The organism is Bacillus sp. FJAT-42315 (assembly GCF_002797375.1).
Classification (GTDB): domain Bacteria; phylum Bacillota; class Bacilli; order Bacillales; family Domibacillaceae; genus Bacillus_CE.
In genome coordinates this window covers 1-48,802 of record NZ_KZ454941.1, presented here as the reverse complement: position 1 = coordinate 48,802, position 48,802 = coordinate 1, and the positions used below count along the sequence as shown (strand labels likewise).

The following is a 48,802-nucleotide window of genomic DNA, read 5'->3' as shown; positions in this document are numbered from 1 at the left end:
AGGAAATTTGAGAGGAGCTGTCCTTAGTACGAGAGGACCGGGATGGACGCACCGCTGGTGTACCAGTTGTCTTGCCAAAGGCATCGCTGGGTAGCTATGTGCGGACGGGATAAGTGCTGAAAGCATCTAAGCATGAAGCCCCCCTCAAGATGAGATTTCCCATAGCGCAAGCTAGTAAGATCCCTGAAAGATGATCAGGTAGATAGGTTCGAGGTGGAAGCGTGGCGACACGTGGAGCTGACGAATACTAATCGATCGAGGACTTAACCAATAAAGCAGAGGCAACTGTTCAGACATGACAAGCAAATGTTCTGGCGCTGCAAAGACGTTAGTCTTGTAAGCGACAGGTTATTTGACTCGAATGTCTAGGAGCCGGAGCTAGAAATAGATACACCAATAGGCGATTTGCAAGGTTACAATACTTATTATCCAGTTTTGAAAGAACAATTCTTTCAAACTTCATAGTCTGGTGGCGATAGCGAAGAGGTCACACCCGTTCCCATACCGAACACGGAAGTTAAGCTCTTCAGCGCCGATGGTAGTTGGGGGTTTCCCCCTGTGAGAGTAGGACGTTGCCAGGCACCAACAAAAAGAACAGCTCAGGCTGTTCTTTTTTTGTATGAGAAAATCATGCACTAGGAAGTCAATAGATTCGCATATTTTAAGAAAAAGTGGAAATACTACCAAGTAGGAGGTGGAGAATATGCCAAAAAAGATGGTGGATCATATTTGTATGGTCTGTGAACAAAGTAAGCAAGAAGGTATTTATATTTATCAAGCTTTTATATGTAAAGAATGCGAAAGAAAAGTGCTTCAAACGGAACCAGAAGAAGAGGCTTATGTTCACTTTGTAAGGAAATTGAGAAAAATTAGAATCTCCTCTGTTTTTTCGTAAGAATTGTATGGTAGGCTAGTAGAAAAGTATAGAAAAGGGTAGGATCTATAGTGAATCAAGAACGTATTCCGCTTATGGAAGCTCTGCAGCGACATATCGATCAGAAAACGCTATCTTTTCACGTTCCTGGACATAAAGGCGGACAAGTGTGGATGGATGGCGTTGCTGCGGATTTTTATAAATTTTTGGCGTATGATCAGACGGAAATCTCAGATTTGGATGATTTTCATTCTCCCGAAGGATGTATTGAAGAGGCTCAACGACTATTAATAGATTTGTATCAAACGAAGAAAAGTTATTTTTTAGTGAATGGCAGTACGGTTGGAAATTTGGCAATGGTTTTATCTGTTTGTGAAGAGGGTGACCTCATTTTTGTTCAGCGTAATTGTCATAAGTCAATTTTAAATGCATGTAAGCTAGCAAAGGTGACACCTGTATTTTTAGAGCCTGAGTATGATGCTTCCTTCAAGGTAGCGAGTGGTGTCAGTTTAGATACGGTTGAACAAGCATATAAACAATATGACTCAGTGAAGGCAATCGTGTTAACGTATCCCAACTATTATGGGATGGCTACAGACATTGAACAGGTGATCAAGGTTGCGCAGGAAAATGGCTCATTTGTATTAGTTGATGAAGCCCACGGACCACATTTTGTTTTAGGAGAGCCATTTCCTAATAGTTCATTACAATGGGGAGCGGATCTTGTTGTGCATTCGGCTCATAAAATGTTGCCGGCGATGACAATGGGGTCCTTTTTGCATATGAATTCGTCTAGAGTGTCGTTGGAGAAGCTGGAGTTTTATTTACAGGCATTGCAGTCTAGTAGTCCATCTTATCCTATTATGGCTTCTTTGGATGTAGCACGGGCGTTTCTAGCAGGGTTTTCTTATGAGGATGTAGCTTTTACGCTAGAAATGAAAACTATTTTGGCTGAGCGATTACAAGGAAAAGGACTGGAGGTTTTACTACCGGATGATCCTTTGAAATTACTGCTGCGAAAACAAGGATATACAGGATATGAGCTTCAAAGCCATTTAGAAGCGGCAGGGGTTTATTCAGAGCTCTCAGACGCTTCACAAGTGCTATGTACGTTACCTTTGTTGAAAGCAGGAAGTAGCGATTATATCGAGCTAGCCAAGCGGAAAATTGATGGGCTCACTTTATATGACAAACCGTCTGCTTGCGAAGTTATCGATTATACATCGTCTTTAAAAAAGACTTCGATGTTAATGATTTCTTATAAGGAGCAAGAAAAGCTTCCTCGAGTATGGATACCTTTGACTGAAGCAGTTGGTGAAATTGCGGCAGAGACGGTGATTCCTTATCCACCAGGAATACCTTTACTAATCGCAGGAGAACAAATAGCATTCGAGCAGATAGCTACTTTGACTAATTTGCTCGCACAGCATGTACATATTCAAGGAGGTCAACAATTAAATACAAAGCGGATTGCGGTGTATCGAACATCTCAAGCTTAAACATATTAATAAAGTTAGTTCATGTTTTGGAGGTTACAGGATGAGAAAAGGGTTATTTATTTCGATTGAGGGGCCTGAAGGAGCTGGAAAGTCGAGTATGATGTATAGGCTAATTAAGCAGCTTGAAGAAGAAGGGTTTCGTGTGACTGGGACGCGCGAACCTGGTGGCATCTCTATTTCTGAACAAATTCGTGAGGTTATTTTAAATAAAAACAATACGGAGATGGATGGACGGACAGAGGCGCTTTTATATGCGGCCGCAAGAAGGCAGCATCTTGTGGAAAAAGTCATGCCTGCACTATTAAGAGGAGACATCGTGCTTTGTGATCGTTTTATTGATAGCTCGCTTGCTTATCAAGGATATGCAAGAGGACTTGGGATGGAGGAAGTATTTGAAATCAATCGCTTCGCTGTAGACGATGTGATGCCAGATTTAACATTATTGTTTGATGTCCAGCCAGAAGTGGGGTTAGCCCGAATTAATGCTCATGAAGAAAGGGAAGTGAATCGACTGGATTTAGAATCGCTTCACTTTCATGAAAAGGTGAGAGAAGCATATTTGCTTTTAAGCGAAAGGTTTCCAGAGCGAATTGTCAAAATCAATGCAGAAGCATCTGTTGAAGAAGTGTTCCACGAAAGCATGACTTGTATTTTAGAGCGAATTAGATCTACCGAGCAATAGTTAAGATCATCTAAATTTTGTTTTCTTCTCTGCGGTTGCTTCATTTTCTTGGTATAATGAGAGAAGTAGAATCGGAAAGAGGAGGCGGAAATGATGAAATTAATCTTAGCGGTTGTGCAAGACCAAGATAGTCATCGCTTATCACAAGCCTTAATTGATCATAATTTTAGAGCGACGAAACTCGCTTCGACCGGTGGTTTTTTGAAAGCGGGGAATACGACGTTTATTATTGGAACGGATGACATTCGCCTTGATAAAGCTTTAGAAATCATTAAAGAAAATTGTCAATCAAGAGATCAAATGGTGGCACCTGTATCACCGATGGGGGGAAATGCGGATTCGTATGTCCCTTACCCGATTGAAGTACCTGTAGGTGGAGCCACCGTATTTGTCTTGCCAGTAGAACAATTTCATCAATTTTAATAGGGGATAGCTCATATGAAGATTGAAAAAGACATACATTTTAATATCGACAAGCTGCGAAAAGATCAAAAGCTTAGTTCAAATGGACAATCTAAATTTTCCACGATCGTTCAACAACAAGGAGAACAGTTAAAAACGGATCAAATCCAGCGGCTGTTAACGGATATTGAAGGAGCGGGAAAGCGACTAGCTCATTCCCGAACATTTCAAGATTTAGCGAAGTATAAAACGCTTGTCCGCCGATTTGTTCGAGAAACCGTTGAGTTTGGCATGAATTTGAAAAATTCTCATACATGGAATCAGTTTGGAGAAGGTCGAAAATTAAAGATCGTTGAGACGATTGATGAGAAATTAATTGAATTAACGGAAGATGTCTTAAACAAAGAGAAGAAATCGGTCGATCTACTCGGGCAAATAGGAGAAATTAAAGGATTAATTATTAATTTATATACGTAGGCAGGGATGTACATGTCTGAGGTATGGAAAGAATTGAGTGAATTACAGCCGGTGGTGCTCAGAATGTTAACGAATAGCCTAGAAAAAGAGCGGGTAGCCCATGCTTATATTTTTGAAGGTGACCAAGGAACAGGGAAGAAAAATGCGGCGCTGTTTTTTGCGAAAAGCTTGCTTTGTGAAGAAGATGGAATAATGGCTTGTGAAGCGTGCAACAGCTGTCGCCGAATTGAAAGTGGGAACCATCCGGATGTTCATTATCTTGAACCAGATGGCTTATCGATCAAAAAACAGCAAATTACTTTTTTGCAGCAGGAATTTAGTAAAACAGCGGTAGAAGCGAAGCAGAAAATTTATATCATTCAGCATGCGGATAAGATGACAGCCAGTGCTGCGAACAGCTTGCTGAAGTTTTTAGAGGAACCGAGCGCTGATACCGTTGCTTTATTATTGACTGAGCAAGTTCAGCGCTTACTGCCCACGATTATTTCTCGTTGTCAACTTCTTGTGTTCAAGCCGTTACCATCCGAACTTCTTCAAAGTAAGTTAATAGAAGAAGGGATTTCTGTACCCATGGCTTCTTTAGTGGCTAAGTTAACTAATAATTTTCAACAAGCACTCGAATTAAGTCATGAAGAGTGGTTTGCACAGTCACGTACAATAGTGTTAAAATTATATGAAGTCCTTCAAAAAAATCCACTAGAAGCAATGGTGAAATTACAAGAGGACTTTAATGGGCATTTTAAAGATAAACAACAAGTTAACCAAGCGCTTGATCTGCTATTGCTACTGTTCAAAGATTTGCTATCGTTGCAGACAGGAAAAGAAACGGGTCTTGCTTTCCCGGATCAGCTTGCATTACTTAAACACAGCGCTCTACAATCTTCTGCCAAAAGCATTACAGAGCAAATGACAGCCATTTTAGAGGCGAAGCGCAAGCTTGATGCCAATATGAATCCACAATTGTTGATGGAACAGCTTGTGTTGAATTTACAGGGGGGAGCATCCTTTGTATGATGTAGTAGGAGTCCGCTTTAAAAAAGCGGGAAAAATATATTATTTTGATCCAGTCGAGCTGAAAATTGAGAAAAACGAACATGTGATCGTTGAAACAGTTAGAGGCGTCGAACATGGACAAGTGGTTGTCGGAATGAAAAAAGTGGAGGAAGAGGATATTGTTCTTCCTTTGAAGAAAGTGATTCGCGTCGCTGACCAAAAAGATCGTCTCATCGTAGAAGAAAATAAATTAGCGGCGGAAGAAGCTTTTGAAGTATGTTGCGGAAAAATTATCGAACATAAGCTAGATATGAAGCTTGTAGATGTAGAATATACATTTGATCGCAATAAAGTAATTTTTTATTTCACAGCTGACGGACGAGTGGATTTTCGAGAACTAGTGAAAGATTTAGCTGCTATTTTTCGGACGAGAATCGAGCTTCGCCAAATTGGTGTTCGCGATGAAGCGAAAATGCTCGGAGGAATCGGTCCGTGTGGCAGAATGCTTTGCTGTTCAACATTTTTGGGTGATTTTGAACCAGTCTCCATCAAAATGGCAAAAGATCAAAACTTATCATTAAACCCCACGAAAATTTCAGGCTTATGTGGCAGGCTCATGTGTTGCTTGAAATATGAGAATGATGAATATGAAGCGGCGAAAGAAATCCTTCCAGATGTCGGTGAAAAAGTAAATACCCCTCATGGCTTTGGAAAAGTAGTGGGGTTAAATATTTTAGAACGAGTTCTTCAAGTTGAAGTATTCGAACAAGAGCGAGTGCTTGAATTTACGATGGAAGAAATTACGACAGAAGGTGCCATTTCAGCACAAGCCACAGAGTAATGGGGTGGAATGAGTGGATAAAAAAGAGTTCTTCGATTCAGTCAGCGATATGGAACTACAAATTGGTCAATTGTATAAACGGCTCGGTGATTTGAAAAAGAGTTTGGCAGAAATATTAGAAGAGAACAACTCATTAAAGCTTGAAAATGAAAACTTGCGACGTAGGTTAGAAGAGCTAGAATTTTCTCGAAGGCAAGTAGCTCAAGGGAAAAGTGGAGAAAATAACAACGCAAGTCCTTCAAAATTGATGGATATTGGAGAAGGTTACGACAATCTCGCTAGGCTGTATCAAGAAGGGTTTCACATTTGCAATGTTCATTTTGGTAGTCCACGTAAAGACGAAGATTGCTTGTTTTGTTTATCGTTTTTAAATAAAAAATAATGAATGTATCGAGGCTGTCCAAAAGGCCAGTGCCAAAACTTCTGCGCATGAGAAGATAAGGCCTGTCGAGGGGCAGTCTCTATTTTTATCCCGCATTAACGGGCTGTAAGACCCCCCACCTCAACATGGCAGAAAGAAGCACAGATGTGTAGGTGGGGATCAACAGCCCGTAAATGCCCGATTGGTTCAACTAACAATCAGTGGGGGATGAAGAAAACCCACACTGATTGAAGTTTCACTTTATACACTTGGCATAATGGAGGAAAAAGAATGGTCACATTGAAAGGCGATGAAAGGCTAGACTACTTGTTGGCAGAGAATTTGAGAATTATCCAAAGTCCAACTGTGTTTGCCTTTTCATTAGATGCGGTGCTTCTTGCTAGATTTGCTTCAATTCCATTAAAGAGAGGGTCGATTATTGATCTCTGTTCAGGAAACGGCGTTATTCCTTTACTGATGAGTGCTAAGACGAAAATGCCAATTACAGGAGTAGAAATACAAGAACGACTTTATGATATGGCGATTCGAAATATGGAATATAATAAATTAAAAGATCAGATTACGATGATTCATGGTGATTTGAAGGACGCGCCAAGTATGTTAGGGCGTGAAAAACATAGTCTCGTCACATGTAACCCTCCTTATTTTCTATCATCATCTCGTGAGATTATTAACCTGAATGAGCATTTGGCCATTGCTCGTCATGAAATATGCTGTACGCTTGAGGACTGCATTCGTTCAAGTAGTCAGTTATTAAAGCAAGGTGGAAAGGCAGCATTTGTTCATCGTCCTGGCCGACTACTCGATTTAGTAACGTTGATGCGAAAGTATCGTCTTGAGCCGAAGCGGCTTCGTTTTGTCTATCCAAGGCAAGGAAAAGAAGCGAATACAGTATTGATTGAAGGGTTGAAAGGCGGGGCAACTGATATTAAAATATTGCCACCTTTGTATATATACGATCAACAAGGTGAATATACGGAAGAAATTAGAGAGATGTTATATGGAAACGAGCAATAATCATTATTTTTATGTGTTAGAGTGTCGAGATGGTTCTTTTTATGGTGGGTATACAACGAATATAGAAAAGCGTGTAAACACACATAATGCTGGTAAAGGAGCGAAGTATACACGCGGAAGAGGGCCCGTGCACCTCATTCATTTTGAAACGTATCATACCGTTACTGAAGCGATGCGAGCGGAATATGCTTTCAAGCAATTAACGAGAAAGCAGAAAATGGACTACTTACAAAAGGGGGGACATCAAAATGATTAATAAACAAAAAAGCTTTGCGAATGAAGAAGCAGGGATGCTTTATTTAGTCCCTACTCCGATTGGTAATTTAGAAGATATGACCTTTCGAGCGATTCGCATGATGAAAGAAGCGGATGTGATCGCAGCAGAAGATACAAGAAATACGAAGAAGCTTTGTAACTATTTTGAGATCTCCACGCCAATTACGAGCTATCATGAGCATAATAAAGAAGTAAGTGGAAAAGCGCTGTTAGAAAGAGTCCTTCAAGGAGAAAAGATTGCTCTTGTCAGTGATGCTGGAATGCCTTCTATTTCTGATCCAGGCTTTGAACTTGTTGTCGCTGCGATTGAAAAAGGAATCACTGTGGTGCCGCTTCCTGGGGCGAACGCGGCGTTAACGGCATTGATTGCTTCTGGCTTAGCACCACAACCTTTTTACTTTTATGGCTTTTTAAGTCGAAACAAAAAAGAAAAGAAAGCAGAACTAGCTCAGCTGAATAAGAGCCATGATACATTTATTCTGTACGAATCGCCTCATCGACTGAAAGATACGCTTCAAGCGATGGCAGAAGTGCTTGGTGAACAGCGGAAAATTGTATTATGCCGCGAGCTGACAAAGAAGTTTGAAGAGTTTTTGCGCGGAACAATTACAGAAGCTATTCACTGGTCAAAAGAAGAGGATATTTTAGGAGAGTTTTGCTTAATTGTTGAAGGCAATGCTGAAGTGGAGGAAGAAGAAGGCGAACAGTGGTGGATGAGTTTATCGATCGTTGAGCATGTCGACCATTACATACATGAACAATCTTTGTCCTCTAAAGAAGCCATTAAACAAGTGGCAAAAGATCGCGACTTACCAAAAAGAGATGTGTATCAGTCGTATCATGTCGAATTGTAATATAAATAAAAGAAACGAGCCCGATAAAGGCTCGTTTCTTTTATGAATCAATTATTTGATCGTCTCAAATGAAGCAGCGATTTCTTGCATTAATTGCTCTGCACCTTCGCGGCTAAGAATTAATTTTCCGCCAGCAAGTTTCACGTTGTCGTCAGAAACTTCACCAGTAACTTGACAAGTCATGCTTGGCTTGTATTTCTTTAAGATGATTTTCTCATCATCTACATAAATTTCTAATGCATCTTTCTCAGCAATTCCTAATGTACGGCGAAGTTCGATTGGAATAACTACCCGTCCTAACTCATCTACTTTACGAACAATACCTGTTGATTTCATAATAAAATCACTTCTCCTCTCAAAAATATAAGTTTTGTAGTAAACTAGTCGTTTACTTATTATCGTCATTATTCGACATTTTTTTTATTTATGAATATATCATACCAACCTTTCCCATGATCGTCAACAAGAAAATGTAATTTTTCTATTAAATGTAATGTTGATAAATCCTTGATATATAAGGGTTTTGAAGGGTTGTGTAAAAAAAAGTAAAAACATTTAGAGAAAATTGTCGAATTGTCGTTAAGTAAACGATAGATTCCCGTCTTTTATCGACAAAAGTGAAGAGAATATGGTCTAAATTAGTGAGTTGTTTCTTTTTTGGAAAATTAAATAGAGAATCATAGATTAAATATTTACAATTACTCTTGAATAAGAGAAAATGAAGAGAGTGGGTTCTTTACCAACGGTGTATATTCATTTCATCAAAGAGGTAAAATGTTAGTAAAAATTAATAGTAAATGCCCGTATGGCAGTGTGTGTAAATGGAAGCTCTCGACCGCTGGTGAGGGCTTTTCTATATAATATCTATATGTCTATAGGAGGTTTTGGAAGTGAAGGATCAGTCTAATACATTTTATATTACAACACCTATTTATTATCCAAGTGGTAATCTTCATATCGGTCATGCTTACACGACAGTAGCTGGTGATGCGATGGCTCGCTATAAGCGACTGCGCGGTTTTGATGTGATGTACTTAACAGGAACAGATGAGCACGGTCAGAAAATTCAACGCAAAGCGGAAGAAACGAACGTGACTCCACAGCAATATGTCGATCATATTGTTGAAGGTGTACAAGAACTATGGAAAAAATTAGATATTTCCTATGATGATTTTATTCGCACAACGGAAGAACGTCATAAGAAAATTGTCGAAAAGATTTTCAAACAGTTGCTAGACCAAGGAGATATTTATTTAGACGAATATGAAGGCTGGTATTGTACGCCATGTGAATCATTCTTCACTGAACGACAACTTGAAAATGGTAACTGCCCTGATTGCGGTCGAGCAGTTGAGAAAGTAAAGGAAAAATCTTATTTCTTTAAAATGAGTAAGTATGCTGATCGATTATTAGCGTTTTATGAAGAGAACCCTGAATTTATTCAGCCAGAATCTCGTAAAAATGAAATGATCAACAACTTTATTAAGCCTGGTTTAGAGGATTTAGCCGTTTCACGTACGACGTTTGATTGGGGAGTTAAAGTGCCTGGGGACCCTGAACATGTGATTTATGTATGGATTGATGCTCTATCTAACTATATTACTGCTCTTGGCTATGGAACAGATGACGAGGAGAAGTATAAAAAATACTGGCCAGCTAATGTTCATCTTGTCGGAAAAGAAATTGTCCGTTTCCACACGATTTATTGGCCAATTATGTTAATGGCACTAGACTTGCCATTACCGAAAAAAGTATTTGCCCACGGCTGGTTATTAATGAAGGATGGAAAAATGTCGAAATCGAAAGGGAATGTCGTAGACCCTGTGACATTAATCGATCGTTACGGCTTAGACGCTCTTCGTTATTACTTGCTACGTGAAGTGCCGTTCGGTTCAGATGGCGTATTTACACCAGAGGGCTTTGTTGAACGTATTAACTTTGATTTAGCCAATGATTTAGGGAACCTATTAAATAGAACGGTAGCGATGATCAATAAATACTTCGATGGCGTTATTCCGACGTATAACGGATCAGAAGGTGAATTTGATCAGCAACTGTTACAAACAAATAAAGAAACGGTCGAAAAATACGAAGAGGCGATGGAGAAGATGGAGTTCTCTGTGGCGTTATCGGCTGTTTGGCAATTGATTAGCCGAACGAATAAATATATCGACGAAACACAGCCATGGGTGTTAGCGAAAGAAGGCGAAACAGAAAAGCTGGGCCATGTCATGGTTCACTTAGCTGAATCATTAAGACGATCAGCGGTGCTATTACAGCCATTCTTAACACAAACACCGAAAAAGATTTTTGAACAGCTTTCCATTGCAGAAGGAGAATTAACAGCATGGGGTAGCTTATCTCAATTTGGTGTGATTCCTGAGGGGACAGCTGTTGTCAAAAAAGGTCAACCAATTTTCCCACGACTTGATTTAGAAGAGGAAACAAACTTTATTAAAGAGAAAATGCAAGGAGCTCCAGTGAAGGAAGAGAAGAAAGAGGAAGAGCCTTATGTGGAGCTTGCGGATGAAATTGCAATTGATGACTTTATGAACATTGACTTGCGTGCAGCAACGGTACTTGCGGCAGAGCCAGTGAAAAAGGCAGATAAATTATTGAAATTGCAATTAGATCTCGGCTTTGAAAAACGACAAGTTGTTTCAGGAATTGCTGAATTTTATAAACCAGAAGAGCTAGTTGGACGTAAAGTAATCGTCGTTGCTAACTTAAAACCAGTGAAACTTCGCGGAGAGCTTTCTCAAGGAATGATCTTAGCTGGTAAAAAAGATGGTGTATTATCATTAGCTAGTGTCGATCAATTTTTGCCGAATGGTGCTCGGATTAAATAATTTTGTTTTTTGAAAGCATAGAATGTTTCACGTGGAACAAAAATTCGACGAGAACTTCTATGTTTTTCTTTTCAGAAAGGATGAAATGAATGCTTTTTGACACGCATGTACATTTAAATGCAGAACAATATAATGAAGATATCGAAGAAGTGATTCATCGCGCGAAAGAAGCCGGTGTCACGAATATGATTGTTGTCGGCTTTGATCGCCCAACGATTGAAAAAGCGATGGAACTTGTCGAACAACATGATTTTTTATACGCCAGTGTCGGCTGGCATCCGGTCGATGCGATTGATATGACAACGGAAGATCTTGGCTGGATAGAACAATTGGCGAAGCATCCGAAAGTGGTCGCCCTTGGAGAAATGGGGTTAGATTATCACTGGGATAAATCACCGAAAGACGTACAAAAAGAAGTGTTCCGCCAACAAATTCGCCTCGCGAAAAAGGTGAAGCTACCGATTATTATTCATAATCGTGAGGCGACACAAGATATTGTCGCTATTTTAAAAGAAGAAGAGGCCGGTGAAGTAGGAGGGATTATGCATTGCTTTAGTGGCAGTGTCGAAACAGCAAAGGAATGTGTCGAAATGAACTTTTATATTTCTCTCGGCGGACCAGTGACGTTTAAAAATGCGAAAAAGCCAAAAGAAGTTGCTGCAGAGATTCCGCTTGATAATTTGTTAATTGAAACCGATTGTCCATATTTAGCTCCTCACCCTTATCGCGGCAAGCGAAATGAACCGGCTTTCGTCAAGCTAGTAGCGGAACAAATTGCAGAATTAAAGGGCCTTTCCTATGAAGAAGTAGCGAAAGCAACTAATGAAAATGCATTGAAATTGTTCCACATCGAATCATAGGAGACATGAAATGAAAATTAAAGAAATTATTGTCGTAGAAGGCAAGGACGATACGGTTACGATCAAACGAGCCGTTGATGCGGATACGATTGAAACGAACGGCTCAGCAGTGAATATGGCCACCATTGAAAGAATCAAACTAGCACAAGAAGCTAGAGGGGTGATCGTGTTCACGGACCCTGATTTTCCAGGAGAGAAGATTAGGAAATTTATTTCTGAACATGTACCAAACTGCAAGCATGCCTTTTTACCGAAGCATCAAGCGTTGCATAAACGAGGTAAAGGTGTTGGTGTGGAGCATGCATCCATCGAAGCGATTCGCCAAGCATTAAAGGACGCACAATTGATGGAGCAAGAAGCGGCAGAACAAATTACGAAAGAGGATTTGGTAGATGCTGGATTAATCGGTGGAGCACAAGCGAAAGAACGAAGAGAAAAGCTTGGCGAAAAGCTGCGAATTGGCTATACTAACGGCAAACAGTTGCACAAGCGGTTGTTAATGTTTCAAATTACGAAAGAACAATTTGCTGAAGCGTTAACAGACGTGTTACAGGAGGAAAATGAATGAAAGACATTGCGACTCCTACGCGTACGAAGGAAATTCTACAGAAATATGGATTTTCTTTCAAAAAAAGCTTAGGACAAAACTTTTTAATCGACCCAAATATTTTACACCGAATTACAGCAACGGCAGAGTTAACGAAAGACACGGGAGCGATCGAAATTGGACCAGGGATCGGAGCCTTAACGGAACATTTAGCGCGGACATCCGGCAAAGTAGTGGCTTTTGAAATCGATCAACGGCTACTGCCGATTTTAGCTGATACACTTTCTCCTTATGACAATGTGAAAGTCGTTCATGAAGATGTGTTAAAAGCAGATGTAGCTCGTATTGTACAAGAAGAGTTCACCGATGTGAAAGATTTAATGGTCGTGGCAAACTTGCCATATTACGTGACTACGCCGATCATTATGAAGCTACTTGAAGAAAACATTCCGTTAAAAGGGATTGTTGTCATGTTGCAGAAGGAGGTAGCGGACCGTATATCGGCTCGTCCGGGTACAAAGTCGTATGGATCGTTATCAATTGCGATTCAATATTACATGGAGGCTGAAACGGCATTTATCGTGCCGAAAACGGTGTTTATGCCACAGCCAAACGTCGACTCGGCAGTGATCAAACTCATAAAAAGAGAGAAGCCAGCGGTAGAGGTAGAGAGTGAAAAATTCTTCTTTACTGTGACACGAGCTTCATTTGCTCAGCGCCGGAAGACGATTTTAAATAATTTAACGAATCAATTACCACAAGGAAAAGCGCATAAAGAGCAAATTATTGAAGCGTTGGAACAAGCGGGCATCGATCCTACTCGACGGGGAGAATCATTGTCGCTTGCTGAATTTGCTCGATTGTCTAATCAGCTATATCCTATTTTCCAATAAAAATAAATATGGTCTCATAAGAAGTCTGATGCTTAGTTAGCGTCAGGCTTTTTTGTTTTCACATCTTTAAGAGCCAAATTTCCTACTGTTGCATAGGATGAGGAAGAAGAGTAAAAATCAACGGGGATGATGAATGTGACGATTCAAGTGAACTCTATTGTTAGCCGTCCATCGTATGGAAACGATATTTTATTTAGAGTGACAGCGATTCAAGAAACGAGTAAAGGAAAACAAGCCATTTTATTTGGCGAGGATTATCGATTGATTGCAGATGCCCCGTTATCTGATTTAATTGAGGTGGATTCTGACGAACGCAAGCGAATCAGGGATGATACGAGGCGCTTAGAGGAGCAATCATTACATTTGTTTCGCCAAGAATTAGAGTTAATTAAAGAAAGACAGGAGTATCGGGCGACAAGCTGTTATCGTGAAGAAAATGACGTGTTTCAAATCCCTGGAAGAGTGTTGCATTTAGATGGGGACCCCAATTATTTAAAGAAGTGCTTAGCTGCTTATGAAGCGATCGGACTCCCTGTATATGGCGTTCATTGCTTAGAGCGGGAAATGCCAGAAAAAGTATCTGATTTAATGGATCAATATCGTCCGGATATATTAGTCATTACAGGGCATGATTCTTACTCTAAAGTGAAGGGGAGTAAGTCAGATCTTCAAGCGTATCGACATTCAAAATATTTTGTGCAAGCGGTCAGAAATGCTCGAAAGAAAGTACCTCATCTCGACCAGTTGGTGATTTTTGCTGGAGCTTGTCAATCTCATTTTGAATCCATGATCCGAGCAGGAGCTAATTTTGCTAGTTCGCCCTTTCGTGTCAACATTCACGCTCTAGATCCTGTGTATATATCGGCAAAGGTTGGATTTACTCCTTTTAACGAAATGATCAATGTTCGAGAAGTGTTAAGAAATACATTAACCGGAGACAAAGGGCTTGGTGGAATTGAAACGCGAGGACTATTACGATTAGGAATGCCTTTTCATCAGGTAAGTGAAGACTGAGGAGGCATAGTAAGGACCTCCGCGGATGGAAGTTTCACTTTATTTGTCATGAATAGATAAAAGTTGGGTAGGCTAAATGTATGGTGAAAAAAGCAGAGTTTTGTAAAATAAAAAACGTTGACAAGAAGGGGTGTTGATTGATAAAATTATTTATTTATTTGACTTGAACCTTTACATGTGTTATAATTCAACTAGTGAGGTGGAAGCGGATGCCAAAAACATTAGCCGACATTAAAAAATCCCTTGATTCTAATTTAGGCAAAAGACTGTTGCTAAAAGCGAATGGAGGACGCCGAAAAACAATTGAGCGTTCCGGTGTATTAGCTGAAACCTATCAGGCAGTTTTTGTCGTTGAGTTAGATCAAGCGGAAAATGCGTTCGAAAGAGTTTCTTATAGCTACGCAGATATTCTGACAGAGACAGTAGAATTAACATTTGAAGATGCAGCAGGAAGTGCAGTTTAAGTTGGCAGTGGACATTTTGTTTACTGCTTTTTATTTTTGTCTATTACTTTCCATCCTTTCCCGCTTATTTTCTGTTAGAGGCAGGAAAAGCTATAAACAGGCGGTAAAAGGAGGAGAACAATGGGTAGAAGACGAGGAGTCATGTCTGACCAATTGAAAGAAGAGCTTGCGAAAGAGTTAGGGTTTTATGATACTGTTCAACGAGAAGGCTGGGGAGGAATTACGACTCGAGATGCCGGAAACATGGTGAAACGTGCGATTGAACTTGCAGAAAACCAATTAGCTAACAAACGCTGATGCTTTTCATCACTTCTAAATTAAAACCGCCTGAGAACCGGAGAATTCCGGTTCTCTTTTTATATGACAGCTTTTCATCACAAAAAAGAAATGTTAAAATACCATAATCCAAAAATCTATACGGACTTTATGATAAAATAAGACAAACTGTAATGTGCACAAAAGTAGGTGGCCCATAGTGAAGATAATGATGAAAGCACCAGCGAAAATTAATTTGACACTCGACGTATTACATAAACGAGACGACGGGTATCATGAAGTAGAAATGATTATGACAACCGTTGATTTAGCTGATCGCATAGAGTTGGAACCTTTATCAGGAGATGAAATTCGCATTATTTCGCATAATCGTTTTGTCCCTGATGATAGTCGAAATCTTGCTTATCAGGCGGCTCAGCTTCTGAAGGATCGCTTTCACGTTCGTTCCGGTGTAACGATTGGAATTGAAAAAGTGATTCCAGTAGCAGCAGGACTTGCGGGGGGGAGCAGTGATGCAGCTGCTACATTGAAAGGATTAAATCAGTTATGGAATCTTGGGCTCAGCTTAGATGAATTAGCTGAAATAGGGGCTGAAATAGGCTCTGACGTCTCTTTTTGCGTATATGGGGGAACAGCCTTGGCAAAAGGGAGAGGAGAGAAAATCCAACACCTGCCTCCTCCGCCGAATTGTTGGGTAGTTCTTGCGAAGCCGACGATTGGTGTATCAACGGCTGAAGTGTATAAAAATTTAAAGCTAGAAGGATTGAAGCATCCCAATACAAAAGCGATGCTACAGGCAATTGATACACAGGACTATGCGAGTGTATGTACAAATGTAGGGAATGTGCTAGAGTCTGTCACATTAAAGCTTTACCCAGAAGTAGCTCTCATTAAGGAGCAAATGGAACGTTTCGGTGCCGATGCTGTATTAATGAGTGGCAGTGGTCCGACGGTATTTGGACTGATTCAGCACGATTCGAGAATGCACCGCGTGTATAACGGCTTAAGAGGATTCTGTGATCAAGTGTATGCTGTACGATTGTTAGGAGACGGAAATCCTGTTGATTAAAGCCGTATGTTAATATATATTTAATATTAAATATTCGGTTTTACTCCTTAGGAGGGCAGAAGTAAACATGAAGTTCCGTCGAAGTGAACGTTTAATTGATATGACGCATTATTTATTGGAACATCCGCAACAGCTAGTTCCTTTAACGTTTTTTGCTGAACGCTATGGTTCAGCTAAATCGTCGATTAGTGAAGATTTAGCGATTGTGAAAGAAACATTTGAACAGCGTGGGATCGGTACGTTACAAACGATTCCTGGCGCAGCAGGTGGCGTGAAATATTATTCTAAAGTAAGTGAAGCGGAGGCACGTGAGTTTATCGCTCGTATATGTGAACAAATAGAAAAGCCGGAGCGTTTGCTTCCGGGTGGCTATTTATACATGATGGATTTGCTTGGCCATCCTCAAGTGATTCATAAAGTAGGAAAGTTACTAGCCTCCGCTTATGCCGGGATGGAAATCGATGCGATCATGACCGTAGCAACGAAAGGGATTCCTATTGCTCATGCGATTGCTTCTCATCTTAATGTTCCGGTTGTTGTCGTTAGACGAGATAGTAAAGTAACAGAAGGACCTACTGTCAGCATCAATTACGTCTCAGGGTCGACAAAGAGAATTCAAACGATGGTGTTGGCGAAACGCAGCTTGAAAGAAGGAGCAAAAGTACTTCTGGTCGATGATTTTATGAAAGCAGGCGGCACGATTAACGGCATGATGAGCTTACTTGAGGAATTCAATGCAACCGTTGCAGGAATTGCTGTGCTAGTGGAAGCTGAGCATGATGATGAGCGACTAGTTGAGGATTATATTTCGCTCGTTAAATTACAAGATGTCAATGTGAAAGAACAAGCCATTTCGGTAGTTGAAGGTAATTATTTTTCAAGAAATATTGATTTTTCATAAGGGGAGATTAGGATGAGAACTGTATCGACTGAAAAAGCACCTGCAGCCATTGGACCATATTCACAAGGGGTATTAGTGAATAATTTGTTTTTTAGTTCGGGGCAAATTCCATTAACAGCTGAAGGCCAAATGGTAGAGGGAGATGTCACTGCTCAAACGCACCAAGTATTCGCCAACTTACAAGCGGTGCTACGAGAAGCAGGAGCCTCTTTACAAACGGTCATTAAAGCGACTGTATTTTTAGCTGATATGGAGGATTTCGCCGCTGTTAATGAGGTGTATGGTCACTATTTTGCCGATCATAAACCAGCGCGATCTTGTGTGGAAGTAGCTAGATTACCAAAAGATGCAAAAGTTGAAATCGAAGTAATTGCACTCGTGAAATAATCACGAGTGTATTTTTTTGGGAAATAACAAAAATATTTCAAACTTTTTCTTGAAAAAAGAAGGAATATTAAAAATATTATTGAATTATTAGTTTAAGCTTTTTATATAGGGGGAAAGGGTGGTGAAACAGAATGGAAGTCACTGATGTGAGATTAAGACGTGTAAATACGGATGGCCGAATGAGAGCGATTGCATCAATTACATTAGATAATGAATTTGTTATTCATGATATTCGTGTGATCGATGGCAATAACGGACTATTTGTTGCAATGCCGAGTAAACGTACGCCAGATGGCGAGTTTCGCGACATTGCTCATCCAATCAACTCCAACACACGCGGTAAAATCCAAGATGCTGTTTTAGCAGAATATCACCGGTTAGGGGAATTGGAAGAAGTAGAATTAGAAGAAGCAGGAGCTTCGTAAAAAAAATCAAACGCAACAAGAGCCGACTTCTAAGGTACGGCTCTTTTTTCATGTTAACGACTAAACCGTAAAAATCCCTCCTCCTTTCCTCTTCTTTCATCGAGGACAAAAAATTGTCACTTTTTCAGTATCTTGAAATGAAGCCCTTTTTGAGATATATTCAATATGGACAAAAAGGTTATAGGGGGACCCCAAATGACGAATATTTATGCTGTCATTCTTGCTGCAGGTAAAGGTACACGAATGAAGTCTAAGCTTTATAAAGTGTTGCATCCAGTTTGTGGTAAACCGATGGTAGAACATGTAATAGATCAAATTTCGAATTTACATACACAAAAGATTGTCACGATTGTCGGTCATGGAGCAGAAGAGGTTAAAGGCTATCTTGGCGACAAAAGTGAATTTGCTTTACAAGCAGAGCAGCTTGGTACTGCTCATGCGGTTAGGCAAGCAGAAGAGATTCTTGCAAAAGAAGATGGTTGTACCCTTGTCGTATGTGGGGATACTCCATTGATTAAATCGGAAACAATGGAAGCGCTTGTAAAATATCATCAAGAGCAAGAAGCGAAAGCAACCATTTTGACAGGCTACACAGAACATCCAGATGGCTATGGTAGAATTATTCGAAGCCAAGAAGGAACGGTGGAGCGGATTGTTGAGCATAAAGATGCCTCTGCTGATGAACGACAAGTGAAAGAAATTAACACAGGTACGTACTGCTTCGATAACCGAGCTTTATTTGAAACATTAAAGAAAGTATCAAATGATAACGTTCAAGGCGAGTATTATTTACCAGATGTCATCGAAATTTTGAAAGATGCTGGTGAAAAGGTAACCGCTTATCAGACGCAAGATTTCGATGAAACGCTTGGTGTGAATGATCGAGTGGCGTTAAGCCAGGCGGAGAAAATTATGCGTGAGCGTATCAATATTGACCATATGCGTAACGGAGTGACTTTAATCAGTCCTGAAAATACGTATATTGGTCCTGATGTAACGATTGGGTCAGACACAGTTATTCACCCAGGAACGGTTCTTTCAGGTCATACAGTGATTGGTGAAGACTGTCAGATCGGTCCGAATAGTGAAATTAACAACTGCCGAATTGGTGATCGTACAACGATTCGTCAATCGGTTGCTACAGATAGTGAAATCGGCTGTGACGTAGCTATCGGTCCATTTGCACATATCCGTCCGGCTTCAGAGATTCATGATGAAGTCAAGGTAGGAAACTTTGTGGAAATTAAGAAATCTGTCTTTGGTAAAGGTAGCAAAGCTTCTCACTTAAGCTACATTGGTGATGCTGAGGTAGGAAGCGATGTCAACATCGGATGCGGTTCGATTACAGTGAACTACGATGGGAAAAATAAATTTCTAACGAAAATAGAAGATCATGTATTCATCGGCTGTAACTCAAATCTTGTCGCTCCTGTCACGGTAGGAAAAGGTGCTTATGTAGCGGCAGGTTCAACGATTACAGCGGATGTTCCTGGGGAATCATTATCGATTGCTCGCGCACGTCAAGTCAATAAAGAAAATTACGTTCAAAAACTAAACTTAAACAAATAAGCGGAGGCCCACTATGGATAACCAGTATTTAGACCCAAACTTAAAATTATTTGCTCTTAACTCTAATCCAGCTCTAGCAAAAGAAATCGCTGATTCTATTGGAGTTGAATTAGGAAAATGTTCTGTTAAACGCTTCAGTGACGGAGAAATTCAAATCAACATCGAAGAAAGTATTCGTGGCTGTGACGTTTATGTCATTCAATCCACAAGCGGCCCTGTAAACGATAATTTAATGGAAACGTTAATCATGATTGATGCCTTAAAACGTGCGTCTGCTAAAACGATTAATATTGTTCTTCCATACTATGGATATGCGCGTCAAGACCGCAAAGCTCGTGCTCGTGAACCAATTACGGCTAAACTTGTTGCGAACTTACTTGAAACAGCAGGAGCAACTCGTGTTATTACTTTAGATTTACATGCGCCACAAATTCAAGGGTTCTTCGATATTCCAATCGATCACTTAATGGGTGTACCGATTTTATCTGATTACTTTAAAGGAAAGAACATTAGCAGTGAAGATATTGTCATCGTATCTCCGGACCACGGTGGTGTAACTCGTGCGAGAAAGATGGCTGATCGCTTAAAAGCACCGATTGCGATTATTGATAAGCGTCGCCCTCGTCCAAATGTAGCAGAAGTGATGAATATTGTTGGTAACATTGATGGAAAAGTTGCGATTCTAATCGATGATATCATTGATACAGCTGGAACAATCACTTTAGCTGCTAGCGCACTAGTAGAAAATGGAGCGAAGGAAGTATACGCTTGCTGTACGCATCCAGTTCTTTCAGGACCAGCGATTGAGCGTATTCAAAACTCTAACATTAAAGAGCTTGTTGTAACAAACTCGATTGCTTTACCAGAAGAGAAAAAGATCGATAAAGTTGTTGAATTATCAGTTGCTTCTTTAATCGGTGAAGCGATCGTACGCGTTCATGAAGAGCAATCAGTAAGCACATTATTTGATTAATACGTAAAAAAAGAGCCTGTTGAAGGGCTCTTTTTTTGGTTGAGTAAAGAGAAACACACTTATGATGTTTAAAGTCTTTTTAAAAGGGAATATTTAAAAAGGAAGCTAGTTAGTAAAAATAGAAAAATTAAACAGAAAGGTGAGTTTCTCTAATGAGTTCAGTACTTGAGGCAAAAAAACGAAATAGTTTTCAAAAATCGGGGTTAACGCAACTTCGCAATGAAGGTGGTTTTCCTGCGATCGTGTATGGTAAAGGAGTCGATAGCGAGTCTATTTACGTAGATGAAGGAGCCTTCTTTAAGGTGATTAAAGAAGTAGGACGTAACGGTGTTATTTCTTTAGCGATGGAAGGAAAAAAATATAATGTCGTATTGCAAGATTATGATCAAGATCCGATCAAGAATCATATCGTTCATGCTGATTTTCTAGCGGTAGATTTATCTTCTGAAATGACAGCCAATGTGCGAATTGATCCACAAGGTGAAGCTATTGGTACAAAAGAAGGCGGCGTACTTCAACAACCATTATTTGAGTTATCGGTGACAGCTAAAGTAAGTGAATTCCCTGAACATATCACGATAGATGTTTCAAATTTAGCGATCGGTGATGTGATTGCTGTTAAAGATATCCGTGATCACTATTCTTTTGAAATCAATCATGAAGATGATGAAACTATCCTATCTATTTTAGCTCCTCGTTCGGCAGAAGATGATGTGACGGAAGAACAGGAAGAAGTATCCAGCGAATAATATAGATAAATGATGATGTTTCTAATGGTCAGATCTACAAGGCTCCTATCTAAATTAGATAGGAGCCTTGTAGGGTAAGTAGTTCATTTTTTGTGGAGAAAAACAGAAATAATGTCATAAAGAGAGTGCTAAATCGAAAAAGCTGTAGTACTCTCTTTTTTGTTTTAACAAAGAAATATGGATAATTACAAAATGCTTGGCTTTGAACTGTATAATTTCTATCATTTGTGAGTTATACTTAAAATTACATAGCTTCAATTGGATAGTTAAGAAGGAATTTGAGGTGCAGATGATGAAATTAATAGTAGGCCTTGGGAATCCAGGCTCTAAATATGAAGGTACAAGGCATAATATTGGCTTTGATGTAATCGATGAATTAGCAGAACGCTTTCAAGCTCCGCTAACAGAAGCGAAGCACAAAGGCGTTTATGCGGTCGTTCGTAAAGGAATGGAGAAGGTGCTTCTTCTTAAACCGCTTACATATATGAATTTATCAGGTGAAAGCATCGGTGAAGTGATGCGATACTATAATATTGATGTTGAAGATCTACTCGTTATTTATGATGATTTAGATTTGCCCGTCGGTAAGATTCGTCTTCGCCAAAAAGGCAGTGCTGGAGGACATAACGGCATTAAGTCGACCATTGCTCATGTCGGTACGCAGGAATTTAATCGAATTCGCATTGGGATTGATCGCCCAACACCCCCAATGAAAGTACCTGATTATGTACTAGGACGGTTTACTGCCGAAGAGAAGGAAAACATGAAGAGTGTGATTACTACAAGCGCTGATGCAGTAGAAGCATGGCTTGATCATCCATTTCTTGAAGTGATGAACAAATTTAATCAATAAGTGAATAAATGTCGTCTGTCGTGCCTATACTAAATTTAATCATTGATGCAGTGGGCTGCGAGGAGGAAGACAGATGGCTATTCATTATTTTTGCCGTCATTGCAATACTTTAGTTGGTTCGCTTGATCAATCGGTGATCTCTACTAAACGGTTAGGCATTCACGCACTGACGGATCATGAAAGAACCGATATGATTCAATACGATCAAGACGGAACGATGAAGATTAAAATAATATGTGAAGATTGTCAGGAATCCCTTGAAAGGAATCCTGATTTCCACGAATATGATTATTTTATACAGTAAGTAGCTTTGGATGCTGATCCAAAGCATTTTTCTGTTTAAATTGTCGGAACAGTAGAAAGAACTCACTTTGCAATAGGGATTGAAGGGATTGGCAGTTAAAAGGGGAGGAACCGTGTGTGAATAGTTTACAAAATATATTTTTACAAAATCAAGATATCCAAGTGTTAGTTAGCGGGCTATCGGAGGGCTTAAAGGAGCAGTTAGCCGCCGGGCTGACGGGATCTTCAAGAGCATTACTGATTGCCTCAGCTTACCAACAGACCAATAAGCCGATTATGGTGATTACTTATAACTTGCTACAAGCTCAAAAGCTATATGATGATCTTCTGCAATTCACTGATGAGCAGGAGGTATATTTGTATGCCGCTAATGAGCTCATTGCGGCAGAAATTAGTGTAGCTAGCCCTGAACTTCGCGCTCAAAGAATTGAAGTGTTAAACCACATCGTCAAAGAGAAAAAGGGGATCTATATCGTTCCTATTTCTGGACTTCGTAAATTATTGCCGCCAAAGCACGAATGGAGGGCGTTACAAAAACAGCTGACGGTTGGACAAGACGTTGATTTAGATCAAATGATCAATGAGTTAATGCATATGGGTTATCAGAGAGTGGATATGGTCTATGGTCCAGGTGAATTTAGTTTGCGTGGTGGAATTATTGATATTTATCCGCTGACATTAGAAGACCCCGTGAGGATCGAATTTTTTGATACGGAAGTGGACTCTATTCGTACATTCTCCATTGAAAACCAGCGGTCATTAGAAAATAAACAATCTATTATGGTTAGCCCTGTAACGGAAACACCTTATCAGCCTGTTCATTTAGTCAGGCTTGCTCAGCGGCTTGAACAAGCATTAGAGGAATCTTTAAAGAAGGTCAAAAATGAAGAGACTCAAAAGCTATTAAAAGAAAATATAAACATGGAAATGGAGAAGTTAAAACAAGGACAAAGCATTGACGGCCTGTCGAAGTATATGGAGATTATGTATGAAGAGCCGATGAGCCTTGTTAACTACTTGCCGCAAGATGGTCTCGTGTTTTTCGACGAAGTGAGCCGTATTAAAGAGCTGAATGACTCGCTAGAACAAGAGGAAGCAGAGTGGTACACGTCTTTACTAGAGGAAGGAAAGATCGTCCACGACATGAAGCTTTCTTACTCGTTTGCTGAAGTGAAGGAAAAAATTAAGCAGCCGATCATTTATCTTTCGTTATTTATGCGTAAAGTTGCAGGCACAAGCCCGGAGAATGTCATTAAATTTTCTAGCCGTTCGATGCAAAACTTCCATGGACAAATGAATGTTCTCCATACAGAAGTGGAGCGCTGGAAAAAGCTTGGCATGACGGTAGTGTTTCTAGGTGAGACCGAGGAACGAATGAAAAAAATAGCAACAGTTCTCGCAGATTACGAGATTGAGGCAACGCTTTCTTCTGAAAAAAATATAGTGACGGAACAAGCGGTTCAAATCGGTTTAGGCTCACTAACAGCAGGCTTTGAATTCTCTGAGCAGAAATTAGCGATAATCACTGAGCAGGAGTTATTTAACAAGAAAACGAAACGAAATAAGAGCCGTCAAAAGCTCTCTAATGCTGAACGGATTAAAAGCTACTCTGAACTAAAGCCTGGTGATTATGTCGTTCATGTCAATCACGGGATCGGGAAATACTTAGGCATTGAAACACTGGAAATGAAAGGTGTTCATAAAGACTACTTAAATATTAAATATCAAGGAACGGATCAATTATATGTACCAGTGGAGCAAATCGAATTGGTCCAGAAATACGTCGGTTCAGAAGGGAAAGAACCGAAAGTATATAAGCTTGGCGGGAGTGAATGGAAGCGAGTCAAAAATAAAGTACAATCCTCCGTTCAAGACATTGCTGATGATTTAATCAAGCTGTATGCGGAAAGAGAAGCGGCGAAAGGATATGCATTTTCTCCAGATGGTGATATGCAACGCGAATTTGAAACCGCTTTTCCGTATGAGGAAACGGAAGATCAGCTTCGATCAATCCAAGAAATTAAACAGGATATGCAAAAGGAACGACCGATGGATCGCTTGTTATGTGGAGATGTTGGTTATGGAAAAACAGAGGTGGCGATTCGGGCTGCTTTTAAAGCGATAGCAGATGAGAAGCAGGTGGCGTTTCTTGTGCCGACCACGATTCTTGCTCAACAGCATTATGAGACGATGCTAGAGCGCTTTCGTGATTTTCCGATCAATGTCGGTTTATTAAGTCGTTTCCGATCGAAGAAGCAGCAAACAGAGACATTAAAAGGGCTAAAGAGCGGAACGGTTGATATTATCGTTGGTACTCACCGCTTGTTATCGAAAGATGTGCAATATCATGATCTCGGTTTACTCATTGTGGATGAAGAGCAGCGTTTTGGTGTCACACATAAAGAGAAAATCAAAAAATTAAAAACAAATGTCGATGTATTAACGTTAACGGCGACACCGATTCCAAGAACACTACATATGTCAATGCTAGGTGTTCGCGATTTATCGGTCATTGAAACACCACCGAAAAACCGTTTTCCGGTGCAAACATTTGTGGCTGAAAATAATCCCGCACTTATTAGAGAAGCGATTGAGCGAGAACTGGCACGGGATGGGCAAGTCTTTTATTTATATAATCGAGTAGAGGATATTGAAAGAAAAGCAGAAGAAATTTCGATGCTCGTTCCAGATGCGAAAGTAGCGTATGCTCATGGACAGATGACGGAAAGAGAGCTAGAAGCAGTCATTTTAAGCTTTTTAGAAGGCGAATCTGATGTGTTAGTGACGACAACGATTATCGAAACGGGTGTAGATATTCCGAATGTGAATACGTTAATTGTTCATGATGCCGATCGAATGGGGCTTTCCCAGCTGTATCAGATTAGAGGGCGTGTCGGACGCTCCAATCGCGTCGCTTATGCCTATTTCATGTATCGCAAAGATAAAGTGCTTTCAGAAACAGCGGAAAAGCGTTTAGAGGCGATTAAGGAATTTACCGAGCTAGGGTCGGGCTTCAAAATCGCGATGCGTGATTTATCCATTCGTGGTGCAGGTAATTTGCTAGGTGCTCAGCAGCATGGATTTATCGATTCTGTCGGTTTCGATTTATATTCTCAAATGCTGAAGGAAGCAGTAGAACAAAAACGAGGTGTCGACGAACAGAACAAGGCGCCAGTGTTTGAAATAGAAATATCGATTGATGCGTATATTCCAGACACTTATATTAAGGATAGTCAACAGAAAATCGAAATGTATAAACGCTTCCGAAGCGTTGATTCATTAGAAGAAGTAGAAGAGCTGAAGGAAGAAATGATCGATCGTTTCGGTGAATACCCTCGTGAAGTAAATGATTTATTTAGAGTGGCAGAAATGAAAGTATACGCAAGCTTTGTTCAACTCGAAAAAATTAAGCAAGAAAAAGAGCTAGTCACGATTTGGATGAGTGAAGTCGGTACACAGCAAATCAATGGCTCTAAAGTATTTGAAGTTTGTCATAAACACGGTCGTGCCGTAGGATTAGGTATGGAAAGTAATCAATTAAAAATCACGATTAATATTCAACAACTGACGGCTGAAGCATGGTTTGAAGTGGCCTATGATATCATTCAAAATCTTGAACATGCTAGAAAATAATCATCAAAATGCATAGAACTTCCCAGATGAAAGATAATAACATCAATGTGACAGGAATATCGATGAAAAATCGTTTATTCATTGTCCTAAAAAAATCATCTGATGAAAGTGAGGCAACAAGATGAAAGCAACTGGTATTGTTCGTCGAATTGATGATTTAGGGCGGGTTGTTATTCCAAAGGAAATCCGTCGCACGTTAAGGATACGAGAAGGAGACCCGCTAGAGATTTTCGTTGATCGTGATGGGGAAGTCATTTTAAAGAAATACTCCCCAATTAGTGAATTAGGTGATTTTGCTCAAGAATATGCTGAAGCATTACATGATAGTTTGGATAGCAGTGTACTGATTTGTGATCGCGATGCAATCATTGCGACCGCTGGTGTAGCGAAAAAAGAATATATGAATAAAAATGTAGGACCATTAATTGAGTCGGCGATCAGTGAGCGCCAGCCAACGTTAAATAACCCTAGTGGTTCGGTTGAAATTGTCGATGGACGTGAAGAAGAGGTGCAATCGTATACGGTTGCTCCGATCATTGCTAACGGAGATGCCATTGGGCTCGTCTTAATTTTTTCAACGGAGAGAACGATGAGTGAAGTGGAGAAGAAATCAGCTGAAACTGCCGCGAGCTTTTTAGCGAAACAAATGGAACAATAGCAAGGAAAGGGAGCAGTAAAAAACGAGCTGCTTCCTTTTTTTGTTGAGATCATTTAAATTTGTAATAGCTTGTTTAGAAGGGCTAGGTGTAATTCATTGCCAAATGGGGATCAAAAATCTTTTATGCGAGGCGCCATTATTTTAACGATAGCGGCAATTTTTGTAAAAATTTTAAGTGCGGTTTACCGTGTGCCTTACCAAAACATTGTGGGGGATGTCGGTTTTTATATTTATCAGCAAGTGTACCCGTTATACGGAATAGCGGTTGCTTTGTCTACTTATGGTTTTCCGATTATTATTTCTAAATTAGTAGCAGAAAGAGAAGGAAACCGTCTGCATGTAGAGACGATTGCTCGACTGTCATTCACTATTGTTAGTGTGTTAGGTGTAGTATTATTCGCTGTTATCTTTTTTTGTGCCGATACACTGGCGAAATATATGGGGGATATGGGTTTGACTCCGATGATTCGAATCGTTGCCTTTTCCTTTTTACTCATGCCATTTTTGACGGTATGGCGTGGCACTTTTCAAGGAGTAGGAGATATGGTCCCGACAGCGATCTCACAAGTGATAGAGCAGCTGATTCGCGTAGGAGGCATATTGCTATTTTCTTATATGATGATCGAAAAAGGGTATTCTCTATATATAGCGGGTGCTAGTGCAATGGTCGGTTCGTTAGCGGGTAGTTTAGCCGGAATGCTCGTGCTGTATGTTTTTATACGGAAGCGCCATTCTACTATTAAGCTTAGTTTGCTTAGAAAGAACGGATTTTATAAGAGGGAAATCCGTTTGTTAGTCGTTCAAGGTACTGCTATTTGTGTATCAGGTATGATGCTTGTGTTGCTCCAGCTAGTGGACTCATTTCAGTTATATAGTGGGCTTACTCAAGCAGGGCTTAGCGACTTAGAAGCGAAGATCGCAAAAGGAATTTACGATCGGGGTCAACCACTGCTCCAGCTTGGAACGGTAGCCGCGGTGTCACTATCGTTGACGCTCGTTCCGCTTGTGACAGCCGCTTTTCAAAAAAATCAGCAACAGCAAGTGAGGGAATATATGCGGCTCGCTGTAAAGGTCAGTGTCACTATTGGGCTAGCAGCTACTGTCGGTTTGATCAATATTATGGATGCTGTCAATGCAATGCTATTTGAAAACAGCGAAGGGTCTTTCGTGTTGTCGATTTTTTGTGTGTCCATTTTATTTAGCTCGGTGATCTTAACTTTTTCAGGAATTTTACAAAGTATAAATAAAGATATCATTCCTGCTTTAGCGGTAGTCATTGGGGTGTTTGTTAAGTATATTGGAAATATGCTGCTCGTTCCTTCGTATGGAACAGCGGGTGCTGCTATTTCTACCGTTCTTGCTCTAGGTGTTATTATGGTCACCCTTGCTTTATACATTCGTAGGCAACTGAAAATGCCATTTATACAGACAACCTTTTTATATAAAGCATTGTTTTCTATGCTGATCATGACGGTAGCTTTACAAATGTGGCGAGTGGTAACGGAACATTTCTTATTTTCATATGATATGGACCGCCTGCAAATGACAGTTCTGGCATTGAGTAGCGTAGCCATAGGTGCATTTGTATTTATTTATACAATGATGAAAGTGAACTTATTTACAGAAGAAGAATGGATACAAATTCCTTTTGGAGATAAGCTGAGAGAAATGAATCGTAAAAGGAAATAAATTTAAGGAAGAGAGTGATAAATATGACGTATTCGATTACGATTGTCGGTCTTGGAGCAGGTGAGCTTGATCAATTGCCGCTTGGTGTATACAAATTATTAAAACGAACGAACAAAGTGTATGCACGAACGATCGATCACCCAGTGATTGCTGAGCTTCAAGCAGAGGGCGTGTCATTTAAGAGCTTTGATGATGTATATGAAAAGCATGATCAATTTGAAGCGGTGTATGAAGAAATTGTAGCCGAGTTGACTTTGGCGGCAACAAAGGAAGAGGAAGTGGTATATGCCGTTCCTGGTCACCCAATCGTCGCAGAAAAAACGGTGCAATTGTTGTTGGAAAAAGGGAAGCTACCGGAATGGGATATCTCCATCGCAGGCGGACAAAGCTTTCTTGACGCTTTATTCACGTCCATTGAAGCAGACCCGATCGATGGTTTTCAATTTTTAGATGGGACAGCTTTACATAGGGATGATATCAATATTTTTCAGCATGTGGTCATTGCTCAAGTATATGATGCTTTTGTTGCCTCTGAAGTGAAGCTGACTTTGATGGAAAAGTACGCGGATGAATATGAAGTGTATATCGTGACAGCAGCAGGTAGCTCAGAACAAATCGTCAAGAAAATACCTTTATACGAGTTAGATCGTCAAGTAGAGCTAAATAATTTAACTTCACTGTACGTTCCACCAGTGAAAGAAGCGGAGCAAACGTATCGAGAGTTTGCCGTATTGCGACAAATTATTGCTAAGCTTCGTGCACCGGATGGTTGTCCATGGGACCGAGAGCAGACGCATGAGTCGTTGAAAAAATATTTAATCGAAGAAGCGTATGAACTTCTTGAGGCGATCGACCGTCAAGATGATGATCATATCATTGAAGAACTTGGCGATGTCCTTTTACAAGTATTGCTTCATGCTCAAATTGGCGAAGGTGAAGGGATGTTTTCGATTGAAGATGTCATTGAAACTCTCGCTCAAAAAATGATTCGCCGCCACCCTCATGTATTTGGAGAAAAAGTGGTGGAAGGTGCTGAGCAAGTCGTTGCGAATTGGCAGGAGATTAAACAACAGGAAAAAGGGACAAAGGAAACCGCTTTGCTTGATGAAGTAGAGAAAGGATTACCGGCTTTGCTTCGTGCCTATGAACTGCAGAAGAAAGCAGCAAAAGTAGGGTTTGATTGGGAGGATGCTCAAGGAGCACTAGATAAAGTAGAGGAAGAGTGGAAAGAGTTTCTTGATGAAGTGAAGAGTGGTGACGAAGGTCGATTGCTTGAAGAGTTTGGTGATCTCTTGTTTACTCTTGTCAATGTATCTCGCTTTTATGCGATTCATCCAGAGGAAGCGTTAATTGCTGTAAATGAAAAATTTTATCGTCGTTTTACTCACGTGGAAAAACGGGTAAAAGAGAGTGAACGAACATTTAATGAATATACGTTGGAAGAATTAGACGCCTTTTGGAATGAGGCGAAACAGCTTGGTTTATAAGGAAAAGGAGAACAGATCATGAGACTAGATAAATTTTTAAAAGTATCACGAATTATTAAAAGAAGAACGTTAGCGAAAGAAGTAGCGGATCAAGGAAGAATAATGATTAATGGCATCGAGGGAAAAGCAAGCTCTAATGTAAAGCTTGGCGACGAATTGACGATTCGTTTAGGTCAGCGTCTGCTCACCGTTCAAGTAGAAAAACTTCAAGAAACGACGAAAAAAGAGGAAGCAGCAGGGATGTATAAGTTGCTAAAAGAAGAAAGATTAAACGAGCAGTAAAGCTTCGTATCTTTATTACATAGTTTCGCTTTCTCCTGCATACATTTAGTGGCAAAGCTTGTACTTTCCACAATGAGGGGGAGAAGGATGAATCAATCATATGATTTTCATGATAAAGGGACGGCGGAACATGATGTAGTAATGCGAGGGAGGAAACTATTAGAAATCACTGGAGTGAAGCAGGTTGAAAGCTTTGATAGTGAAGAGTTTCTTTTGACCACTGTCATGGGCGATCTATCGATTAAGGGTCAAAATTTGCAGATGAAGAATTTAGATGTAGACAAAGGGATAGTTGCTATTAAAGGGACGATCTTTAGTTTCGTGTATTCAGCGCATTCAGCGGGCGAAAAATCAAAAGGCTTGTTTAGTAAGTTATTCAAATGAATCTTACTATTCAATTTGAAACGATGATGACGATGATCATTATGGGATTCATTTTTGGTGCGTTACTAGATACGTATCAGCGTTTTTTACAAAGGCCAACTCGCCCTCGCTGGCTGACCTTTATTAGCGATATGATTTTCTGGTGCCTTTATGCTGGTTTATTGTTTTACAGTCTATACAGGATTAACTATGGGGAAATCCGTGTCTATGTTTTTTTAGCTGTGCTATGTGGTTTTGCTGGTTATCAGGCATTATTCAAATCCATTTATTTGAAGATTTTAGAGTGGATCATCGTATTTTTTTCAAAGGTATTTATGTTAATTAAGAACACAATTTACTATTTAATCATTTTACCTGTGATCACCCTTGGCCAATGGATGATTAAATTGCTATGTTTGCTAGGGAAAGGACTGATGACCCTTGCCAAAATGTGTCTTCACCTATTATTATTTATAGGAAAGGTCATATTTTTTCCTGTTCGCCTTATTTTTAAGCTAGTACCGTTACGTATTCGAAACAAACTAGCCGGTATAAATAAAAAAATAGCAGGAGTTTTTCTATACACCAAGAATCAATTAATAAATATAGCAAAACGTTGGAAGAAATGAGCCGGGAGGAAGAGAAATGAGCGGATTAAATAAACAAAAAGTGATCGCTTTGAAAAACGCTTTTGTTTCCAACTGGGCGAAAAGAGAACTATTTGTGGCAAGGCATAAGAAGAAGTTATACAGAAGGCTTGCTGCTTTCTCTATTTTAGCACTCATTATTATTGCGGGTCTTGGGTCTACACTTATTTCCCAATCTGCTCATTTGGAAGAGAAGCAGAAACTAAAAGAAGAAGCGCAAGCATCGCTAGTTGAATTAAAAAAGCAACAAAAGCAATATGAAGAAGAGCTCGAACGATTGAATGATGATGAATATATTGCAGAGCTTGCGAGAAAGAAGTACTTTTTATCAGATGAGAATGAAATCATTTTTAACATTCCTGAGGCTGACGAAAAAGGCGAAAAGACGGGAGAATAAGAAGAGGTTATATTGACACCTTTTTTTTACGTAATATAATATAATGTAAAGTTCGATCATTTCTAAGGAGGAAAAATTTTTTTATGTCAATCGAAGTAGGCAGCAAGTTACAAGGTAAAGTGACAGGCATCACTAAATTCGGAGCGTTTGTTGAACTGCCAGGAGGCTCGACTGGATTAGTGCACATTAGTGAAGTAGCGGACAATTATGTGAAAGATATTAACGATCACTTAAAAGTTGGCGATGAAGTAGAAGTGAAGGTTATTAATGTAGAGAGTGATGGAAAGATCGGTTTGTCCATCCGAAAAGCGAAAGACCAGCCACAGCAGCAACAACAGCAGTCCTATCGCCCCCGTCCCAAAAATAATGATTACCGTTCTAAAGGGCCAAGAGGAAGCTATGCGCCTCCAAAAGAAAATTTTGAACAGAAAATGGCTCGTTTCTTAAAGGATAGTGAAGAACGTCTGTCAACTTTGAAGCGCCAAACGGAATCACGACGTGGAGGAAGAGGCGCGAAACGCGGTTAATTGCTGCTTATTCAAACTTTCGTGTAATAGATTTTTCTAAAGGCATTTCATTCACAAAAAAGCTGTTTCAAAAGCTCGGACGTTTAAGCTTTTGAAACAGCTTTTTATTTTTGTTATTGCAATCAATGTCAATAAAAAACCAGATGCGTTTGAACCGCTTGGATTCAAAAACATCTGGTTTTTTGTGCCGATGACCCGTACGGGATTCGAACCCGTGTTACCGCCGTGAAAGGGCGGTGTCTTAACCGCTTGACCAACGGGCCTTATTACTTTTGCTATTTTGGTAGCGGCGGAGGGGATCGAACCCACGACCTCACGGGTATGAACCGTACGCTCTAGCCAGCTGAGCTACGCCGCTATAACAAAGATTATTTGAAGCACAATGAATATAATACTTTACGACATAATCAATTGTCAATCATTTTTGATGTGCATATTGTCGAACACTTTTTTTAGGCAGGTCTCTCATTTTGACAAAGTTTTGTCTTGTCCTTCTTTATAATATTCAACAAACGAAAAACGAATAGAGGTGCTAACTATGGAGAGAGTAGAAAGAAACATAGTAGAGCCGGTCGGTCATGTAGATTTAGAAGGGAGAAAAGTAGAACTGTTCCAAGGGTTGAAGAAAATGATTTTTCAATTGCAAGAATGGATGCTTGAAAAAGGGTTTGTCTTTTTATTGATCGGGTTTTTGCTGGGACGTGCCTTAATTCTGTCGCATTTAACTCCGTTCGCTCTGCCATTCTTTGTATCCGTTTTCATGTTGAGGAGAGAATCTGCTCCATTAGCATTTATCGGCATACTCGCTGGATCTCTCACTTTATCAATTGACCAAATTAGTTACTCCTTTGCGACGATTGTGCTCTTTTTAGTAGTACATCGCCTGTTTAAGAATTTCACTAAGCAAGACACAATCTCTATCCCATTTCTTGTTCTGTTTACCGTGTTAAGTGTCAATTTAGGATTAGCCTATATTCAAAATAGTTACATTCTTAATGGATATGATGTATTGATGGGGGTAATTGAAGCCGCGCTTGCTTTTGTTTTGACACTTATTTTTATGCAGAGCATCCCGTTTTTAGCACTTAATAAACGAGTGAAATCTTTGAAAATGGAAGAGGTCGTTAGTTTAATTATTACGCTTGCCTCTATTACATCAGGAACGATTGGTTGGTCCCTTTACGGATTATCTATTGAACACATCTTTTCAAGATATTTAGTTTTAGTTTTCTCTTTGATTTCTGGAGCTGCTGTTGGATCAACTGTAGGGGTAGTGACAGGATTGATTTTCAGTCTTGCGAGTGTGGCTAGCTTTTTTCAAATGAGTTTACTTGCTTTCGCTGGATTGTTGGGAGGATTATTGAAAGAATGGCGAAGGTTAGGGGTGTCTATGGGGTTGTTGACCGCCACATTGCTTGCTGGAATGTACAATGAAAATGGTATTCCGCTAGCGCCATCGATGTATGAATCGTTGGTAGCCATTATGTTCTTATTTTTAACCCCAAAAATTGTTACTGATCAGTTGGCCAAGCTCATTCCTGGTACTGCGGAGCATTCTAGGGAACAACAACAATATTTAATGAAAATGAGGGATGTGACCGCTAACAGAGTGGAACAGTTTTCTGAAGTGTTTCAAGCTTTATCGAAGAGCTTTTCTCATTTTAATGTGAATAATCTTGATGAATGTGAGGAGCGGGAGGTAGATATGTTTCTAAGTTATGTGACAGAGAAAACATGTCAGACCTGCTTTAAAAAAGAACAATGCTGGACCACTAATTTTAATCAAACGTATCAATTGATGACAGATGTATTGTACGAGTTCGATGAAGGCAATGAAAAACTTTCACAAAAGCTGGCTAAAGATTTGGAAAGGCATTGCTTCCGTCCGAAACGCGTCGAGGAGGCGGTTAACCAGCAGTTGACTTATTATCAAGCCAATCAAAAATTAAAAAAGCAAGTATACGATAGTAGAAAGCTTGTTGCGGAACAGCTTCGAGGAGTATCAGAAGTGATGAGTGACTTTGCAGAAGAGATTCAGCGAGAAAGAGAAAATCATCATCAGCAAGAGGAACAAATATTTGAAGCGATCGAGTCGTTTGGCATCGAGATTGAACAAATTGATATATATAACTTGCAAAAAAGCAATGTCGATATTGATATGACCGTTCCTTATTCGAGCAACCAGCATGGAGAATGTCAAAAACTATTAGCTCCAATGCTGTCGGATATTTTAGGAGATAACATTATTGTTCATAAAGAAGAGTGTGAAGGAGGGATAGGTGGAGTTTGTGAGATCACGTTCCGTTCAGCTAAGGCATTTGCGATAGAAACGGGTGCGGCTCATGCGGCAAAAGGAGGAGGTTTTGTCTCAGGAGATAGTTATTCAACAATTGAACTAGGTGCTGGGAAATATGCGGTGGCGATTAGTGATGGGATGGGCAACGGGGAAAGGGCTCATTACGAGAGCAATGAAACATTGCGGCTTCTTCAGCAAATTTTAAAATCAGGCATTGAAGAAAAGCTGGCGATCAAATCAGTCAACTCGATTTTGCAGTTACGAACGACAGATGAAATCTTTTCCACGTTGGATTTAGTGATTATTGATTTGCAAGATGCTGCTGCTAATTTTTTAAAGGTAGGCTCGACTCCTAGTTTTATTAAGCGCGGCAATAAAATTATTAAAGTCGAAGCGAGCAATTTACCGATGGGCATTCTTCAGGAGTTTGAAGTGGATGTTGTGAGCGAGCAATTAAAATCAGGTGATTTAATCATTATGATGAGTGATGGCGTATTCGATGGACCGAAAAATGTGGAAAACAACGATATGTGGATGAAACGAAAGATCGCTGAATTGGAGACGGATGATCCTCAACTAGTAGCTGACTTGTTAATGGAAGAAGTGATTCGAACAAGGGCGGGGGATATTGAAGACGATATGACAGTGGTTGTGACAAAGGTAGCCCATAACTTACCGAAATGGACATCGATCCCGATGAATATCAGCTTTTCAAAAAACAAAAAGAAAATCTCTTAAAAATAGATGAAGGACATGAATGTATATTTCCTCTTTTTTCCGGCGAGGATACTAATAACTCGTAGAAGGTAGGAGGGGATTTTCGTGAAAGCAGGTACAATTAAGCAAATATTATTGCTGACTGACGGCTGTTCGAATTCAGGTGAAGATCCAGTTGCGATGGCTACATTAGCGGCTGAACAAGGGATTACGGTCAATGTCATTGGAATTGTCGGGCGTGAGACGGAGAATCCAAGAGGGTTAACAGAGATTGATCATATTGCTCTATCTGGAGGTGGGATTAGCCAAATCGTTTATAAAACGCAGCTATCTCATACAGTACAAATGGTGACTCGGCAAGCAATGACACAAACATTGCAAGGAGTGGTCAATCAACAATTAAAGAAAATATTAAGTAATGATGTTGAAATAGAATCTTTGCCGCCAGAAAAACGAGGCGAAGTGATGGAGGTAGTAGAAGAGCTAGGTGAAACGGCCAATTTAGAGGTGTTGATTTTAGTAGATATGAGTGCCAGTATGCAAGATAAATTGCCAACGGTGAAAGAAGCGCTGTTAGATCTTTCTTTAAGTATGAACGCAAGAATGGGAAACAATTTATTTTCACTATATGTATTTCCCGGGAAAAGAAAAGAAGTTGAGCAACTTTTAGATTGGACACCGAAGTTAGAGTCATTAACTTCATTGTTTTCCAAGCTATCCACTGGAGGGTTAACACCGACAGGTCCTGCTATTCGTGAAGCTATCTCACAATTTAAGCAAAAACGGAATGAAAAAGGCTGGTTGTCACATGATGATGAATACTTCGAAGAATCAATTTAGCTTACCAAGAGGGACGGTGATTCGTGGAAAGTGGCATAAGCAAACGTATATTATTGAGCGTGAGTTAGGTCGAGGGGCGACTGGTACGGTTTTTTTAGTAAAAGGTAAAGAGGGGTCGCTTGCCTTAAAGCTGAGTAGTCAACTTTCAATTACATCTGAAATGAACGTACTGAAGGCATTTAATAAGGTCCAGGGGTCTTCCCTCGGACCTTATTTGGTCGATGAAGATGATTGGGAAGCGGGTGATAAAACGTATCCTTTTTATGTAATGGAGTATATTCAAGGGCCAACGCTTTCTTCGTTCATTGAGAAGAAGGGTGTCTCATGGATTGGTGTATTGCTTTTGCAACTGCTTGAGAATTTACAAGTCCTTCATCAAGAAGGGTGGATATTTGGTGATATTAAGCCGGATAATTTAATTGTGGCTGGACCCCCTTTTCGTCTTCGTTGTATTGATGTTGGTGGCACGACAAAGCAAGGGAGAGCAGTGAAGGAGTATACGGAATTCTTTGATAGAGGGTATTGGGGAGCGGGCTCGCGAACAGCAGACCCTTCTTATGATGTATTTGCAGCAGCTATGGTAGCGGTTAATCTTGCATATCCCAATCGGTTTACTAAAGATGGAAGTGGAGTGAAAGGAGTGATCGCGCGTATTAAGCATAAGAAGGAGCTTGAAGCTTATGCCCCTGTATTGATTCACGCTTTGCAAGGTGATTATTCATCTGCAAAACAAATGAGAGCAGAATTGATGAAAGCATTAAGTCCAAGGCTTGTTCGTAATGACCCAGTGAAAAAAGTGACGAATACGAGACGTACAACAGGAAGAACGGCGATCAAACGGAAGCGACGTATAAGACAACAAGTCAAAGCGGCGGCTGCTATTTTAACGATTACGTTCTTATATGCTCTTTATGTTTTTCTTGAATTATTGTAGTGAAAAATGGTCTGCAGAAATTGTTTTTCCTTTGATAAAAATGATAGTATAGTCATAAACATTAAAAGATCAAGAAGAGGAAATTATGCTGGCATTTGAAGAGCAAATGAAACGGTTTATTAAGCAGCATCAATTAATTGAAAAAGGGGATAAGATAGCCGTCGGTTTATCAGGCGGACCGGATTCTTTAGCACTCCTGTCTTATTTGGCTAATAATCGTGACGTGCTTCAGATTGAAGTATACGCTCTCCATTTAGATCATATGTTCAGAGGAGAAGAGTCCTACGCTGAACTGCAGTTTGTTGAACACTTTTGTGACAAGCATAGCATCCCTTGCTACGCTAAGCAGGTGAATGTTTCGGCTGTGATGGAAAAACAAGCAACAGGATTACAAGAAACAGCTCGCGAAGTTCGTTATCGATTTTTTGAAGAGGGGATGCAAAAGTTCTCTGCCAACAAACTAGCCCTGGCTCATCATGGAGATGATCAAATAGAGACGGTGTTAATGCAACTGGTGAAAGGAACAAGCACAAGAACGGGGATTCCCATGCGTCGTCCTTTTGCCGATGGAGAAATCATTCGGCCAATGCTTTCTTTAACGAAAGAAATGATTGAACATTATTGTTTAGTTGAAGGACTTGAGCCGAGGAAAGATCCGAGCAACGATCGATTGGATTACACACGGAATCGCTTTCGGCATCATCTACTTCCGTTTTTAAAACAGGAGAATCCAAAAGTTCATGAACATTTTCAACGATTTAGTGAGGAAATGAAAGAGGATGACCAGTTTTTAAATGAATTAACAGAAGTAGCTATGCATAAAGTATGGGAAAAAAATGAAGCTAGTGCGAAAGTACAAATCAATGCGTTTATAGAGGTGCCTTTGCCTTTACAAAGAAGAGCGATTCATCTAATATTAAACTATCTTTACAAAGGTAAAATAGCGTTTTCCTTCATACATATTCAACAAATTCTTCAGTTGCTAAAAGGCGGATCTTCATCTGGTAGCTTAGACCTTCCTGATGGTTTGAAAGTTCGTCGTGAGTATCAGCAATGTATTTTCAGTTTTGAAAAGGAACAAAAAGAGGAATATGAGTTTGTCTTACAGGTTGGAGAGCGTGTTGCTTGGCCGTTTGGCGGCGAATTTATGCTAACTGCTGAAGCTCCTACATCGATGGATCAAGATCACTATTTTATGATCGATCCGCATACGATGAAGCTTCCACTGTATGTACGTACGAGAAGACAAGGAGACAAAATTTCACCAAAAGGGATGAATGGCTCGAAAAAGCTGAAGCGTTTATTTATTGATGAGAAAGTTCCTAAAACGAAACGCGATCAGTGGCCAATTATTACCGGCTATGACGGTGAAGTACTATGGGTACCGGGGTTAAAGAAGTCCAAGTATGAGGCTAAAGTTACTAGCCATCATGTCACTTTAATTTATATAAGCAATCATCTGCTAGGAGGATAACACATTGTTAAATCAAGATATTGAGCAAATTTTGATTTCTGAAGAAGAAATTCAAGCGAAAATTAAAGAGTTAGGTGGTCAGCTCACCGAAGAATATAAGGATAGATTTCCACTTGTTATCGGTGTGTTAAAAGGCGCTATGCCATTTATGTCTGACTTATTAAAGAGAGTGGACACTTATTTAGAAATGGATTTTATGGATGTTTCTAGTTATGGAAGCTCAACTGTTTCATCTGGAGAGGTCAAGATTGTGAAGGACCTAGACACTTCAGTGGAAGGAAGAGATGTTCTCATTATTGAGGATATCATAGACAGCGGCTTGACATTAAGCTACCTTGTAGAGCTTTTCCGTTACCGTAAAGCGAAATCGATTAAAATTGTTACACTTTTAGACAAGCCAACAGGGCGTAAAGCGAAGATCAAAGCGGATATCGTAGGATTTAAAGTGCCAGATGCCTTTGTAGTAGGCTATGGGCTTGATTACGATGAGAAATACCGCAACCTTCCGTATATAGGAGTGTTAAAGCCTGAAGTGTATACAACAACAGAAAAGTAATCAAAGGGTTGATTGGATTAAATGAAGTTGCCAAGCAACGTGTCAAATAGTTGTAATGCCAAGTTTTTCTATGATAGTATTGAATACAATGTTTTTTATCATGGGAGGAGGTAAGGGATGAACCGAATATTTCGTTATACCATATTTTACTTACTAGTATTTCTCGTTATTATTGGGGTTGTTAGTTATTTCAATAACAGCAACGAGCCGAATAAAAATATAACGTATAATCAATTTGTTTCAAGTCTTGAAAAAGATGAAGTGGCATCGTTTACAATGCAGCCAGAAAGAGGCGTTTATGCCGTTCGTGGTCAGCTTAAAGGAGCAAAAGAAGGCGAGTACTTCCTTACTTATGTGATGAATAGTGAGTCGATGTTAAATCGAGTGGATCAAGCAGCTAAAGATTCAAAAGTAGAAGTGCTTCCTGCTAAAGAAACGAGCGGTTGGGTCTCTTTCTTCACAACGATTATTCCATTCTTAATCATTTTCTTGCTCTTTTTCTTCTTATTAAACCAAGCGCAAGGTGGCGGTAGCCGAGTAATGAACTTCGGTAAGAGCAAGGCGCGCTTGTACAATGATGAAAAGAAAAAAGTCCGTTTTAAAGACGTGGCTGGAGCAGATGAAGAGAAACAAGAGCTTGTTGAGGTCGTTGAGTTCTTAAAGGATCCTCGCAAATTCGCTGAATTAGGTGCTAGAATTCCAAAGGGTGTTCTATTGGTGGGACCTCCTGGTACAGGTAAAACACTTCTTGCGCGAGCAGCCGCTGGAGAAGCTGGTGTTCCGTTCTTCACGATCAGTGGTTCTGACTTCGTAGAAATGTTCGTCGGTGTCGGTGCTTCTCGTGTGCGTGATTTATTTGAAAATGCCAAAAAGAATGCACCTTGTATCATCTTTATTGATGAAATTGATGCAGTTGGTCGTCAACGTGGCGCGGGTCTTGGCGGTGGCCATGATGAGCGTGAGCAAACGTTGAACCAGTTGCTTGTTGAAATGGATGGGTTTAGCGCCAATGAGGGAATTATTATCATTGCGGCGACAAACCGTCCAGATATTCTAGACCCTGCTTTATTACGTCCTGGTCGTTTTGACCGTCAAATTACTGTCGATCGTCCAGATGTGACGGGTCGTGAAGCTGTTCTTCGTGTTCATGCACGAAATAAACCGCTTGATGAGTCTGTGGACTTAAAAGCAATTGCGATGAGAACGCCAGGATTTTCTGGTGCTGACTTAGAAAACTTATTGAATGAAGCCGCTCTTGTAGCCGCTCGTCGAAATAAGAAAAAAGTCGATATGCGTGATATTGATGAAGCGACAGATCGTGTTATTGCCGGTCCAGCTAAGAAAAGTCGTGTCATTTCTAAAAAAGAAAGAAATATTGTGGCTTTCCATGAAGCGGGACATACAGTTATCGGTTTAGTGCTAGATGAAGCAGAAATGGTTCATAAAGTAACGATCGTTCCTCGTGGTCAAGCTGGCGGATACGCTGTAATGCTTCCGAAAGAAGATCGCTATTTCATGACAAAGCCAGAATTGCTCGATAAGATTACGGGCTTACTTGGTGGACGTGTAGCGGAAGATATTGTTTTTGGTGAAGTATCAACTGGTGCCCATAATGACTTCCAGCGTGCAACGGGAATTGCTCGTCGCATGGTGACAGAGTTTGGTATGAGTGACAAACTTGGTCCGCTACAGTTTGGACAAACATCTGGTGGGCAAGTATTCTTAGGTCGTGATTTTAATAATGAGCAAAACTATTCAGATAAGATTGCTTACGAAATCGACCTTGAGATTCAACACATTATTAAAAATTGCTATGAGCGTGCGAAAGAAATTTTAACGGAGAATCGTGATAAGCTAGATGTTATTGCGAATACGCTTCTTGAAGTTGAAACGTTAGATGCTGCTCAAATTAAGCACCTTGCTGATCATGGAACACTGCCTGAAAGAAAGTACTCCGATTCGGAGCCTTCAGATGCACGTGGAAATGATCAAGTGAAAGTGAATGTACAGAGAAAAGAAGAACCAGCTCAAGCAGAAGAGACAGTAGGATCTGAAGACAAGCCGGTTACTCCGACAAATAAAGATGATGAGCTGAAAAGCTAAATGAAAAGGACGTCGATACTATGAAATCGACGTCCTTTTTTTCAAATTAGTATAGGCGTGCCATAATGCTGATTAGTCCTATATGTGGTATGATGAATGGCAGCAAATAAAAAGTCTATATGGTGTGGTGAGAAAAGTTGATATTTGTTTTGGATGTAGGGAATACAAATACTGTGTTAGGTGTGTATGAAAATGATGTATTAAAATATCACTGGCGCATTGAAACAAATCGTAATAAAACAGAGGACGAATACGGGATGATTATTAAGAATCTGTTTGAACATGAAGGTCTTACTTTTTCGCAAATTGATGGGATGATTATTTCCTCAGTTGTGCCGCCAATCATGTTTTCTCTTGAAAAAATGTGTCAAAAATATTTTAATATAAAGCCGCTTATTGTTGGTCCTGGTATAAAAACAGGGTTGAACATTAAATATGAAAATCCTCGTGAGGTTGGTGCCGACAGGATTGTCAATGCGGTAGCTGCTATTCATGAGTATGGCAGTCCGCTCATCATTGTTGATTTCGGTACAGCAACGACGTATTGTTATATTGATGAAGATGGGCATTATATGGGGGGAGCAATTGCTCCAGGTATTAATATTTCAACAGAAGCATTGTATTCAAGAGCTGCTAAGCTTCCTCGGATTGAAATCGTACGCCCTGATCAGATCGTTGGAAAAAATACTGTAGCAGCGATGCAAGCAGGTATTTTATTTGGATATGTTGGGCAAGTCGATGGGATTGTTAATCGAATGAAGGCTCAAAGTAAAAAGACGCCAACTGTGATTGCGACTGGTGGATTAGCACCTTTAATTGCTGAAGAAGCGATCAGTATTGATGTAGTCGATCCGTTTTTAACATTAAAGGGGCTTTGCCTCATTTACAAGCGAAACATTGGATGAAGAAGGAAGTGTTTAGATGAAGGACTATTTAGTAAAAGCTTTAGCTTATGATGGGCAAGTACGTGCGTATGCAGCTAACACAACAGAAACAGTCGGTGAAGCGCAAAGCAAACATTACACTTGGCCAACAGCATCCGCGGCACTTGGTCGAACAATGACAGCTGGTGTCATGATGGGAGCTATGCTTAAAGGTGAAGAAAAGCTCACGATTAAATTACAAGGTGGCGGGCCGATTGGCTTGATCCTCGTGGACGCCAACGCCAAAGGAGAAGTTCGAGGTTATGTGACGAATCCACAAACCCACTTTGATTTAAATCAACATGGTAAATTAGATGTTCGTCGTGCGGTCGGAACAGATGGGATGCTTTCGATCGTGAAAGATGTTGGATTGCGAGATCATTTCACAGGGCAAACACCGATCGTTTCTGGAGAAATAGGGGAAGATTTCACTTACTATTTTGCCGTATCTGAGCAAGTACCTTCTTCTGTTGGTGTAGGAGTGCTTGTCAATCCGGATAATTCGATTTTAGCTGCTGGTGGCTTTATCATTCAAATTATGCCGGGTGCAACAGATGAAACGATTACCCATCTTGAAGAAAGAATTACGAACATGACCCCTGTTTCTAAGCTAATTGAACAAGGTTTAACTCCGGAGGAAATTCTTTTTTACATTTTGGGAGAAGAAAATGTGAAGGTTTTAGAGAAGATGCCGTTGAGCTTTGAGTGCACTTGTTCAAAAGAGCGTTTTGGTAATGCGATTATCGGTCTTGGGAAAACAGAAATTGAAGAGATGATTGCTGAAGAAGGACAGGCGGAAGCTCAGTGCCACTTCTGTAATGAAGCGTATTTGTTTACAGAAAGTGAACTGAAGCAAATGAAGGAAGAGGCTAAGTGATCCTTCATCGTATGTAACAAGAAAAACCTGACAAGACGATTTTGTTTTGCAGGTTTTTTTGTAATAATTGAGAATTTAAAGGATAAAAAGATTGACTTTTCTCAAAAAAACTGTTAAATTCTATATAACCAATAAAAATACTCGGTATTGAGGTGGAGAAAATGGTACGTATAGCAAATTCGGTAGCTGAATTAGTTGGTCAGACGCCGATTGTAAAGTTAAATAATGTCGTAGATGAAAATAGTGCAGAAGTTTATTTGAAGCTTGAATATATGAATCCAGGTAGCAGTGTCAAAGATCGTATCGCTTTAGCGATGATTGAAGCGGCTGAAGAAAAAGGCGGTTTGAAAAAGGGAGGTACAATCATCGAGCCAACGAGTGGTAACACGGGAATTGGGCTAGCGATGATTGCGGCAGCGAAAGGATACCGTGCGATTCTTGTGATGCCTGAAACGATGAGTATGGAACGTCGTAACTTACTTCGTGCATATGGTGCAGAACTTGTGCTGACACCAGGTGCGGAAGGGATGGGTGGAGCGATTCGTAAGGCGAAAGAGCTTGCAGAAGAGCACGGTTATTTCATGCCACAGCAATTTGAGAATGAAGCCAACCCTGAAATTCATCGCCGCACTACAGGTAAAGAAATTGCTGAACAAATGGATCAGCTAGACGCTTTCATCTCTGGAATCGGAACAGGCGGAACGATTACCGGAGCTGGCCAAGTATTAAGAGAACAGTTCAAAGACATTAAAATTTATGCGGTAGAGCCAGCAGATTCACCAGTTTTATCTGGCGGTAAACCAGGTCCGCATAAAATTCAAGGAATCGGTGCAGGATTTGTACCGAAAGTATTGAATACAGACGTATATGATGAAATTATTAAAATAGAAAATGAAGATGCATTTGAGACCGCTCGTAAAGTGGCACGTGAAGAAGGCATCTTAGGCGGTATTTCTTCAGGAGCAGCTATTTCTGCCGCTCTGCAAGTAGCAGCTAAGCTTGGAAAAGGTAAAAAAGTATTGGCGATCATTCCAAGTAACGGAGAGCGCTATTTAAGTACACCACTCTATCAGTTTGACGAAGAGTAATAACGAAAGAAAAACAGGCTGAGAAATCAGTCTGTTTTTTCTTTTGCTCCATTTCTTTGGTAAAATAAAAGAAGATTAAAAAGCGGAAGGAGCTTTTCGGGATCATGAAAGTGAAAGCGGGAGAACATCTTTTAGATTTTCAGCAAAAGACATACATTATGGGGATTTTAAACGCAACCCCTGATTCTTTTTCGGATGGAGGGTTGTTTCATCATGTCGACAATGCTGTCCGTCATGCGAAAGAAATGGTTGCTTCAGGAGCAGATTTAATTGATATCGGTGGCGAATCGACTCGTCCAGGTCACATTCCTGTCCCGCTCGAGCAAGAGCTTGAACGAGTTTTGCCTGTTATTCAAGCGGTGGCTTCTGAAGTGCAGGTCCCTTTATCAATTGATACGTATAAAGCTGAAACCGCTCGGCAGTCCATTGAAGCAGGAGCCCATATTATTAACGACGTGTGGGGAGCAAAGAAGGACCCTGAAATTGCCTCGGTTGCAGCGGAGAAACAAGTGCCCATTATTTTAATGCATAATCGCGAGCAAATGGATTATGAAGTATTCATAAGAGATGTGTTAGCGGATTTATATGAGAGTATTAATATTGCGGTAAAAGCTGGTGTTGAAAAGAATCAGATTATTCTTGATCCTGGAATCGGATTTGCTAAGAGTATGGATCAAAACTTGGAGATGCTTCGTCAATTAGATCAGATTGTAGCCTTAGGATTTCCTGTACTATTAGGTACTTCACGAAAAAGAATCATCGGTCACATTCTCGATCTTCCAGTAGAAGAAAGAATGGAAGGAACGGGAGCGACATGTTGTTTCGGTATACAACAAGGTTGCAACATATTAAGGGTGCATGATGTGAAGTCGATTAGCCGCATGGCAAAAATGACAGATGCCTTGATAGGGAAGGGGTAAAAGTATGGACAAGATCTATGTAACTGGTATGGAGTTTTACGGATATCATGGAGTTTTTCCTGAAGAAAATAAGCTTGGTCAACGCTTTCGAGTAGATGCTACGTTAGAAGTATCGCTACAGCGAGCAGGAGAAACGGATCAATTGGAATACACGGTGAATTACGCAGATGTATATCAAATTTGCAAAGATGTCGCAGAAGGTCCACCGTTGAAGCTGGTGGAGAGTGTGGCTGAGAAAATAGCGGCGGCTCTTTTAAATAAACTTCCTTCTGTTCAAGCTTGTACAATTAAAGTGATTAAGCCTGATCCGCCGATCCCCGGACATTATCAGCATGTAGCAGTAGAAATAATGAGAAAAAGATAGAAGGATGAACGATGGAAAATAAAGCTTATTTATCGCTCGGCACGAATATAGGTGACAGGCTCGCTAACTTACAAGCGGCATTGACGAGTCTTCAGAACGACGAGTATATTACAATTGAAGAAATTTCCTCTATTTATGAAACGGACCCAGTAGGATATACTGACCAAGCTAGTTTTTTAAATATGGCGATAAAAATTCGCACGCCTTTAAGTGCAGAAGAACTGTTAGATAAATGCCTTTCTATTGAAGCGCGGCTTGGTCGAGTAAGAGAAATCAAATGGGGACCAAGAACAATAGACCTTGACATTTTATTATATAATCAAGACAATATTGAATCAGAGAAACTAATTGTTCCGCATCCTAGAATGCATGAACGTGCTTTTGTGCTTATACCGTTATTAGAGATAGATTCAACAATATGCTTTCCAGGCACACGTATGACGCTTGAAGAACTTAGTACTAGTATTCAAGGGAAAGAAGGTGTTCGGCTATGGAAACAGATCAATGGGGTCGGCGTATCCGAGCCTTTAGAAAATTAAAAGGCTTTACCCAGGAAGAGCTCGCTCATGAAATAGGTGTACCTGTATCTGCGTTAGGAGATGTGGAAAGAGGGTACCGTCCTATTACGGAACAGTTGCTCCAGCAAATCGCTGAAGTGCTTCAAGTTCGTGTGGATGAGCTAAGCCCGCCGGATAAATAATTAGAAAGGTGATTGAAGTATGCTGAAAATCGGAAATATCGAAATGAAAAATCCGGTTGTTCTTGCCCCAATGGCAGGTATATGTAACTCTGCTTTTCGCTTGACAGTGAAAGAGTTTGGCGCAGGTTTAGTTTGCGCTGAAATGGTCAGTGATAAAGGGATTGTTTTTCAAAACGAAAAAACGCTAGAAATGCTTTATATTGATGAGAGAGAAAAGCCGCTTAGCCTACAAATTTTCGGTGGAGAAAGAGACTCTCTCGTTCAAGCCGCAAGTTTCGTGGATAAAAATACTAACGCAGATATTATCGATATTAATATGGGGTGCCCAGTACCTAAGATTACGAAATGTGATGCGGGTGCGAAATGGTTGCTTGATCCAAATAAAATTTACGAGATGGTTGCTGCTGTTACGGATGCCGTTAGTAAACCGGTCACAGTGAAAATGCGCATGGGGTGGGATGAAGACCACATTTATGCAGTAGAAAATGCTAGAGCGGTAGAAAGAGCAGGAGGACAAGCGGTTGCGCTTCATGGGCGTACTCGCGTGCAAATGTACGAGGGTCACGCCAATTGGGATATTATCAAAGAAGTGAAGCAATCGGTTAACATCCCGGTTATTGGGAATGGTGACGTTCAAACCCCTCAAGATGCAAAGCGCATGTTGGATGAAACGGGTGTTGATGGTGTTATGATCGGTCGTGCAGCACTTGGAGACCCGTGGATGATTTATCGCACCGTTCATTATTTAGAAACAGGTGAATTGATGGGTGAACCGACGGCTCGAGAAAAAATCGATGTCTGTTTACTACACTTAGATCGATTGATCGAGTTGAAAAATGAATTTATTGCTGTGCGCGAGATGAGAAAGCATGCGGCTTGGTACTTAAAAGGTATTCGAGGCAACGCTAGCGTACGTAAAGAAATTAACTTATGTGAGACAAGAGATGAGCTTGTGAACCTGCTGTCCGGTTTTGTTCAAGAAGTTGAGAAGAAAGAAGCAACTAGTCAGGTTGGATAAAGCGCAGGGCGATCATAGATAAGAGGAGTGAATGGAATGAGTCACGAAGATTTAAATGACCAATTGCTAGTCAGAAGAGAGAAAATGCAAGAGTTAAGAGAAAAAGGAATGGACCCGTTCGGTAAACGATTTGAACGCACTCATTCAGCGCAATCAATTATTTCCGAGTTCGATCAATTTTCGAAAGAAGAGCTTGAAGAGAAAGACGCAACGGTGAAAATCGCAGGGCGTGTCATGACAAAGCGTGGAAAAGGGAAGGCTGGATTTGCGCATGTGAAAGATCTTTCTGGCCAAATTCAAATTTACGTCCGTAAAGACGCTATTGGAGAAGAAGCATATGAAGTCTTCAATATGACGGATTTAGGGGATATTGTAGGTGTAGCTGGAACCGTCTTCAAAACACAAGTAGGAGAGCTTTCAATTAAAGTGACTCATTATGAGTACTTAACAAAAGCTTTGCGTCCTCTTCCGGATAAATTCCATGGGTTGAAAGACGTAGAACAGCGCTACCGTCAACGCTACTTAGATTTAATTACAAGTCCAGAAAGCCAACAAACTTTCGTTGCCCGCAGCCGCATTATTCAGTCTATGAGACGTTATTTAGATGAGCAAGGCTATTTAGAAGTGGAAACACCGATGATGCATTCAATTGCTGGTGGTGCATCTGCTCGTCCGTTCATTACTCACCATAACGCTCTTGATATGGAGCTGTATATGCGTATTGCCATCGAGCTTCACTTAAAGCGTTTAATCGTTGGTGGTATGGAGAAGGTCTATGAAATTGGCCGTGTATTCCGTAATGAAGGAATTTCTACACGCCATAACCCAGAATTTACAATGATCGAACTATATGAAGCTTACGCGGATTATCAAGATATTATGCGCTTAACAGAAAACTTAATCGCTCATATTGCACAGGAAGTATTAGGTTCTACGACGGTACAATATGGAGAATATGAAGTAAATCTAGAACCTCAATGGCGCCGTTATCACATGGTGGATGCAGTTAAAGAATACACTGGGGTAGATTTTTGGAAAGAGATGACTGATGAAGAAGCTCGTCAATTAGCGAAAGAGCACGGTATCGAATATAAAGAAACGATGCAGTACGGTCATATCGTCAATGAATTTTTCGAACAAAAAGTAGAAGAAAAGCTAATACAGCCTACATTTATTTATGGACACCCAGTAGAGATCTCGCCTTTAGCGAAGAAGAATGACGAGGATCCTCGCTTTACTGATCGTTTTGAATTGTTCATTGTCGGACGTGAGCATGCTAATGCATTTACAGAATTAAATGATCCAATTGATCAAAGAGAGCGTTTCGAAGCTCAATTAAAAGAGCGTGAACAAGGTAATGATGAAGCTCACGAAATGGACGATGATTTCATAGAAGCACTTGAATACGGACTTCCTCCTACAGGTGGTCTCGGAATCGGTGTAGATCGACTAGTTATGTTGTTAACAAACTCTCCTTCTATTCGTGACGTTCTATTATTCCCATTAATGAGACATAAAGAATAGTATGTGAAGAAGACTGCCTTAAGGCGGTCTTTTTTTTAAAAAGTGTTTGGAAAATAAGTTTATATATGATTCTATTAAAAAAACGAAAAAAGTGCTTGCATCCACTCTTTAGAGATGGTATATTTATATTCGTTGCTAACGACGACAGCAAGTTTTGATGAAAAACTTCAAAAAAGTTGTTGACAACGAAATGAACAAATGTTATCATAATAAAGTCGCTAAAACGACAATGGATTGAAATTGATCTTTGAAAACTGAACAAAATAAACGTCAACGTTAATTCTAAAAAAACTTAGTTTATCTAAGTGAAACAATTTATGAGCAATCAAACACTTTATCGGAGAGTTTGATCCTGG

General features: G+C 40.1%; 52 protein-coding genes, 2 tRNA genes, 1 rRNA gene and 1 other annotated feature. Of the genes, 52 read left to right on the top strand and 3 right to left on the bottom strand.

Features of this window, described 5'->3' with window-relative positions; all coding sequences use genetic code 11:
- Positions 1–259 (top strand) — a sequence feature (23S ribosomal RNA rRNA prediction is too short).
- A gap of 206 nt (positions 260–465) precedes the next feature.
- The 12 genes from rrf to rsmI all read left to right on the top strand — a co-directional run bounded on the left by rrf (position 466) and on the right by rsmI (position 8,297).
- A 5S ribosomal RNA gene (gene rrf, locus CEF22_RS00275) occupies positions 466–581 on the top strand.
- Positions 582–703: 122 nt separating this feature from the next.
- Positions 704–895, top strand: a complete 192-nt coding sequence (locus CEF22_RS00270) for a sigma factor G inhibitor Gin (protein ID WP_100401272.1) — start codon at positions 704–706, stop codon at positions 893–895.
- A 50-nt stretch (positions 896–945) separates the two neighbouring features.
- Positions 946–2,373 (top strand): aminotransferase class I/II-fold pyridoxal phosphate-dependent enzyme, encoded by a 1,428-nt coding sequence (locus CEF22_RS00265; protein ID WP_232726029.1) that lies wholly within the window; start codon positions 946–948, stop codon positions 2,371–2,373.
- Positions 2,374–2,413: 40 nt separating this feature from the next.
- On the top strand, positions 2,414–3,055 hold the full coding sequence (tmk, locus tag CEF22_RS00260) for a dTMP kinase (RefSeq protein WP_100401271.1): 642 nt from the start codon (positions 2,414–2,416) through the stop codon (positions 3,053–3,055).
- Positions 3,056–3,148: 93 nt separating this feature from the next.
- On the top strand, positions 3,149–3,478 hold the full coding sequence (locus tag CEF22_RS00255) for a cyclic-di-AMP receptor (protein ID WP_094835030.1): 330 nt from the start codon (positions 3,149–3,151) through the stop codon (positions 3,476–3,478).
- Between the two features lie 15 nt (positions 3,479–3,493).
- Positions 3,494–3,934 (top strand): YaaR family protein, encoded by a 441-nt coding sequence (locus CEF22_RS00250; protein ID WP_100401270.1) that lies wholly within the window; start codon positions 3,494–3,496, stop codon positions 3,932–3,934.
- 12 nt (positions 3,935–3,946) lie between these two features.
- Complete coding sequence (gene holB, locus CEF22_RS00245) at positions 3,947–4,948, top strand: DNA polymerase III subunit delta' (protein ID WP_100401269.1); 1,002 nt, start codon at positions 3,947–3,949, stop codon at positions 4,946–4,948.
- Positions 4,941–5,768 (top strand): PSP1 domain-containing protein, encoded by an 828-nt coding sequence (locus CEF22_RS00240; RefSeq protein ID WP_100401268.1) that lies wholly within the window; start codon positions 4,941–4,943, stop codon positions 5,766–5,768. Before holB ends, CEF22_RS00240 begins: the two co-directional genes overlap by 8 nt.
- A gap of 13 nt (positions 5,769–5,781) precedes the next feature.
- Positions 5,782–6,150, top strand: coding sequence for a DNA replication initiation control protein YabA (gene yabA / locus CEF22_RS00235; RefSeq protein ID WP_100401267.1), 369 nt, complete (start codon positions 5,782–5,784; stop codon positions 6,148–6,150).
- A gap of 270 nt (positions 6,151–6,420) precedes the next feature.
- Positions 6,421–7,167 (top strand): tRNA1(Val) (adenine(37)-N6)-methyltransferase, encoded by a 747-nt coding sequence (locus CEF22_RS00230; protein ID WP_100401266.1) that lies wholly within the window; start codon positions 6,421–6,423, stop codon positions 7,165–7,167.
- Positions 7,151–7,423 carry a GIY-YIG nuclease family protein gene (locus CEF22_RS00225; protein WP_095479499.1) on the top strand — a complete coding sequence of 91 codons (273 nt, stop codon included), beginning with the start codon at positions 7,151–7,153 and terminating at the stop codon, positions 7,421–7,423. The genes CEF22_RS00230 and CEF22_RS00225 overlap by 17 nt, the downstream gene beginning before the upstream one ends.
- Positions 7,419–8,297 carry a 16S rRNA (cytidine(1402)-2'-O)-methyltransferase gene (gene rsmI / locus CEF22_RS00220; RefSeq protein WP_100403858.1) on the top strand — a complete coding sequence of 293 codons (879 nt, stop codon included), beginning with the start codon at positions 7,419–7,421 and terminating at the stop codon, positions 8,295–8,297. Before CEF22_RS00225 ends, rsmI begins: the two co-directional genes overlap by 5 nt.
- A 51-nt stretch (positions 8,298–8,348) precedes the next feature.
- On the opposite strand, the gene CEF22_RS00215 is transcribed toward rsmI, so the two are convergent.
- Positions 8,349–8,633: an AbrB/MazE/SpoVT family DNA-binding domain-containing protein gene (locus tag CEF22_RS00215; RefSeq protein ID WP_100401265.1), complete on the bottom strand. Its 285-nt coding sequence runs from the start codon at positions 8,631–8,633 to the stop codon at positions 8,349–8,351.
- A gap of 554 nt (positions 8,634–9,187) precedes the next feature.
- Here CEF22_RS00215 and metG point away from each other — a divergent pair.
- The 25 genes from metG to CEF22_RS00090 all read left to right on the top strand — a co-directional run bounded on the left by metG (position 9,188) and on the right by CEF22_RS00090 (position 32,112).
- On the top strand, positions 9,188–11,146 hold the full coding sequence (gene metG, locus CEF22_RS00210; RefSeq protein WP_100401264.1) for a methionine--tRNA ligase: 1,959 nt from the start codon (positions 9,188–9,190) through the stop codon (positions 11,144–11,146).
- An 89-nt stretch (positions 11,147–11,235) separates the two neighbouring features.
- Positions 11,236–12,006 (top strand): TatD family hydrolase, encoded by a 771-nt coding sequence (locus CEF22_RS00205; protein WP_100401263.1) that lies wholly within the window; start codon positions 11,236–11,238, stop codon positions 12,004–12,006.
- 10 nt (positions 12,007–12,016) lie between these two features.
- Positions 12,017–12,574: a ribonuclease M5 gene (rnmV, locus tag CEF22_RS00200; protein ID WP_095479496.1), complete on the top strand. Its 558-nt coding sequence runs from the start codon at positions 12,017–12,019 to the stop codon at positions 12,572–12,574.
- Positions 12,571–13,446, top strand: a complete 876-nt coding sequence (gene rsmA / locus CEF22_RS00195) for a 16S rRNA (adenine(1518)-N(6)/adenine(1519)-N(6))-dimethyltransferase RsmA (protein ID WP_100401262.1) — start codon at positions 12,571–12,573, stop codon at positions 13,444–13,446. The genes rnmV and rsmA overlap by 4 nt, the downstream gene beginning before the upstream one ends.
- Before the next feature lie 135 nt (positions 13,447–13,581).
- Positions 13,582–14,460, top strand: a complete 879-nt coding sequence (yabG, locus tag CEF22_RS00190; RefSeq protein WP_198507994.1) for a sporulation peptidase YabG — start codon at positions 13,582–13,584, stop codon at positions 14,458–14,460.
- Positions 14,461–14,669: 209 nt separating this feature from the next.
- On the top strand, positions 14,670–14,924 hold the full coding sequence (veg, locus tag CEF22_RS00185; RefSeq protein ID WP_094835017.1) for a biofilm formation stimulator Veg: 255 nt from the start codon (positions 14,670–14,672) through the stop codon (positions 14,922–14,924).
- 120 nt (positions 14,925–15,044) lie between these two features.
- Entirely contained in the window at positions 15,045–15,221 is a 177-nt protein-coding gene (locus CEF22_RS00180) for a small, acid-soluble spore protein, alpha/beta type (protein WP_094835016.1), read from the top strand.
- 178 nt (positions 15,222–15,399) lie between these two features.
- Positions 15,400–16,269 carry a 4-(cytidine 5'-diphospho)-2-C-methyl-D-erythritol kinase gene (gene ispE, locus CEF22_RS00175; RefSeq protein WP_100401260.1) on the top strand — a complete coding sequence of 290 codons (870 nt, stop codon included), beginning with the start codon at positions 15,400–15,402 and terminating at the stop codon, positions 16,267–16,269.
- 67 nt (positions 16,270–16,336) lie between these two features.
- Positions 16,337–17,170: a pur operon repressor gene (purR, locus tag CEF22_RS00170; protein WP_100401259.1), complete on the top strand. Its 834-nt coding sequence runs from the start codon at positions 16,337–16,339 to the stop codon at positions 17,168–17,170.
- A 12-nt stretch (positions 17,171–17,182) separates the two neighbouring features.
- Positions 17,183–17,557: a RidA family protein gene (locus CEF22_RS00165; protein WP_100401258.1), complete on the top strand. Its 375-nt coding sequence runs from the start codon at positions 17,183–17,185 to the stop codon at positions 17,555–17,557.
- A 131-nt stretch (positions 17,558–17,688) separates the two neighbouring features.
- Entirely contained in the window at positions 17,689–17,982 is a 294-nt protein-coding gene (gene spoVG / locus CEF22_RS00160; protein ID WP_041101893.1) for a septation regulator SpoVG, read from the top strand.
- A 195-nt stretch (positions 17,983–18,177) separates the two neighbouring features.
- On the top strand, positions 18,178–19,551 hold the full coding sequence (glmU, locus tag CEF22_RS00155; RefSeq protein ID WP_100401257.1) for a bifunctional UDP-N-acetylglucosamine diphosphorylase/glucosamine-1-phosphate N-acetyltransferase GlmU: 1,374 nt from the start codon (positions 18,178–18,180) through the stop codon (positions 19,549–19,551).
- 13 nt (positions 19,552–19,564) lie between these two features.
- Entirely contained in the window at positions 19,565–20,524 is a 960-nt protein-coding gene (locus CEF22_RS00150) for a ribose-phosphate diphosphokinase (RefSeq protein ID WP_094835010.1), read from the top strand.
- A 152-nt stretch (positions 20,525–20,676) separates the two neighbouring features.
- Positions 20,677–21,273, top strand: coding sequence for a 50S ribosomal protein L25/general stress protein Ctc (locus tag CEF22_RS00145; protein ID WP_100401256.1), 597 nt, complete (start codon positions 20,677–20,679; stop codon positions 21,271–21,273).
- A 292-nt stretch (positions 21,274–21,565) separates the two neighbouring features.
- A complete protein-coding gene (pth, locus tag CEF22_RS00140) occupies positions 21,566–22,126 on the top strand; it encodes an aminoacyl-tRNA hydrolase (protein ID WP_100403857.1) in 561 nt (186 codons plus the stop codon).
- Positions 22,127–22,199: 73 nt separating this feature from the next.
- Positions 22,200–22,430, top strand: a complete 231-nt coding sequence (locus CEF22_RS00135; protein ID WP_100401255.1) for an anti-sigma-F factor Fin family protein — start codon at positions 22,200–22,202, stop codon at positions 22,428–22,430.
- A 116-nt stretch (positions 22,431–22,546) separates the two neighbouring features.
- Positions 22,547–26,062 (top strand): transcription-repair coupling factor, encoded by a 3,516-nt coding sequence (gene mfd, locus CEF22_RS00130; protein ID WP_100401254.1) that lies wholly within the window; start codon positions 22,547–22,549, stop codon positions 26,060–26,062.
- Between the two features lie 121 nt (positions 26,063–26,183).
- The gene (spoVT, locus tag CEF22_RS00125; RefSeq protein WP_095479486.1) at positions 26,184–26,720 is read left to right on the top strand and encodes a stage V sporulation protein T; all 537 of its coding nucleotides are present in this window, start codon (positions 26,184–26,186) and stop codon (positions 26,718–26,720) included.
- 96 nt (positions 26,721–26,816) lie between these two features.
- Complete coding sequence (locus CEF22_RS00120; protein WP_232726028.1) at positions 26,817–28,409, top strand: putative polysaccharide biosynthesis protein; 1,593 nt, start codon at positions 26,817–26,819, stop codon at positions 28,407–28,409.
- A gap of 23 nt (positions 28,410–28,432) precedes the next feature.
- Positions 28,433–29,896 (top strand): bifunctional methyltransferase/pyrophosphohydrolase YabN, encoded by a 1,464-nt coding sequence (gene mazG, locus CEF22_RS00115; protein WP_100401253.1) that lies wholly within the window; start codon positions 28,433–28,435, stop codon positions 29,894–29,896.
- An 18-nt stretch (positions 29,897–29,914) separates the two neighbouring features.
- Positions 29,915–30,178 (top strand): RNA-binding S4 domain-containing protein, encoded by a 264-nt coding sequence (locus tag CEF22_RS00110; protein WP_094835003.1) that lies wholly within the window; start codon positions 29,915–29,917, stop codon positions 30,176–30,178.
- 87 nt (positions 30,179–30,265) lie between these two features.
- Complete coding sequence (yabP, locus tag CEF22_RS00105; protein ID WP_094835002.1) at positions 30,266–30,562, top strand: sporulation protein YabP; 297 nt, start codon at positions 30,266–30,268, stop codon at positions 30,560–30,562.
- On the top strand, positions 30,559–31,170 hold the full coding sequence (gene yabQ, locus CEF22_RS00100) for a spore cortex biosynthesis protein YabQ (protein WP_100401252.1): 612 nt from the start codon (positions 30,559–30,561) through the stop codon (positions 31,168–31,170). The genes yabP and yabQ overlap by 4 nt, the downstream gene beginning before the upstream one ends.
- Positions 31,171–31,186: 16 nt before the next feature.
- Entirely contained in the window at positions 31,187–31,585 is a 399-nt protein-coding gene (locus CEF22_RS00095; RefSeq protein ID WP_100401251.1) for an FtsB family cell division protein, read from the top strand.
- A gap of 83 nt (positions 31,586–31,668) precedes the next feature.
- Positions 31,669–32,112: a S1 domain-containing RNA-binding protein gene (locus CEF22_RS00090; protein ID WP_095479481.1), complete on the top strand. Its 444-nt coding sequence runs from the start codon at positions 31,669–31,671 to the stop codon at positions 32,110–32,112.
- 191 nt (positions 32,113–32,303) lie between these two features.
- On the opposite strand, the gene CEF22_RS00085 is transcribed toward CEF22_RS00090, so the two are convergent.
- Positions 32,304–32,375 (bottom strand) — tRNA-Glu (locus CEF22_RS00085).
- 18 nt (positions 32,376–32,393) lie between these two features.
- Positions 32,394–32,470: transfer RNA gene (locus CEF22_RS00080), tRNA-Met, on the bottom strand.
- Positions 32,471–32,650: 180 nt separating this feature from the next.
- Between CEF22_RS00080 and spoIIE the strand changes: the two genes are divergently transcribed.
- The 15 genes from spoIIE to lysS all read left to right on the top strand — a co-directional run bounded on the left by spoIIE (position 32,651) and on the right by lysS (position 48,446).
- Complete coding sequence (gene spoIIE / locus CEF22_RS00075) at positions 32,651–35,146, top strand: stage II sporulation protein E (RefSeq protein ID WP_100401250.1); 2,496 nt, start codon at positions 32,651–32,653, stop codon at positions 35,144–35,146.
- Positions 35,147–35,230: 84 nt separating this feature from the next.
- A complete protein-coding gene (locus CEF22_RS00070; protein ID WP_095479479.1) occupies positions 35,231–35,965 on the top strand; it encodes a vWA domain-containing protein in 735 nt (244 codons plus the stop codon).
- Positions 35,934–36,899, top strand: coding sequence for a protein kinase domain-containing protein (locus CEF22_RS00065; protein ID WP_100401249.1), 966 nt, complete (start codon positions 35,934–35,936; stop codon positions 36,897–36,899). The genes CEF22_RS00070 and CEF22_RS00065 overlap by 32 nt, the downstream gene beginning before the upstream one ends.
- Positions 36,900–36,984: 85 nt before the next feature.
- The gene (gene tilS / locus CEF22_RS00060; RefSeq protein ID WP_100401248.1) at positions 36,985–38,373 is read left to right on the top strand and encodes a tRNA lysidine(34) synthetase TilS; all 1,389 of its coding nucleotides are present in this window, start codon (positions 36,985–36,987) and stop codon (positions 38,371–38,373) included.
- 4 nt (positions 38,374–38,377) lie between these two features.
- Positions 38,378–38,929, top strand: coding sequence for a hypoxanthine phosphoribosyltransferase (gene hpt, locus CEF22_RS00055; protein ID WP_100401247.1), 552 nt, complete (start codon positions 38,378–38,380; stop codon positions 38,927–38,929).
- Positions 38,930–39,046: 117 nt separating this feature from the next.
- A complete protein-coding gene (gene ftsH, locus CEF22_RS00050) occupies positions 39,047–41,032 on the top strand; it encodes an ATP-dependent zinc metalloprotease FtsH (protein WP_100401246.1) in 1,986 nt (661 codons plus the stop codon).
- A gap of 137 nt (positions 41,033–41,169) precedes the next feature.
- Positions 41,170–41,937, top strand: a complete 768-nt coding sequence (locus tag CEF22_RS00045; RefSeq protein ID WP_094836775.1) for a type III pantothenate kinase — start codon at positions 41,170–41,172, stop codon at positions 41,935–41,937.
- Positions 41,938–41,953: 16 nt separating this feature from the next.
- A complete protein-coding gene (gene hslO, locus CEF22_RS00040; RefSeq protein ID WP_100401245.1) occupies positions 41,954–42,832 on the top strand; it encodes an Hsp33 family molecular chaperone HslO in 879 nt (292 codons plus the stop codon).
- 161 nt (positions 42,833–42,993) lie between these two features.
- Positions 42,994–43,920 (top strand): cysteine synthase A, encoded by a 927-nt coding sequence (gene cysK / locus CEF22_RS00035; RefSeq protein WP_100401244.1) that lies wholly within the window; start codon positions 42,994–42,996, stop codon positions 43,918–43,920.
- A gap of 104 nt (positions 43,921–44,024) precedes the next feature.
- A complete protein-coding gene (gene folP / locus CEF22_RS00030) occupies positions 44,025–44,840 on the top strand; it encodes a dihydropteroate synthase (protein ID WP_100401243.1) in 816 nt (271 codons plus the stop codon).
- Between the two features lie 4 nt (positions 44,841–44,844).
- Entirely contained in the window at positions 44,845–45,204 is a 360-nt protein-coding gene (gene folB / locus CEF22_RS00025; RefSeq protein ID WP_095479470.1) for a dihydroneopterin aldolase, read from the top strand.
- A gap of 11 nt (positions 45,205–45,215) precedes the next feature.
- On the top strand, positions 45,216–45,743 hold the full coding sequence (folK, locus tag CEF22_RS00020) for a 2-amino-4-hydroxy-6-hydroxymethyldihydropteridine diphosphokinase (RefSeq protein ID WP_100401242.1): 528 nt from the start codon (positions 45,216–45,218) through the stop codon (positions 45,741–45,743).
- Positions 45,695–45,904, top strand: a complete 210-nt coding sequence (locus tag CEF22_RS00015; protein ID WP_094836783.1) for a helix-turn-helix domain-containing protein — start codon at positions 45,695–45,697, stop codon at positions 45,902–45,904. Before folK ends, CEF22_RS00015 begins: the two co-directional genes overlap by 49 nt.
- A gap of 19 nt (positions 45,905–45,923) precedes the next feature.
- A complete protein-coding gene (gene dusB / locus CEF22_RS00010; RefSeq protein ID WP_100401241.1) occupies positions 45,924–46,922 on the top strand; it encodes a tRNA dihydrouridine synthase DusB in 999 nt (332 codons plus the stop codon).
- Between the two features lie 36 nt (positions 46,923–46,958).
- Complete coding sequence (lysS, locus tag CEF22_RS00005; protein ID WP_100401240.1) at positions 46,959–48,446, top strand: lysine--tRNA ligase; 1,488 nt, start codon at positions 46,959–46,961, stop codon at positions 48,444–48,446.
- The last annotated feature ends 356 nt before the right edge of the window (positions 48,447–48,802 follow it).

Excerpts from the sequence above, each read along its gene's own strand:
- CEF22_RS00270 (WP_100401272.1), top strand. The coding sequence starts at position 704 with ATGCCAAAAAAGATGGTGGATCATATTTGTATGGTCTGTGAACAAAGT.
- tmk (WP_100401271.1), top strand. The coding sequence starts at position 2,414 with ATGAGAAAAGGGTTATTTATTTCGATTGAGGGGCCTGAAGGAGCTGGA.
- CEF22_RS00255 (WP_094835030.1), top strand. The coding sequence starts at position 3,149 with ATGAAATTAATCTTAGCGGTTGTGCAAGACCAAGATAGTCATCGCTTA.
- CEF22_RS00250 (WP_100401270.1), top strand. The coding sequence starts at position 3,494 with ATGAAGATTGAAAAAGACATACATTTTAATATCGACAAGCTGCGAAAA.
- holB (WP_100401269.1), top strand. The coding sequence starts at position 3,947 with ATGTCTGAGGTATGGAAAGAATTGAGTGAATTACAGCCGGTGGTGCTC.
- CEF22_RS00230 (WP_100401266.1), top strand. The coding sequence starts at position 6,421 with ATGGTCACATTGAAAGGCGATGAAAGGCTAGACTACTTGTTGGCAGAG.
- CEF22_RS00225 (WP_095479499.1), top strand. The coding sequence starts at position 7,151 with ATGGAAACGAGCAATAATCATTATTTTTATGTGTTAGAGTGTCGAGAT.
- CEF22_RS00215 (WP_100401265.1), bottom strand. The coding sequence starts at position 8,633 with ATGAAATCAACAGGTATTGTTCGTAAAGTAGATGAGTTAGGACGGGTA.
- CEF22_RS00205 (WP_100401263.1), top strand. The coding sequence starts at position 11,236 with ATGCTTTTTGACACGCATGTACATTTAAATGCAGAACAATATAATGAA.
- rnmV (WP_095479496.1), top strand. The coding sequence starts at position 12,017 with ATGAAAATTAAAGAAATTATTGTCGTAGAAGGCAAGGACGATACGGTT.
- rsmA (WP_100401262.1), top strand. The coding sequence starts at position 12,571 with ATGAAAGACATTGCGACTCCTACGCGTACGAAGGAAATTCTACAGAAA.
- veg (WP_094835017.1), top strand. The coding sequence starts at position 14,670 with ATGCCAAAAACATTAGCCGACATTAAAAAATCCCTTGATTCTAATTTA.
- CEF22_RS00180 (WP_094835016.1), top strand. The coding sequence starts at position 15,045 with ATGGGTAGAAGACGAGGAGTCATGTCTGACCAATTGAAAGAAGAGCTT.
- purR (WP_100401259.1), top strand. The coding sequence starts at position 16,337 with ATGAAGTTCCGTCGAAGTGAACGTTTAATTGATATGACGCATTATTTA.
- CEF22_RS00165 (WP_100401258.1), top strand. The coding sequence starts at position 17,183 with ATGAGAACTGTATCGACTGAAAAAGCACCTGCAGCCATTGGACCATAT.
- spoVG (WP_041101893.1), top strand. The coding sequence starts at position 17,689 with ATGGAAGTCACTGATGTGAGATTAAGACGTGTAAATACGGATGGCCGA.
- glmU (WP_100401257.1), top strand. The coding sequence starts at position 18,178 with ATGACGAATATTTATGCTGTCATTCTTGCTGCAGGTAAAGGTACACGA.
- CEF22_RS00150 (WP_094835010.1), top strand. The coding sequence starts at position 19,565 with ATGGATAACCAGTATTTAGACCCAAACTTAAAATTATTTGCTCTTAAC.
- CEF22_RS00145 (WP_100401256.1), top strand. The coding sequence starts at position 20,677 with ATGAGTTCAGTACTTGAGGCAAAAAAACGAAATAGTTTTCAAAAATCG.
- pth (WP_100403857.1), top strand. The coding sequence starts at position 21,566 with ATGAAATTAATAGTAGGCCTTGGGAATCCAGGCTCTAAATATGAAGGT.
- CEF22_RS00135 (WP_100401255.1), top strand. The coding sequence starts at position 22,200 with ATGGCTATTCATTATTTTTGCCGTCATTGCAATACTTTAGTTGGTTCG.
- spoVT (WP_095479486.1), top strand. The coding sequence starts at position 26,184 with ATGAAAGCAACTGGTATTGTTCGTCGAATTGATGATTTAGGGCGGGTT.
- mazG (WP_100401253.1), top strand. The coding sequence starts at position 28,433 with ATGACGTATTCGATTACGATTGTCGGTCTTGGAGCAGGTGAGCTTGAT.
- CEF22_RS00110 (WP_094835003.1), top strand. The coding sequence starts at position 29,915 with ATGAGACTAGATAAATTTTTAAAAGTATCACGAATTATTAAAAGAAGA.
- yabP (WP_094835002.1), top strand. The coding sequence starts at position 30,266 with ATGAATCAATCATATGATTTTCATGATAAAGGGACGGCGGAACATGAT.
- yabQ (WP_100401252.1), top strand. The coding sequence starts at position 30,559 with ATGAATCTTACTATTCAATTTGAAACGATGATGACGATGATCATTATG.
- CEF22_RS00095 (WP_100401251.1), top strand. The coding sequence starts at position 31,187 with ATGAGCGGATTAAATAAACAAAAAGTGATCGCTTTGAAAAACGCTTTT.
- CEF22_RS00090 (WP_095479481.1), top strand. The coding sequence starts at position 31,669 with ATGTCAATCGAAGTAGGCAGCAAGTTACAAGGTAAAGTGACAGGCATC.
- spoIIE (WP_100401250.1), top strand. The coding sequence starts at position 32,651 with ATGGAGAGAGTAGAAAGAAACATAGTAGAGCCGGTCGGTCATGTAGAT.
- CEF22_RS00065 (WP_100401249.1), top strand. The coding sequence starts at position 35,934 with ATGATGATGAATACTTCGAAGAATCAATTTAGCTTACCAAGAGGGACG.
- tilS (WP_100401248.1), top strand. The coding sequence starts at position 36,985 with ATGCTGGCATTTGAAGAGCAAATGAAACGGTTTATTAAGCAGCATCAA.
- ftsH (WP_100401246.1), top strand. The coding sequence starts at position 39,047 with ATGAACCGAATATTTCGTTATACCATATTTTACTTACTAGTATTTCTC.
- hslO (WP_100401245.1), top strand. The coding sequence starts at position 41,954 with ATGAAGGACTATTTAGTAAAAGCTTTAGCTTATGATGGGCAAGTACGT.
- cysK (WP_100401244.1), top strand. The coding sequence starts at position 42,994 with ATGGTACGTATAGCAAATTCGGTAGCTGAATTAGTTGGTCAGACGCCG.
- folP (WP_100401243.1), top strand. The coding sequence starts at position 44,025 with ATGAAAGTGAAAGCGGGAGAACATCTTTTAGATTTTCAGCAAAAGACA.
- folB (WP_095479470.1), top strand. The coding sequence starts at position 44,845 with ATGGACAAGATCTATGTAACTGGTATGGAGTTTTACGGATATCATGGA.
- folK (WP_100401242.1), top strand. The coding sequence starts at position 45,216 with ATGGAAAATAAAGCTTATTTATCGCTCGGCACGAATATAGGTGACAGG.
- CEF22_RS00015 (WP_094836783.1), top strand. The coding sequence starts at position 45,695 with ATGGAAACAGATCAATGGGGTCGGCGTATCCGAGCCTTTAGAAAATTA.
- dusB (WP_100401241.1), top strand. The coding sequence starts at position 45,924 with ATGCTGAAAATCGGAAATATCGAAATGAAAAATCCGGTTGTTCTTGCC.
- lysS (WP_100401240.1), top strand. The coding sequence starts at position 46,959 with ATGAGTCACGAAGATTTAAATGACCAATTGCTAGTCAGAAGAGAGAAA.